The organism is Cupriavidus sp. SK-3, from assembly GCF_000611145.1.
In the GTDB taxonomy this organism is placed as follows: Bacteria; Pseudomonadota; Gammaproteobacteria; order Burkholderiales; family Burkholderiaceae; genus Cupriavidus.
The window spans coordinates 1-57,671 of record NZ_JFJV02000273.1; the positions used below are offsets into that span (position 1 = coordinate 1).

51 protein-coding genes and 2 pseudogenes (1 of these 53 running past the window's edge) are annotated in these 57,671 nt (G+C 66.4%); 26 read left to right on the plus strand and 27 right to left on the minus strand.

All coding sequences use genetic code 11. The features are described from left to right. Positions 1-37 precede the first annotated feature (37 nt). The 7 genes from CF70_RS29760 to CF70_RS29790 all read left to right on the plus strand — a co-directional run bounded on the left by CF70_RS29760 (position 38) and on the right by CF70_RS29790 (position 6,260). Positions 38-1,243, plus strand: coding sequence for a chromate transporter (locus CF70_RS29760; RefSeq protein WP_035874105.1), 1,206 nt, complete (start codon positions 38-40; stop codon positions 1,241-1,243). Positions 1,244-1,266: 23 nt separating this feature from the next. After that, positions 1,267-1,857: a superoxide dismutase gene (locus CF70_RS29765; protein ID WP_035874110.1), complete on the plus strand. Its 591-nt coding sequence runs from the start codon at positions 1,267-1,269 to the stop codon at positions 1,855-1,857. A 16-nt stretch (positions 1,858-1,873) separates the two neighbouring features. Then, on the plus strand, positions 1,874-2,200 hold the full coding sequence (gene chrE / locus CF70_RS29770; RefSeq protein WP_035874112.1) for a rhodanese family chromate resistance protein ChrE: 327 nt from the start codon (positions 1,874-1,876) through the stop codon (positions 2,198-2,200). Positions 2,201-2,210: 10 nt separating this feature from the next. Beyond that, positions 2,211-2,669 carry a chromate resistance protein ChrB domain-containing protein gene (locus CF70_RS29775; RefSeq protein WP_035874113.1) on the plus strand — a complete coding sequence of 153 codons (459 nt, stop codon included), beginning with the start codon at positions 2,211-2,213 and terminating at the stop codon, positions 2,667-2,669. 100 nt (positions 2,670-2,769) lie between these two features. After that, a complete protein-coding gene (locus CF70_RS29780; protein WP_235185263.1) occupies positions 2,770-3,348 on the plus strand; it encodes a DUF1080 domain-containing protein in 579 nt (192 codons plus the stop codon). Positions 3,349-3,369: 21 nt separating this feature from the next. Next, positions 3,370-4,626: an MFS transporter gene (locus CF70_RS29785; protein ID WP_035874128.1), complete on the plus strand. Its 1,257-nt coding sequence runs from the start codon at positions 3,370-3,372 to the stop codon at positions 4,624-4,626. 560 nt (positions 4,627-5,186) lie between these two features. Then, positions 5,187-6,260 carry a helix-turn-helix domain-containing protein gene (locus tag CF70_RS29790; protein WP_235185264.1) on the plus strand — a complete coding sequence of 358 codons (1,074 nt, stop codon included), beginning with the start codon at positions 5,187-5,189 and terminating at the stop codon, positions 6,258-6,260. A gap of 32 nt (positions 6,261-6,292) precedes the next feature. Here CF70_RS29790 and CF70_RS29795 read toward each other — a convergent pair whose 3' ends face one another. Both CF70_RS29795 and CF70_RS29800 read right to left on the minus strand, forming a co-directional pair. Further along, positions 6,293-7,255: a tripartite tricarboxylate transporter substrate binding protein gene (locus tag CF70_RS29795; RefSeq protein ID WP_035874134.1), complete on the minus strand. Its 963-nt coding sequence runs from the start codon at positions 7,253-7,255 to the stop codon at positions 6,293-6,295. Between the two features lie 518 nt (positions 7,256-7,773). Further along, positions 7,774-8,490, minus strand: coding sequence for a GntR family transcriptional regulator (locus CF70_RS29800; protein ID WP_035874135.1), 717 nt, complete (start codon positions 8,488-8,490; stop codon positions 7,774-7,776). 293 nt (positions 8,491-8,783) lie between these two features. Here CF70_RS29800 and CF70_RS29805 point away from each other — a divergent pair, with 293 nt between their 5' ends. The 4 genes from CF70_RS29805 to CF70_RS29820 all read left to right on the plus strand — a co-directional run bounded on the left by CF70_RS29805 (position 8,784) and on the right by CF70_RS29820 (position 14,838). Beyond that, positions 8,784-10,460: a GMC family oxidoreductase gene (locus CF70_RS29805; protein WP_035874136.1), complete on the plus strand. Its 1,677-nt coding sequence runs from the start codon at positions 8,784-8,786 to the stop codon at positions 10,458-10,460. A gap of 85 nt (positions 10,461-10,545) precedes the next feature. Further along, on the plus strand, positions 10,546-12,321 hold the full coding sequence (locus CF70_RS29810) for a hypothetical protein (RefSeq protein WP_235185265.1): 1,776 nt from the start codon (positions 10,546-10,548) through the stop codon (positions 12,319-12,321). Positions 12,322-12,454: 133 nt separating this feature from the next. Next, the gene (locus CF70_RS29815) at positions 12,455-13,363 is read left to right on the plus strand and encodes a TauD/TfdA dioxygenase family protein (protein ID WP_035874137.1); all 909 of its coding nucleotides are present in this window, start codon (positions 12,455-12,457) and stop codon (positions 13,361-13,363) included. Between the two features lie 53 nt (positions 13,364-13,416). After that, positions 13,417-14,838, plus strand: a complete 1,422-nt coding sequence (locus CF70_RS29820; protein ID WP_035874138.1) for an aldehyde dehydrogenase family protein — start codon at positions 13,417-13,419, stop codon at positions 14,836-14,838. 163 nt (positions 14,839-15,001) lie between these two features. On the opposite strand, the gene CF70_RS29825 is transcribed toward CF70_RS29820, so the two are convergent. The 18 genes and pseudogenes from CF70_RS29825 to CF70_RS29900 all read right to left on the minus strand — a co-directional run bounded on the left by CF70_RS29825 (position 15,002) and on the right by CF70_RS29900 (position 33,900). Further along, positions 15,002-16,129 (minus strand): acyl-CoA dehydrogenase family protein, encoded by a 1,128-nt coding sequence (locus CF70_RS29825; protein ID WP_035874140.1) that lies wholly within the window; start codon positions 16,127-16,129, stop codon positions 15,002-15,004. 15 nt (positions 16,130-16,144) lie between these two features. Then, on the minus strand, positions 16,145-16,306 hold a 162-nt coding region (locus CF70_RS38435; RefSeq protein WP_255350705.1), incomplete at its 5' end, for an acyl-CoA dehydrogenase family protein. A 1-nt stretch (position 16,307) separates the two neighbouring features. Further along, a pseudogene (locus tag CF70_RS29830) lies at positions 16,308-17,356 on the minus strand (acyl-CoA dehydrogenase family protein); the annotation flags it as partial. A gap of 178 nt (positions 17,357-17,534) precedes the next feature. Continuing rightward, on the minus strand, positions 17,535-18,311 hold the full coding sequence (locus CF70_RS29835; protein ID WP_035874143.1) for an SDR family NAD(P)-dependent oxidoreductase: 777 nt from the start codon (positions 18,309-18,311) through the stop codon (positions 17,535-17,537). A gap of 22 nt (positions 18,312-18,333) precedes the next feature. Further along, a complete protein-coding gene (locus CF70_RS29840; protein WP_035874145.1) occupies positions 18,334-18,792 on the minus strand; it encodes a MaoC family dehydratase in 459 nt (152 codons plus the stop codon). Between the two features lie 4 nt (positions 18,793-18,796). Further along, complete coding sequence (locus tag CF70_RS36810) at positions 18,797-18,973, minus strand: hypothetical protein (protein ID WP_160172311.1); 177 nt, start codon at positions 18,971-18,973, stop codon at positions 18,797-18,799. Between the two features lie 277 nt (positions 18,974-19,250). Next, positions 19,251-19,937 carry an alpha/beta hydrolase gene (locus tag CF70_RS29845; RefSeq protein WP_200876837.1) on the minus strand — a complete coding sequence of 229 codons (687 nt, stop codon included), beginning with the start codon at positions 19,935-19,937 and terminating at the stop codon, positions 19,251-19,253. A gap of 150 nt (positions 19,938-20,087) precedes the next feature. After that, positions 20,088-21,110: an NAD(P)H-dependent flavin oxidoreductase gene (locus tag CF70_RS29850; RefSeq protein ID WP_035874150.1), complete on the minus strand. Its 1,023-nt coding sequence runs from the start codon at positions 21,108-21,110 to the stop codon at positions 20,088-20,090. Between the two features lie 25 nt (positions 21,111-21,135). Continuing rightward, positions 21,136-21,930 carry a crotonase/enoyl-CoA hydratase family protein gene (locus CF70_RS29855; RefSeq protein WP_035874155.1) on the minus strand — a complete coding sequence of 265 codons (795 nt, stop codon included), beginning with the start codon at positions 21,928-21,930 and terminating at the stop codon, positions 21,136-21,138. A 21-nt stretch (positions 21,931-21,951) separates the two neighbouring features. Next, positions 21,952-22,617, minus strand: a complete 666-nt coding sequence (locus tag CF70_RS29860) for a hypothetical protein (protein WP_035874157.1) — start codon at positions 22,615-22,617, stop codon at positions 21,952-21,954. Beyond that, the gene (locus CF70_RS29865; RefSeq protein WP_035874160.1) at positions 22,614-23,615 is read right to left on the minus strand and encodes an acyl-CoA dehydrogenase family protein; all 1,002 of its coding nucleotides are present in this window, start codon (positions 23,613-23,615) and stop codon (positions 22,614-22,616) included. Before CF70_RS29865 ends, CF70_RS29860 begins: the two co-directional genes overlap by 4 nt. A 52-nt stretch (positions 23,616-23,667) precedes the next feature. Then, complete coding sequence (locus CF70_RS29870; protein WP_035874163.1) at positions 23,668-24,825, minus strand: acyl-CoA dehydrogenase family protein; 1,158 nt, start codon at positions 24,823-24,825, stop codon at positions 23,668-23,670. A 70-nt stretch (positions 24,826-24,895) separates the two neighbouring features. Continuing rightward, positions 24,896-26,467 carry an acyl-CoA synthetase gene (locus CF70_RS29875; RefSeq protein ID WP_035874168.1) on the minus strand — a complete coding sequence of 524 codons (1,572 nt, stop codon included), beginning with the start codon at positions 26,465-26,467 and terminating at the stop codon, positions 24,896-24,898. 47 nt (positions 26,468-26,514) lie between these two features. Then, positions 26,515-27,450 carry an SDR family oxidoreductase gene (locus CF70_RS29880; RefSeq protein ID WP_035874170.1) on the minus strand — a complete coding sequence of 312 codons (936 nt, stop codon included), beginning with the start codon at positions 27,448-27,450 and terminating at the stop codon, positions 26,515-26,517. Between the two features lie 47 nt (positions 27,451-27,497). Further along, positions 27,498-28,487, minus strand: a complete 990-nt coding sequence (locus tag CF70_RS29885; protein WP_035874174.1) for a Bug family tripartite tricarboxylate transporter substrate binding protein — start codon at positions 28,485-28,487, stop codon at positions 27,498-27,500. A gap of 90 nt (positions 28,488-28,577) precedes the next feature. Next, positions 28,578-29,765: a lipid-transfer protein gene (locus CF70_RS29890; protein ID WP_035874178.1), complete on the minus strand. Its 1,188-nt coding sequence runs from the start codon at positions 29,763-29,765 to the stop codon at positions 28,578-28,580. 34 nt (positions 29,766-29,799) lie between these two features. After that, positions 29,800-30,939: an acyl-CoA dehydrogenase family protein gene (locus CF70_RS29895; protein WP_035874181.1), complete on the minus strand. Its 1,140-nt coding sequence runs from the start codon at positions 30,937-30,939 to the stop codon at positions 29,800-29,802. Positions 30,940-31,122: 183 nt separating this feature from the next. Next, positions 31,123-33,900, minus strand: a complete 2,778-nt coding sequence (locus tag CF70_RS29900; RefSeq protein WP_035874184.1) for a LuxR C-terminal-related transcriptional regulator — start codon at positions 33,898-33,900, stop codon at positions 31,123-31,125. A gap of 260 nt (positions 33,901-34,160) precedes the next feature. Here CF70_RS29900 and CF70_RS29905 point away from each other — a divergent pair, with 260 nt between their 5' ends. From CF70_RS29905 to CF70_RS29925, 6 genes are all read left to right on the plus strand, one after another. Further along, entirely contained in the window at positions 34,161-35,324 is a 1,164-nt protein-coding gene (locus CF70_RS29905) for a CaiB/BaiF CoA transferase family protein (protein ID WP_035874187.1), read from the plus strand. A gap of 46 nt (positions 35,325-35,370) precedes the next feature. Then, on the plus strand, positions 35,371-35,880 hold the full coding sequence (locus CF70_RS29910) for a PaaI family thioesterase (RefSeq protein WP_081862420.1): 510 nt from the start codon (positions 35,371-35,373) through the stop codon (positions 35,878-35,880). A gap of 45 nt (positions 35,881-35,925) precedes the next feature. After that, positions 35,926-36,221: hypothetical protein (locus tag CF70_RS38440; RefSeq protein WP_235185266.1), on the plus strand; the 296-nt coding region annotated here is incomplete at its 3' end. A 121-nt stretch (positions 36,222-36,342) separates the two neighbouring features. Further along, positions 36,343-37,311, plus strand: a complete 969-nt coding sequence (locus CF70_RS29915; protein WP_035874189.1) for a Bug family tripartite tricarboxylate transporter substrate binding protein — start codon at positions 36,343-36,345, stop codon at positions 37,309-37,311. A gap of 231 nt (positions 37,312-37,542) precedes the next feature. Then, entirely contained in the window at positions 37,543-38,688 is a 1,146-nt protein-coding gene (locus CF70_RS29920; RefSeq protein ID WP_035874192.1) for a porin, read from the plus strand. 224 nt (positions 38,689-38,912) lie between these two features. Continuing rightward, positions 38,913-39,284, plus strand: coding sequence for a c-type cytochrome biogenesis protein CcmI/CycH (locus CF70_RS29925; RefSeq protein ID WP_051649233.1), 372 nt, complete (start codon positions 38,913-38,915; stop codon positions 39,282-39,284). Positions 39,285-39,300: 16 nt separating this feature from the next. Here the strand turns inward: CF70_RS29925 and CF70_RS29930 are convergent, their stop codons facing one another. After that, positions 39,301-41,190, minus strand: a complete 1,890-nt coding sequence (locus tag CF70_RS29930; RefSeq protein WP_035874252.1) for an FAD-binding protein — start codon at positions 41,188-41,190, stop codon at positions 39,301-39,303. Between the two features lie 138 nt (positions 41,191-41,328). Further along, positions 41,329-41,655, minus strand: a complete 327-nt coding sequence (locus tag CF70_RS29935; RefSeq protein ID WP_035874195.1) for a hypothetical protein — start codon at positions 41,653-41,655, stop codon at positions 41,329-41,331. A 1,039-nt stretch (positions 41,656-42,694) separates the two neighbouring features. Here CF70_RS29935 and CF70_RS29945 point away from each other — a divergent pair. From CF70_RS29945 to CF70_RS38450, 7 genes are all read left to right on the plus strand, one after another. Next, positions 42,695-43,183 (plus strand): VOC family protein, encoded by a 489-nt coding sequence (locus CF70_RS29945; RefSeq protein ID WP_035874201.1) that lies wholly within the window; start codon positions 42,695-42,697, stop codon positions 43,181-43,183. A 2-nt stretch (positions 43,184-43,185) separates the two neighbouring features. Then, positions 43,186-44,409: an FAD binding domain-containing protein gene (locus CF70_RS29950; RefSeq protein ID WP_035874204.1), complete on the plus strand. Its 1,224-nt coding sequence runs from the start codon at positions 43,186-43,188 to the stop codon at positions 44,407-44,409. A gap of 49 nt (positions 44,410-44,458) precedes the next feature. Continuing rightward, positions 44,459-44,821: a DUF485 domain-containing protein gene (locus tag CF70_RS29955; RefSeq protein ID WP_035874207.1), complete on the plus strand. Its 363-nt coding sequence runs from the start codon at positions 44,459-44,461 to the stop codon at positions 44,819-44,821. Then, positions 44,818-46,458, plus strand: a complete 1,641-nt coding sequence (gene actP / locus CF70_RS29960) for a cation/acetate symporter ActP (RefSeq protein WP_035874210.1) — start codon at positions 44,818-44,820, stop codon at positions 46,456-46,458. The genes CF70_RS29955 and actP overlap by 4 nt, the downstream gene beginning before the upstream one ends. 206 nt (positions 46,459-46,664) lie before the next feature. Beyond that, positions 46,665-47,261: a TetR/AcrR family transcriptional regulator gene (locus CF70_RS29965; protein ID WP_035874255.1), complete on the plus strand. Its 597-nt coding sequence runs from the start codon at positions 46,665-46,667 to the stop codon at positions 47,259-47,261. Between the two features lie 46 nt (positions 47,262-47,307). After that, on the plus strand, positions 47,308-47,532 hold the full coding sequence (locus CF70_RS38445) for a helix-turn-helix domain-containing protein (RefSeq protein ID WP_235185267.1): 225 nt from the start codon (positions 47,308-47,310) through the stop codon (positions 47,530-47,532). Then, the gene (locus CF70_RS38450; protein WP_235185270.1) at positions 47,480-47,827 is read left to right on the plus strand and encodes a hypothetical protein; all 348 of its coding nucleotides are present in this window, start codon (positions 47,480-47,482) and stop codon (positions 47,825-47,827) included. The genes CF70_RS38445 and CF70_RS38450 overlap by 53 nt, the downstream gene beginning before the upstream one ends. Here the strand turns inward: CF70_RS38450 and CF70_RS34105 are convergent. Further along, complete coding sequence (locus CF70_RS34105) at positions 47,773-50,457, minus strand: LuxR C-terminal-related transcriptional regulator (protein ID WP_051649236.1); 2,685 nt, start codon at positions 50,455-50,457, stop codon at positions 47,773-47,775. The genes CF70_RS38450 and CF70_RS34105 overlap by 55 nt on opposite strands. A gap of 358 nt (positions 50,458-50,815) precedes the next feature. Between CF70_RS34105 and CF70_RS29990 the strand changes: the two genes are divergently transcribed. Continuing rightward, positions 50,816-53,632, plus strand: coding sequence for a LuxR C-terminal-related transcriptional regulator (locus CF70_RS29990; protein ID WP_035874223.1), 2,817 nt, complete (start codon positions 50,816-50,818; stop codon positions 53,630-53,632). A 108-nt stretch (positions 53,633-53,740) separates the two neighbouring features. Here CF70_RS29990 and CF70_RS34110 read toward each other — a convergent pair whose 3' ends face one another. The 4 genes and pseudogenes from CF70_RS34110 to CF70_RS30010 form a co-directional block, all read right to left on the minus strand. Continuing rightward, on the minus strand, positions 53,741-54,109 hold the full coding sequence (locus tag CF70_RS34110) for a type II toxin-antitoxin system RelE/ParE family toxin (RefSeq protein ID WP_051649238.1): 369 nt from the start codon (positions 54,107-54,109) through the stop codon (positions 53,741-53,743). After that, entirely contained in the window at positions 54,106-54,405 is a 300-nt protein-coding gene (locus CF70_RS30000) for a type II toxin-antitoxin system prevent-host-death family antitoxin (protein WP_035874226.1), read from the minus strand. The genes CF70_RS34110 and CF70_RS30000 overlap by 4 nt, the downstream gene beginning before the upstream one ends. 165 nt (positions 54,406-54,570) lie before the next feature. Further along, positions 54,571-54,930, minus strand: a pseudogene (locus CF70_RS34115) (transposase); the annotation flags it as partial. Positions 54,931-54,981: 51 nt separating this feature from the next. After that, positions 54,982-56,070 carry an MBL fold metallo-hydrolase gene (locus tag CF70_RS30010; protein WP_035874229.1) on the minus strand — a complete coding sequence of 363 codons (1,089 nt, stop codon included), beginning with the start codon at positions 56,068-56,070 and terminating at the stop codon, positions 54,982-54,984. Between the two features lie 499 nt (positions 56,071-56,569). On the opposite strand from CF70_RS30010, the gene CF70_RS30015 reads away from it, so the two are divergent. Then, a protein-coding gene (locus CF70_RS30015) for a porin (RefSeq protein WP_035874233.1) crosses the window boundary here: on the plus strand, positions 56,570-57,671 show its 5' portion. It continues 71 nt past the right edge of the window; the window shows 1,102 of its 1,173 coding nt (coding positions 1-1,102); its start codon is at positions 56,570-56,572; its stop codon lies beyond the right edge, outside the window.

The following is a 57,671-nucleotide window of genomic DNA, read 5'->3' on the forward strand; positions in this document are numbered from 1 at the left end:
CCCCGCCATGAATGGCGAGGTTCTCGGAGCTAATCTGATGAGCAACCTGCAGCAAACCAATGTCCCCGACATGCCAGCGGCTGAGCGAATAGGCTATACGCTCTGGCAACTCGTGCTCTATATGTTGCGCCTGGGTACGCTGGGCTTTGGAGGCCCCGTAGCCCTCGCCGGCTACATGCACCGGGACCTGGTGGATGAACGCAAGTGGATTACCGATGCCGATTACAAGGAAGGCCTGGCGCTGGCGCAGCTGGCGCCCGGGCCGCTGGCCGCGCAGCTCGCCATCTATCTCGGCTATGTGCATTACCGCATCGTCGGGGCGACCTTGGTCGGCATTGCATTCGTCATTCCGTCGTTCCTGATGGTGGTGGCGCTGGGTTGGGCTTACGTCCGGTTTGGCGGACTGAGCTGGATGCAGTCGGTATTCTATGGGGTAGGTGCCGCGGTCATCGGGATCGTTGCGATCAGCGCATACAAGCTCACGAACAAAAGCGTTGGCCGCGACAAGCTGCTGTGGGTGATCTACCTGGTGCTGGCGACGGTGACGGTCGTCACCGAGTCCGAGATTGCCTGGCTGTTCCTGGCGGCCGGCATGGTGGTGTGGTTCTGGCGGGCGCCGCCAAAGTGGCTGCGTCAAGGCGGCCTCAATGCCATGGCGGCGACGCAGGTACCCACAACAGTGAGCGGGATCGTCAGCACCGTGGATTGGCCGCTGTTGGCGCAGGTTGGCGTGTTCTTTGCCAAAGCCGGCGCTTTCGTATTCGGCTCCGGGCTTGCCATCGTGCCGTTCCTCTATGGCGGCGTCGTGACCGAACACCATTGGTTGAACGACAAGCAGTTTGTCGACGCCGTCGCAGTGGCCATGATCACGCCGGGCCCCGTGGTGATCACGGTCGGCTTCATCGGTTATCTGGTCGCCGGCCTGCCGGGCGCATCCGTGGCCGCGCTTGGCACCTTCCTGCCTTGCTACCTGTTCACCGTGATCCCGGCACCCTACTTCAAGAAGTACGGCAAGCGGCCCGGCATCATCGCCTTCGTCGATGGCGTGACGGCGGCGGCAGTCGGGGCCATCACGGGTGCCGTGATCGTCCTGGCCAAACGCTCGATTGTCGATCTGCCTACCGCCTTGCTTGCGCTCGTCACGGTCGCCCTGCTCTGGAAATTCAAGAAGCTGCCGGAGCCAGTCATCGTCATCGGCGCAGCCCTGGCCGGTCTGGTTGCCTACCCGCTACTTCACGCCTGAGCCGCACGAACAAGGAATCGATCATGACCTACCAGATGAAGCCGCTTGCCGTCGATCCACGCAAGCTCACCGGCCTTTCGGAAAAGCTGATTATCAGCCACTACGAGAACAACTACGGCGGCGCTGTGAAGCGATTGAACGCCATCACGGCGGAACTTGCCGCGCTGGATCCGGCGACCGCGCCCGTCTTCATGCTCAATGGCCTGAAGCGTGAAGAACTGATCGCCGCCAATTCGATGATCCTGCACGAGGTGTATTTCGACGGGCTGGGTGATGGCGGCGCCCTGGGCCCCGAACTGGAGTCGGCGCTTATCCGCGATTTTGGCAGCCTGGCCCGCTGGCAAGCTGAGTTCACGGGCATGGGCAAGGCGCTGGGCGGCGGCTCGGGCTGGGTGCTGCTGAACTACTCGCCACGCGACAAGCGGCTCGTGAACCAGTGGGCGCCCGATCACGCACACACGCTGGCGGGCGCTACTCCGATCCTGGCGCTCGACATGTATGAGCATTCTTATCACATGGACTTCGGTGCAAAAGCTGCTGCGTACGTGGATGCCTTCATGCAGAACATCCATTGGGCCCAGGCAGCCGAGCGCTTCGCCGAAGCCCGGAAGTAAATTCGGAGCCAGGAACATGCCCACTGCCATCTCTTCCCACGAACTTGCCGAAGCGATTCAAGCACCGGTCCCGCCGCAGATTGTCGACGTCAGGCGCAGGCGGGCTTTTGATGCCAGCGCGCAAATGATCGCCGGTGCCTCCTGGCGCAACCCTGACGACATAGATAGCTGGATCGCAGAACTCGACGCCAGCCGGCCGGTGATCGTCTATTGCGTGCATGGCCTGCAAGTCAGCCAGGACCGCGCCGCACGGCTAGAGGACGAAGGTATCCGAGCGGCCTATCTCACTGGCGGCATTGAGCAATGGTCCGCCGGCGATCACCCGACCATCGGCAAATCGTAAGGAGCCGGCCATGAAATGGATTACCCGCGAACGTCCGAAGATAGACCGGATTGCCTGTCCCTGGCTGATAGCCCGTTTTATCGACAAGGAACCGGAATTCCTGTACGTGCCGGCCGGCAACGTCGTGAAAGTCGCAGGCGAGACTGGGGCTGTTCCCTATGACATTCCTGGTGTCGAACTTTCGCATGTCGGAGAACTGTGCAGCTTCGACGCCTTCCTGGACAAGTACCGTTTGAATGATCCCGCCTTGCAGCAACTCGCTGGCATTGTGCGGGGGGCGGACACCTCAAAGCTGGACCTCACACCGCAATCGGGAGGGCTCTACGCCATCTCGCTGGGCCTCTCGCAGGTCTTTTCCGACGACCACGAGATGCTCAGGCACGGCATGGTGATGTACGACGCTTTGTATGCCTGGTGCCAGCATTGCCAGGCGGAAGCGCATCGTTGGCCGCCAAAGATGCCCGCATGAACCGCCAGCCGCGTCATTGCTCGGGAAATACACTGTGAAGCCGATCCCACTCATGTTATGGATGCTGCTGACGGCCATGCCGGCAACCGGAGAAACGATCATGTTCAACCAGGACAGGCAAGGTACCTTGCCCGCGGGATGGGTGGCCGGTGTCACCGGCAATGGCACGCCGAAATGGACTGTCGAGGCGGACCCGTCCGTGCGGGACGGCACCAACGTGCTCAAGCAGTCCGGTTCCGGGGATTTCCCCTGGTGTGTGAACCCTGCCGCCTCCATCGCCGATGGCTTCGTGGAGGCAAGGTTCAAGCCCATGTCCGGCCGCGAGGACCAGGCAGGCGGCGTTGTCTGGCGCTGGAAGGACGGCAACAACTACTATGTCGCGCGGGCGAATGCACTGGAGAACAATGTCTCGCTGTATTACACGGCAGCCGGACGCAGGCACACGATCCAGTACAAGGATGCGCCTGTCGAAGCCAAGGTCTGGCATACGCTACGCGTGGAGTTCGTGGGGAACCATATCCAGGTCGCGCTGGACGGCAAGCGCTACATCGATGTGGTGGACGACCATATCAGCGGTGCCGGCGCGGTGGGCGTATGGACCAAGGCGGACAGCGTGACCTTGTTCGGCACCTTCTCATATGGGTCCGGCGGTACGGATCAGCACCGGGAAAAGATGTGAAACCAATGGTCGCGTACCGCGATGCAAACGCTTGAGGATCCTGCTGTGACCGTCGGACAAGCCCGGCTCGCTCGCCTGCTGCTGCCAGCAGGTGTCCATGCCGGTGCCTTGCCACTTCTGGTCGGGCGCGCGTTACGCGGCTTCTGTGACGGGTTCATCGCCGTCCTCCTGCCCGCATACCTGCTAGCGCTCGGTTTCGCGCAACTGGCAGTGGGATTGGTCAGCAGTGCCACCCTGATCGGCTCGGCACTGGCGACGATACTGGTGGGCATCCTCGGCCATCGCTACCCACAGCGCCGTCTGCTGTTGCTGGCGGCCGCGCTGATGGCCGCGACCGGCATCGGATTCGCCGGGCTCTCCGCCCTCTGGCCACTACTGCTGGTTGCGTTCGTCGGTACGCTTAACCCAAGTTCCGGAGACGTCAGCGTGTTCCTGCCGCTGGAGCAGGCTCGCCTTGCTGATTCCGCCACCTCAGAGGCGCGCACGGCGCTGTTCGCCCGGTACAGTCTGACCGGAGCCCTCTCCGCCGCCATTGGCGCGTTGGCAGCGGCGCTGCCGGGCTGGCTTGCCGCACAGTTGGGGGTATCGTTCCTCGGCGCCATGCGCGCGATGTTCATGCTCTATGCATTGACCGGTGTCGCGCTCTGGTTCCTCTATACGCGGATGCCCGAACCAGAGCCGCACGTGGCATCGGTTAGAACGCCACTAGGCCCGTCCCGCCGAATCGTTACCCGCCTTGCCCTGCTGTTCAGCGTCGACGCCTTTGCCGGTGGGCTGGTGGTGAACTCGCTGCTGGCACTGTGGCTGATGCAACGATTCGGCCTCTCACCAGGGGCTGCCGGCCAGTTCTTTTTCTGGTCGGGCTTGCTCTCCGCAGGCTCCCTGCTTGTTGCCGTGCCGCTGGCTCGCAGGTTCGGCTTGCTGAACACCATGGTGTTCACCCACATTCCGTCCAGCCTATGCCTGATCGCGGCAGCATTCTCGCCTTCGCTGGTGGCGACGCTGGTCTTCTTGCTCGCGCGCAGCGCGCTGTCGCAGATGGACGTACCGACAAGGACCGCCTATGTGATGGCGGTCGTGACGCCGCCCGAGCGCCCCGCTGCCGCCAGCCTGACCGCGGTACCCAGGAGCCTGGCTGCCGCGCTGGGTCCGACCCTCGCGGGCGGCTTGCTGGCAATGGGCTGGGTCGGCGCGCCACTGGTCGCTTGCGGCCTGCTCAAGATCGCCTATGACCTCGCGCTGCTTGGTGCATTCCGGCGCATCAAGCCAGTCGATTAACGTGACACGAGCGTTGCATCGATCGGTCTGATGCGACGCGGCCGGGCCGACGGCCTGGCGTTCTCGCCTCCCTCCAATGGACGCCATGTCAGCCGGCGAACGACCTGCCGTTCAGCACCGGACACCGGATATCGCGACGAAACCTGCACCTTAATGGTGCTCCGGCCATTTCGGGTGGTAAACGTCGATGGTGAACGCGTGCCGGTGACTATGCGTCAGGAGGTGGCTGAAGTGTCGCGCGACGTTGGCCGGCGCCTGTACCGGGTCGAACTAGGGCACTTCGTCGTGGGCACTTTCGTTTGGGTCGCCTGATCGGCCGGTCCCGCCGTTGGGGAAAGCAAGCCGCGAATGGCCGAAGCGGGCCGGAATGCGACCTCCGGCAGCCGCACTGAAACGATCGGTTTCCCGGCGAGTCGTTCACTGTGCGCTATGGCAAAACAAGTACTGGTATGCTTTGCAACCTGCACCAGCGCGCTCCGGGCGGGCTGGTGGCTCAACATAAGGTTCAGCCACACGGGGCGTGATCGTAACTGGACGAAGAATCAGCGATGAGCGTTGTATTGAACGACGACCTGCCACACACTGCCATGCCGCTAAGCCGCTTGTTGTTGCCGCCGGAGCCGCCAACGCTTGCGCCCGGCATCGTGCACAGCAGTTTCAGCGTGCGAGGCGACGCCCGTCACAGCTTCCGGGCCTGGCAGGAGCGCATGGATCCTGTCTACGACATACGGCCTCCGTCGAAGCGAGCCGAGGATACCTTCGATGCATCGCTGTCTCGTTACACGATCGACAATCTGAGCTTCTTCGACTTCCACACCGGGCCGAACCTGGCCGTGCGATCGTTGGGCCGGGTTTCGACCGAGAGCGTTCATGACATAAGCTTCAGCGTGTTCCTTGAAGGGCCGCCGGGCCAGTTCCTGGGCGGCAAACCGCTGCCCGACGCGCCGCACATACCGCAAGTGCCAAGTATCCTCGCGCTGGACATGGATCAGCCGTGCACAATCCGGAGTTTTCAAGGCCGGATACTGCTCCTTTTTGTGCCGCGCGCTTTGGTGGAGAGGTCGTTCCCCGATGCCGCCTCGCTGCATGGCCGCTGGATTCACGCAACCACCCCTTTGATCCGCCTGATCATCGAGCATCTGGTAGCGTTGAATCGACAAATCGTCGGGCTCGACCGGGAGGAAGCGCGTCAGCGCTTTATCACCGCGGTTGAGCTGCTTGTCGCCGCTTTCAGCCGTCAGGCCGGTCTTTCCGGCAATGGCCGCGCGGCGGTGCGCGCTGCCGTCTATGGACAGGTGCGGCGCCATGTCGAGGCCAATCTGCACGATCCGGATCTGTCGCCCGACAGCGTGCTGGCATCGCTGCATCTCTCGCGCGCCAGCGTGTACCGTCTCTTTGAGCATGAAGGCGGCCTGGCCGCTTATATCCGCAGCCGCAGGCTGCGCATGGCGGCCAATGAGCTGGTGCGCTTTCCGCATATAGAGGTACAGGACATTGCCTCGGGGTTGGGTTTCAATGATGCGTCGAGCTTTACGCGTGCGTTCCGTCGCGCCTTCGACATCGCGCCGCGGGAGTTGCACGAGTACGCGCCGTTGCTCCGGCAAAAAAATGCGGCACAGCAGCGCTTCGCATAGACGGGCAGTGATGAACACCCCAACACTGCCCCCTACCTTTTAAGATTAGTTTTCGCCACCAGTCCCTTCATCACCACGTCGTCCGCCGCGATCATCGCCTTGAAAGTAGCCGCGTCGGCATACGCAATCCCCAGATGCTGCCGGCGCAGCGCCTCCACGAACACGGGATCCGCCACCGCCTTGCGGGTTGCGACCGCCAGCACTTCCAGCACTTCGGGTGGCGTGCCTTTCGGCGCAGCCAGCCCGCGCCATGTCCCGATCGAAAGATCGATCCCCTGTTCACGCAGCGTGGGAACGTTCTCGAAACCCTTGACGCGCTGGTCGGCCATCACCGCCAGCGTCCTGACCCTGCCGGCGGCTACGTAGGCCGAAACTTCGGCCGGGCTGACGGCCACCGCGTCGATATGTCCACCCATCAATGCCACCAAGGCGGGCGCGGCACCAGAGAACGGCACGTGATTGAACCTGACATGCGCCTTGTCCTCCAGCGCCGTCGCCGCCAGGTGCCAGATCGAACCGGGCCCCGAATTCCCCACCTGCACCTCGCCGGGATGCGCCGCGGCGAACTTCAGGAACGCATCGATGGTGTTCCAGCGCGAGTCGGCCTTTACCGTGATGGCGGACGGATCGGCATTCAGGCGTGCAATCGGCACCAGGCCGGCGGCGTTGAGGGTGGTCGGCCCAAGGTGCGGAACGATGACGGCTTCCGCGATGATGATGCCGAGCTTGTACCCGTCCGGCTTCGCCCGGGCCACTTCCGTCATGCCGATCGCGCCGCTGGCACCTGGCTTGTTGACCACGGTCAGCGGCTGCGGCAGGTACTTGCGCATGGCTTCGCCGAATGCGCGGGCAACCGTGTCGGTGCCACCGCCCGCCGCGCTCGGCACCACGAGTTCGATCGGACGTTCCGGGTAGGGAGCGGCCTGCGCCAGGCCGGCGGCGGCCAGCGAGGCAAGGAGCGTGGCCATGTGGGACAGCTTGCGGAGCAATCGCATCAACGTCTCTCGTTCTGGGGTGTCTGCGAAACCGAATCCATCGCGGGGAAGCCCGGCGCTGGCTCAGCTGCGTCGCAGGTTGTCTCAAACACGCTCCGGACTGCGCGGGGCGGCGTTCCGGGAGCGCGTTGCCAGCCGCCCCGGCCTCATCATGCTACGTCCGGGTACAAAGCGGCAACCCTCCGCGCGCGGCCGCAGGGGTGCATCGGCGTCCATTCATACGTACAGATGGCTCGCTGTCACCCCACCTTGATTGGGTAGGTGACCATCTTCAGCTTGCCTGGTGTCCCGGGTGTGCGGCTACGATGTGCGAACAAAATGCCGACATCGGATACCTGGAGAAGACCAGCGTGAGCATCAAAAGCAAGCCATATATCGTCGGGGCCTGCGAGCACCCGACCCCGCGGTGCGCATCGGCCAGCCGGTCCGGCTCAGGTTCGCCGCGACCCCCGATGGGGCGCCGGTGCCGGCCTTCACGCTCGCCTGACTGACGCGCGGACGCCGCTCGACAACGCCGGCTAGCGCGTCACCGTTGCTTTGTGGGAGTAGCGGTCGCCCCGGAAGATCAGCTCCGACGTGCAAAGCGCAATGCCACGGATATCGATCGGGGTGCATCGCAGGCGTAGCAGCGGGGTTCCGTCCGCGACCCCCAGCCGCCGCGCCACATCCCCGGCGGCGGGGATCGCCGAGCTTTCGGTAGTGACCTCTTTCATCCGGTAACCCAGCCGGCTCTCGAAGATCGCCATGACGTCATTGGTCTCAAGGTCCTCCTTCACCAGCGCGCGGATCACCGCTTCGTCACCCATGATCATGAACAGGGCCGCGGGCTCGGCATTCGACATCCGGAGCGTAGTGGCGCATAGCAGCGCAGCGCCCGAACTCAGGCCCAGTGCTTCCACCGCGAACGCCGGCGCCTTGATCTTGCGCACCGAGAGCAGCTTGCCATGGGCAAGCTTCCCCCGTGCGCGCGAAGCCTCATAGAAGCCCGTCAGCGGCCCCAGGTTCGAGGTCTCGGCGGGCCGGGTGACGAAGCTGCCCTTGCCGTTGACCTTCTCGATCAAGCCGCTCGCGTGCAGTCCGGCCAGCGATTGCCGGACCGTGATGCGGCTGACGCCAAACTCCGCCATCAGCTCGGATTCCGACGGCAGCTTGGCGCCAGGCCCAAGCTGGTTGTCGACGATGCGCTGGCGGAGTTCTTCTTCGATTTGTCTGAATCTGGGCTGGGGCGTGGTCAAGGTCCGGGTCCTTCGTGTTTCGAGCGGATCCCCTGGCTGGAGATCCTGGCGGTCCATGGATTATACCTATCATGACAGGATGCCACTTTCATCCTTGACCTGTTATAACAGGTCGTGGCAGTATTGAGCCGCCAAGAGTACGGCCGACCGTACCGCCGGCTCAGAGATACGGAGCGAGACACAGACACGCCGGTTGCCAGTCATGCGCAACCCGGTGTGACCCCTTGCGCGCTCTCGTGTCTTGCGCGGCGATACCGGCCCGCGAGCAACGCTTCACGATACGAGAAAACGGAATGAGCAACGCAGCACAGAATTCCCGCGCGCAAGCGGCCGCGGCGGAGTATGACTACATCGTCGTTGGCGCGGGCTCGGCCGGCTGCGCCCTGGCGGCGCGGCTGGCGGAAGATCCGGCGGTCACGGTGGCATTGCTGGAGGCTGGCCCGGACGACCATCACTACAGCGTGTGGACGCCGCTCGCCCTGGCCGCCGTGGTGCCCAAGCGCGGTCCGCGCAACTACGCTTACCGCACCGTCGCGCAGCCGGGCCTCGACGGGCGGCGCTCCTACCAGCCGCGCGGCCGGGGGCTGGGCGGCAGTTCTTCGATCAACGGCATGGTCTACATCCGCGGCCACCGCAATGACTACGACCATTGGGAGCGCCTGGGCTGCAAGGGCTGGGGTTACGACGATGTGCTGCCCTATTTCCGCCGCAGCGAGCGCAACCAGCGCGTCAGCGACAGGCACCATGGCAGTGATGGCCCGCTGCATGTCAACGACCTGCGCACGCCGAACCCCTTCTCGCAGCGCTTCGTCGCGGCGGCCGTGCAGGCCGGCTTGCCGTTGAACAATGACTTCAATGGCGCGGAGCAGGAAGGTGCCGGCCTGTACCAGGTCACGCAACGCAACGGCGAACGCTGGAACTGCGCGCGCGCCTACCTGCATGGCGGCAACGCCGCCGACACCGCACTGAACGGCGGGCGCAGGGGCCTGACCGTGCTGACCGAAACGCAGGCGCTGCGCGTGGTCTTCGAAGGCAAGCGCGCCACCGGGGTGCGCGTGTCGCGCGCCGGCGCAGAGCAGACCCTGCGCGCCAGACGCGAAATCATCCTTAGCGGCGGCGCCTTCAATTCCCCCCAGTTGCTGCTGGCCTCGGGCATCGGGCCCGCATCGCATCTGGCCGAACACAGCATTGCCGTGGTCCACGACCTGCCGGGTGTCGGCGAAAACCTGCAGGATCACCTCGACATCACCCTTTGCCAGCAGGTCCGCTCGACCGATCTGTACGGCTACAGCCTGGGCGGCGTATTCCGGATGCTGTCGGAAATCCGGCGCTACCGGCGTGAGCGCACCGGGATGGTCAGCTCGAACCTGGCCGAAGCCGGCGCCTTCATCAAGAGCCGCTCCGATCTCCCCGAGCCGGACCTGCAATTGCATTTCATGCCCGGACTCTCGCCCACCCACACCGGAATGAGCCGGCGCGAGCTGAAGCATGGGTTTACCGCCCTCGCCTGCGTGCTGCGCCCGGAAAGCCGGGGACACGTGCGGCTGCAGTCTACCGATACGCGCGATGCGCCGCTGATCGATCCGCGTTTCCTGTCGGCCGAAGCGGACATGGCAGGCATGGTGGCGGGCGTCAGGGCGATGCGCCGCATCTTCTCGCAGCCGGCGCTGGCAGGCGCGGGCGGCAAGGCGCTGCTCACCGATGCGTTCGGAGCCGGCGAGGGCAACGAAGAGGCGATCCGCGCCTACATCCGCAAGCATGCCGATTCCGTATTCCATCCCGTAGGCACCTGCAAGATGGGCACCGACGACATGGCGGTGGTCGACCCCGAACTGCGCGTGCGCGGCGTGGAAGGCCTGCGCGTGGCCGATGCCTCGATCATGCCGACCCTGATCGGCGGCAATACCAACGCGCCGGCCATCATGATCGGCGAGAAGGCGGCTGACCTGATCCGCGCGGCGGCCAGGTAACCAGGCCGCCCGGGAACTGGCGGCGCCGGTTTTTTCCCGGGCGGCCCTTCATGACAGACGACATCCCGAAGCAGAAGTGAGCGATATGAAGCAAAGTCCTTGCCCCACCCGGTTGACTTCCGACCGTATCCACGCCCGTGGCCTCCGGCTTGCCCTGGCGACGACGCTCGCCGCCACCGCGGCGGCAGCGCACGCGGCCGGCCCCGCTGGTCCGGTTCCCAACCCGTATCTCGCGCAGTCCTACAACAACCAGACCCACTGGAACGATGCCGCTACGGACAGCGTCGGCTTTGCCGTGCCGCGCGGCAACTTCGAAGTCACGCCCGATTCGGTGCAGGTCATTCCCAACGAATCGGGGAGCCTGCCCCTGGTCGCCGATCGCGTTGGCGGCAAGGACATCTACTGGTGGTGGGCCGGCTTTTCGCTGCGCAAGGTGGGCGTGGACGGCGACAGGCTGGTGGAACTCGCCCGCACCGAAATTCCGGTACACCTGCCGAACTACACGCCGGTCACCGCCGGGCAGCGCCGCGAACAGGCAGCGGCAGTGAAGAAATTCCTCGATGCAAGGGACGAGCAGGGTCTGCTCGACTATATGAAGTCGCAGCCGAACCGCGCCCTGACGCTGGCGGAGGATCAGGTGGCCAACGGCGCGGTCTATTCGGTGCTCGGCCGTGACGATGCCTTCTACGGCTGCAGCGGCCGGCAGATCTTCCGAATCGACCAGGAGGATCCGAAGGAAGCGGGCTCCGGGATGACGGCGCCGCGGGCGATCACGCTGCCGGCTTCCCTTTTCGACAATGCCAGGGCGGCGAGCGGCACGCGCAGTCCGGCCGACATCCTGTTCGGCATGGGCATGTCCTACAACGGCTACCTGGTCGTGAATACGCTGGGCGGCAAGGTCATCACCCTGAACCGCGACACGCTCGAGGTCGTCGACGTCTTCACGGTCGCGGGCAAGGACGAACTGTTCATGAACAGCTTCGCCACCGGCCCCGAGGCCAACGGCGGCGCGGTGTATGTCGCCTCCAACACGACGATGTACCGCCTGGTGGTGGACAAGGACGGCAAGATCCGCAGCGACGATGCCAGCGGTGCATGGCAGGCATCCTACGATCGCGGCGTGCGCATGCCGGCGCCGAAGATTGGCGACGGCACCGGCTCGACACCGACCCTGATGGGGTTCGGCCCGAATGAGGACAAGCTGGTCGTCATCACCGACGGCGCGAAGAAGATGCGCCTGGTGGCGTTCTGGCGCGACAAGATCCCCGCCGGCTGGAAGCAGAAGCCCGGCACGCTGTCGCCGCGCATCGCCGACCAGAAGGTGGTCGACATGGGGCCCGCGCAGGAGTCGGTGCAGTCGGAGCAATCCGTGGCCGGCTTTGGGGACTATGCCTTCGTCGTGAACAACATCCCCACCGGAAGCGCCCCCCAGCTCAGCCCGTCCGGCACCTTCGCCAGCCTGGTCAACGGCGCCACCCGCCCCGGCCCGGCCGGCGTCGCCGCCCTCAAGTGGCAACAGAAGGCACATGCCTGGCGCACGCAATGGGTGCGCACCGATGTGTCCTCGATCTCGATCGTGCCCATGATCAGCGGCGCCGGCCGCATGGCGATCATCGACGGGTATTTCACTGGCAAATGGAATGATCGCTACCACATCGGCATGGATCTCGACACCGGCAAGACCGTGATGACAATCCGCACCGGCAGCGACCCGACCTTCAACGGCTTCTACTCGCCGATCAAGGTCGATCCGCAGGGCCACATCTTCTACAGCGGTGCGTTCGGGCTGATGCGCCTGGACACGGCGAAGATGCGGCGCGTGCCGGCGGACGAACCGGTGATGACGGCGCGGCACGACTGACGCCATGGATGGCGCATTGCCCGCGCTTTCGCAAGGAGCGTGGCTGGCGCGAACGCGTCAGCCTGTATGCAGCTGCCGTATAGCCAGCGCCAGGTGGCGGCTGATGGCAGCCCCAAAGACGAGGAGACACAAGATGCAAGCTGCTGTTACTGCCCCCGACCTGCCTGCAACCAGGGCGACGGACACCGAGAGCTGGCCCTTTACCGTCAGGCGGTCCACGCCGACCATCGGCGCGGAGATCGGCGGCATCGACCTGCGCCAGCCGCTCGAAGACGCTACCTATCTCGCCCTGCGCCGCGCGCTGGTGAAGTTCAAGGTGCTGTTCTTCCGCGACCAGGAGATCTCGCCGGCGCAGCATGTGGCCGTGGCGCGCCGCTTCGGCGAACTGGAGGTCCACCCCATGATCGGCCACCACCCGGACCATCCGGAGCTGGTGGTGTTTGGCCGCAACGGGGGGCAGCGCGGCCGCGAGAACCTGTACCACTCCGACGTGTCATGGCGCGAAGTCCCGTCCATGGGCTCGATGCTGCGTTGCGTGGAAACGCCCGAGGTGGGCGGCGACACGATCTGGGTCAATATGGCGGCGGCCTATGCCAACCTGCCGGAAGACGTCAAGGCGCGCATTGCCCGGCTCAATGGCGTGCACGACGCGATGCCGACCTTCGGCCAGGCCCTTGCGGACGACAAGTACGAGGCCATGCGCCAGAAGTACCCGCCCGCCGTCCACCCCGTGGTGCGCACGCATCCGGAAAGCGGTGAAAAGATCCTCTACGTCAACGAGGGGTTCACGACTCACTTCGCCAATTACGCCAGGGAGCAGCCGTACCGCATCGGCTCCGACTTCCGGCCGGCGGAAATGGACCTGATGCAATACCTCTTCCGCCAGGCTGCCGCGCCCGAGTACCAGGTGCGTCTGAAGTGGCAGCGCAACACCATTGCCTTCTGGGACAACCGCTCCACCCAGCACTATGCAGTCCAGGACTACTTCCCGGCGGTACGGCACATGATGCGGGCGACCGTCATCGGCGACCGTCCGGTCTGAGCCACGCATTCGGCTGCCCGTACAACGCGGATAAAACACGAAGGAGAACACCAATGAAGATGCTGAACCATTTCTACATCAACGGCCAATGGGTCGAACCATCCGCCGGCAGCACGCTGGTGGATATTGTCGACCCGGCCACCGAAGCACCGGCCGGCAAGCTGGCAATGGGCACCGCCGCGGATGTCCACGCCGCCGTCGCCGCCGCGCGGGCTGCCTTCCCGGCGTGGTCGGAAACCAGCCGCGAGGAACGTATCGCCCTGCTTGAACGCGTGATCGAGCTTTACCGCGCCCGCCTGGGCGACATCGCCGAGGCCGTGCGCGCCGAAATCGGCGCCCCCATCACGCTGTGCAGGAACGTGCAGGCGCCCATCGGGCTGGCGCAGATCCAGGCCGCGGTGGAGACGCTGCGCCATTTCGAGTTCGAGACCGCGCATGCCAGGAGCTATGTCCGGCGAGAGGCGATCGGCGTCGCCGCGCTGATCACGCCCTGGAACTGGCCGTTGAACCAGATCACCGCCAAGGTTGCGCCGGCGCTGGCCGCAGGCTGCACGGTGGTGCTCAAGCCGTCCGAGATCTCGCCGCTGGACGCGATCATCTTTGCCGAGATCATGCACGAAGCCGGCACGCCGCCCGGCGTATTCAACATGATCTATGGCGCAGGCCCGATCGTGGGCACCGCCCTCTCCTCGCACCCCGGCGTGGACATGGTGTCGATCACCGGATCCACGCGCGCCGGCGTGGAAGTGGCGATCAGCGCCGCCCCTACCGTCAAACGGGTGGCCCAGGAGCTTGGCGGCAAGTCCGCGCTGCTGATCCTCGACGATGCCGACCTGCAAGCCGCGGTGACCAGCGGCGTGGCACAGTGCATGGCCAACTCCGGGCAGACCTGCGTGGCGCCGACGCGCATGCTGGTGCCGCGCGAGCGCTATGACGAGGCCGTCGCCATCGCTGCCGCGGTTGCCAACGCCGTCGTCGTGGGCGACCCGGCGGACCCGGCCACCAAGATGGGCCCGATCTCCAACCGTGAGCAGTACGAAAAGGTGCAGCGCATGATCGGCATCGGCATCGAGGAAGGCGCGCGCGTGGTGGCGGGCGGCCCTGGCCGTCCGGAAGGGCTGGAGCGCGGCTTCTATGCCAGGCCCACCGTTTTCGCCGATGTGCGCAACGACATGGCCATCGCTCGCGAGGAAATCTTCGGGCCCGTGCTGGCCATGATCCCGTATGACGGCGAAGACGACGCCATCGCGATTGCCAACGACTCCGTGTTCGGCCTGGCCGGCTATATCGCCTCGGGCAACCCCGAACGCGCACGCCGCGTGGCGGCGCGCCTGCGGGTGGGGTCGGTGCGGATCAATGGGGCGATGCTGGATATCACGGTGCCTTTCGGCGGGTACAAGACTTCGGGCAACGGGCGGGAGTATGGGGCCGAGGGTCTGGCCGAGTTCCTGGAATGCAAGTCGGTGACGAGCTGAAACAAGGGGGGGGGGGTTGGGGAAACGGCGGGCCTGTGCAAGAGCGAGGCGCATCACGTTGAGCGAGCGCCCGCCCTCTCCCCCGGCCCCTCCCATTTCATGGGAGAGGGGCGTAAACCGGCGCTTTGCCGCCGGCCACTCGCCCCCGTTCAGAACACCGGCACTACGCGGCCATCGCCACGCAATACCGCCCGAGGTGGTAGTCCGTATCCCCCAGCAGCACATCCATCATCGCCAGCCGCTTGAAGTAGTCTCCCACCTCCAGCTCATCGGTCATGCCCATGCCGCCGTGCAGCTGCACCGCTTGCTGGCCGACCAGGCGGCCAGCCCTCGCCACCACCACCTTCGCGCCGGACAACATGCGGCGACGCGCAGCGAGGTCGGACTCGGTCAGCCCCTGCGCGGCCACATAGGCCATCGACAGCGCCAGCTCGGCCTGCACCAGCATATCCGCCATGCGATGCTGCAGGGCCTGGAAACTCGCCAGCGGCTTGCCGAACTGGTGACGGTTGCGCAGGTATTCGCCGGTGATGGCAATCAGCTTGTCCATCGCGCCCGCCGCTTCAGCGCAGAGCGCGGCAATGCCGTGATCGATACCGTGCTCGAGCGCGGCCAGGCCATCGGCAGGCTGGCCGATCACCGCATCGCCGCCCACCGGCACATTGCTCAGCGTCAGGTCCGCGGCATGCAGGCCATCCATGGTGGGGTAGGCACCGATAGTCAGGCCGGGCACGTCGCGCGGCACCAGAAATAGCGCAAGGTCGTTGCTGCCGGCGACGCGGGCGCTGACCAGCAAGGCGTCCGCGGCCGCACCGTGCCAGGCCAGCGACTTGATACCGTTGAGCACATAGCCGTCGCCGCGGCGCTCGGCGCTGGCGCGCGCGGCCTCCGGGCGGTAGCGGGTGGCGGGTTCGAGATAGGCCAGCGCAAGCACGCGCTCGCCGGCGGCAAGCGCGGGGAGCCAGGCCTGCTGCTGCGCCTTGCTGCCGTACGCGGCGAGCACCGCCGTAGCCATCACCGCGCTGGGGATCACCGGTTCCAGCACCAGGCCCCGGCCCAGCTCGCGATGCACCACCAACTGGCTCGCCGCGCCCTGGCCGAAGCCGCCGAACTCCGGCGGCACGGTCAGTCCCAGCACGCCCATCTCGGCCAGCGCCGACCACATCCTGCGGTCGAAGCTGCCGCCGCCGCGTGCGCAGTTGCGTCGTTGCGTAAAGGTATATTCCGTGTCGACGAACCGGCGCAGGCTGTCCGCCAGCATTTGCTGTTCTTCGCTGTAGGTGAAGTCCATGTCTGCTTTGTCCCTTCAGAAACCGAGGATCATCTTGGCGATGATGTTCTTCTGCACCTCGGTGGCGCCGCCATAGATCGTGGTCTTGCGCATATCGAAGTAGGTCGCGGCCGCCGGCGCGGCCCAGTCCGGGCCGCTCACCGGTTGCACGGAGCCGGCGTCGAGCCATTGCGGCGCNAGCCATTGCGGCGCAAATGGCCAGGCGTGCGGGCCAGCCACCTCCATCTGCAGCATGGCGATATCCTGCTGCAGCTCGGAGCCGCGAATCTTGATGATGGAGGCCTCGGGGCCCGGGCCCCGGCCGCCATCCTGGGTGATCGCGCGCAGCAGCAGCATCTCCAGCGCCATCAGGTCCATTTCCAGGCGCGCGATCTTGTCGCGCATGCGCACGTCCTCGCTCATCGGACGCCCCGCGCCATCGGTGGCCTGGCTGGCATAGTGCTTGAGCTGGCGCAGCTCGCGGTGGCAATGGCCAATGCCGGCAATGCCGGTGCGCTCATGGCCCAGCAGGTATTTGGCATAGGTCCAGCCACGGTTTTCCTCGCCCACGAGGTTGGCGACCGGCACCTCGACATTCTCGAACCACGTTTCGTTGACATCGTGACTGCCATCGAGCGTAACGATGGGCCGCACGGTGATGCCGGGCGACTTCATGTCGATCAGCAGCATCGAGATGCCTTCCTGCTGCCTGGCATCGGGATCGGTCCGTACCAGGCAGAAGATCCAGTCTGCGTACTGGGCCATGGTGGTCCAGATCTTCTGGCCGTTGACGATGTAGCGGTCGCCCCGGCGCTCGGCGCGCGTCTTCAGCGAGGCCAGGTCTGAGCCCGAGCCCGGCTCGGAGTAGCCCTGGCACCAGAAATCCTCCATGCCCGGGATGCGCGGCAGGAAGCGCGCCTGTTGCTCGGGGCTGCCGTATTTCATCAGCACCGGGGCGATCATGGTCAGGCCGAACGACAGCAGGCGCGGCGCGCCGGCGCGGAATGTCTCGATCTCGAAGATCAGGCGCTGCATGGCGGTCCAGCCGGTGCCGCCGAACTGCTTCGGCCACGCCGGCGCACCCCAGCCGTGCGCGTGCAGGATACGGTGCCAGCGCACATAGTCGTCCTTACCCAGGCGGCGGTGGCCCAGCACCTTGTCGCGGATATCGGCGGGCAGCCTGTCCTGCGCAAAGGCACGGACCTCCTCCCGGAACCCTTGTTCCGCCGCGGTGAATCGCAAATCCATTGGCTTGTCCCCTCGTATGCTCGCGCGCGCCCGACGCCTCTCTGCCTGCGCCAGGCCCGGCGTGTTTGAAAGTGTCTGGCTGCCCCCATGCTAGCGGTACGAGATGCGTCGCGGCCGCGCGCCGGCGGGGGGGCCACCCATCGGGCAAGAACACCCTGCCGGCGCCGCCGCACCGGGTTCAAAGACCGATGGTGTAGCCCCCGTTGACCGACAGGTGCTGCCCGGTCACATAAGAGCCCGCATCGGAAAGCAGGAAGCAGACCGGACGCGCCACTTCTTCCGGCGCCGCCCAGCGCCCCAGCGGGATCTGCGCAAGGTAGGTGTCCCGGAACTTGTCGCTGCGGATGGTCTCGGTCATCGGTGTCTCCACCACGCCGAAGCCGACGGTATTGACGCGGATGGCGTACTTGCCCCACTCGCGCGCCGCGCACATGGTCAGGCCCAGCACGCCCGACTTCGCCGCGCCGTAGTTGATCTGGCCGATGGTGCCGCGGCGCCCCGCGTCGGATGAAATATTGACGATGGCCCCGCCCGTGGCGTCACCGGCGCGCGCGCGCTCCAGCATGTGGCGGCCGGCCGCTTGCAGGAAATGAAAGGAGCCGGTCAGGTGCACGTCGATCACCTGCTGCCAGGCTTGCGCCGTCATCTTCTCGATCATGGCCGGGCGCGTGACGCCCGCGTTGTTGACCAGGCCATGCACGGCCCCGAAACGCGCCACGGCTTCGCGCACGGCATGCGCGGCAAATTCCGCGTCGGCTACGCTGCCGGCCAGCGTCAGCAGCGGGGCGTCGCCACAGGCCAGCCGCAGTTCGGCCAGCGCTTCGGCGTTCAGGTCCACGGCGGTCACCTGTGCGCCCAGGTCCAGCGCCAGGCGCGCGATGGCGCGGCCGATGCCCTGTGCCGCGCCGGTGACGATGATGCTCTTTCCCTGCAGGGAATTCGGGGTGCAGTCCATATTCTCTCCTTCCTGCCGGCTATCAGTAGCGCATCTGCAGCAGCCACGTGGCCACCATGGCCGGGCGCTCGCTCCCTTCCACATGGGTCTCCACCCGCCAGATGCCGCGCACCTCGCCCGGGCGGACATCTTCCAGACCGGCCAGGTGGAAGCTGCCGCGGATGCGGGCACCCGCCGGCACCGGGCCGGTGAAGCGGATCTTGTCGAAGCCATAGTTGAGCAGGAGCTTGCAGCCCGGAAGGCTGAAGCACTGCGTGTAGGCGGCGGTGACCATCGACAGGGTCAGCAGTCCGTGGGCGATGGTGCAGCCATAGGGCGAATCGGCGGCGGCGCGCGCCGGATCGACATGGATCCATTGCCGGTCGCCGGTCACGTTGGCAAAGGTGTCGATGGTGGCCTGGTCAAGGGTGAAATAGCCGCTGACCGCAGCCGGCCCGTGCAGCCGGGCGCGAACCGCGTCGATGGAGTTCAGGGTATGCATAGGCCTAATCCGCTTTCAGTCCGAGGGTGTTCGCCACCGGAATCCATTTGACGCGTTCCTCGGTCAGGAGACGGACAAACTCCTCCGGGGTGGCAGGAAGGGGTTGCGCGCCGATGGCCTGCAGCTTCTCTATCAGCGCGGGCTGCCGCAACGACACATTGATGGCCTTGGTGCCATCCATCGTGAAACGCTGGCCGAGCGCCGGAATCGTCTACCGGCCCTTCACCGACTTCCCGCTGGCGGCATCCATCGGCCTGGCGCTGGTCCACCGCCCGGGGCTTGAAAGCCAGGCGGCGCATCGTTTCCGGGAACTGGCGGAGCGCGAGTTCCCGCTCGGGACCGTGGCGGAAGGGACGGGATGCGCCGGGCCGACGCATCCCGTCCCCCGACTGCCTGTCCCCGCTTGCCTGTCCCCGCTTGCCTGCCGACGGTCTCGGCAAGCGCTGCGTCAGGCGCGCCTACTTCGCCTCCAGCGAGCGGGCGGCCTCATCGATCAGATCGGCGATCTCTCCCGCATGCGACGCCAGCGAAGCGTGGCTCGCCGCGAGCGAAATCGTCTTCTTCGGCTGCATGCGTTCCGCCATCCAGCGCTCGGCCTCCGGCGGGATCATGCGGTCGTTGTCCGACACCTGGTACCAGGCAGGCCTGGTCTTCCAGGCCGGCGGTCCGGACTTGTCCTCGAAGCACCGTGCTGCGATGGGCTTTTGCGTCGCCGCCATCACCAGGGCGTCCGTGTCATCCAGGTCATCGCCAAAGCTCTCCTTGAAGGCCGCGGGATCGAGCCAGAGGAAGCCTTCCTTGTCCGGCCGGATATGCGCGGCGCCCGGAGGCGGCGCTTGCCGGGCAAAGATGCTCCCCAGGCTTTCCCCTTCATCCGGCGCGAACGCGGCGACATAGACGAGGCCCGCCACATTCGGCGCGTGGCCCGCGCCGGTGATGACCGCGCCGCCATAGGAATGCCCCACCAGCAAGGTCGGACCCTCCTGTGCCGCGGCGAGCTTGCTCGTGCGGTCGATGTCGTCGGCCAGCCCCGTCAGGGGGTTTTGCACCGCGACCACATGGTAGCCCCTGGCGTGCAGCAAGGGGATGACGCCCCGCCAGTGCGAGGCATCGCCCCAGGCACCATGCACAAGAACAATGTTCATCCGAGACCTGGTCATATCCTTTCTCCGTTTGGCAGCATGAAGATCGGGAGCTGCCATCCCGCACAACAATGCCGTAACCATGGAACAAGCTACCGGAACCAAATCCCCCGGGAACCGTATGCTGACCAGCTTAGACGATTGAACTGCGGTCTAAGCCGGAAAAACATGCCCGGGAGCCGCCCAGTCAAAGCGCCCGGCGAACATCCGTGCCGCACTCGCCGCATCGCGCATGAGCCGCTCGACGATCTCCGCCGCCGGCACAATGCCATCGGCAAAGCCGCCGGCTGGCCCCAGCGAGACGATCCCGCCTTCGACATCGCCATCCTGGTAGACCCGCTGCCGGGTACGCGAAGACAGGATCAGGTCGCCGAAGTCCGCATGGTGGCGCGCGCCACCGGCTTCCATCCGTTGCACCTCGCGCGCCGCGTCATTCACCAGGACCCGCCACGTATCGCCGAGCGAGGCAAGGATCGCGGTCGAACAACCCGCATCGGACGCCACGATTCTCTGCTTCAGGGCATCGTGCGCGATGATCTCCGACGCGACCATGAAACGGCTGCCCATGACAACGCCGTCGGCGCCCAGCGCGAGCGCCGCGGCAATCTGCCGGCCGTTGCCGATACCGCCGCCGATCACCAGCGGGATGCGGATCTGCTCCAGCGCAAAGGCGCCATTGAGGAAAGCCGATAGCTGGTTGTCTCCCGGATGCCCCCCCTCTTCCATCCCGACCAGCGCGATCGCGTCCACCCCGAGCCGCTCCGCGCTCAGCGCATGGCGCACGCTGGGGCACTTGTGGATCAGGATGCCGCCGCCATCGTGGATGGCTTCGACCAGCCCCTCGGGCGACGAACCCGCGCTCTCGAAGTGGCGCACGCCCTCCGCCAGCGCGGCCTGTATCCACGCGGCGACGTCCTTGTTGGCGCCCGGTCGGCGCGACAGCGTCAGGTTCACGCCGAACGGCCGGCCGTCGGTCAGCGCCCGGCAGCGGCGCAGGTCGCTGCGCAAGGCGTCGACACCGTCGAACGAGCGCGCAGTGATAAATCCCATGGCGCCCGCGTTGACCACCGCGGCGACGATGCCGGATTCGCCCAGGTGATGCATGCCGCCGAGCAGCAGCGGATGGCGGATGCCGAAGAGATCGGTGATGCGCGTGCGGAAGCTGGATTCTGTCATGGCATGACAATGGCTTGCGCCATGCTTATCCCTTGAACGACGGGGAACGTTTCTCGACAAAGGCGGAGACCGCTTCCCGATGGTCCTCGGTCTGGTGCGACAGGACCTGGAAGGCCGCCGACATCTCCAGCAACGTGTCCAGCCGCGTGTGCATGCCCTCGCGCAGCAGCCGCTTGGCCAGCCGGACCGCGTGCGGCGGGTTGGCGGCAATCGCCTGCGCGATGCCGTATGCGGTAGGCAGCAGTTCCTCGGCCGGCACCACGCGCGACACCAGGTTCCATTCCAGCGCCTGGCGCGCATCGATCATCTGGCCGGTAAAGGTCAGCTCGGCCGCGCGCGACAGGCCGATGATGCGCGGCAGCAGCCAGGCGCCGCCGTCGCCGGGAATGATGCCCAGCTTGACGAAGCTCTCGGCAAACCTGGCTTGCTCCGACGCGATGCGGATGTCGCACATGCACGTCAGGTCCAGCCCCGCGCCGATGGCAGGCCCGTTGACCGCCGCGATCAGCGGCACCTCCAGGTTGAACAGCGCCAGCGGCAGGCGCTGGATGCCGCGCCGGTAGTCTTGCCGGATCTCCATGCCGGGCACCTCGCCGGAGGCATGGCGCCCCATGTCGCGCACATTGCCGCCGGACGAAAACGCCGCGCCGCTACCGGTGATCACAACGGCGCGCACGGAGCGATCGTCCTGGATCCGCTCGACGGCGGCCAGGAACTCCGGTACCGCCGTGTTGCCGGTCAGGGGATTGCGCCGTTCCGGCTCGTTCATGGTCAGCGTAACGATGTGGCCGTCTTGCTCGTACTTCAGAAAATCGGACATGGATTTGTTCTCCTCGCGGCGTCAATCGCCGCTTGATACGATGCTTCCATCGTGGTGAATGGATGCGGCATGGCGGGTCACGGTCCATCCGGTGAACGGATCCGACACACTCCAGCGCCGGGTCCATCTGGTGTTGCAGGCGCGGCACTGGTGTTCCTTGGTCTGGCACACGACGCCCGCGCCAAAGCTGCGCCAGCGGACGTCGCCGACAGGCCGCAGCGCGGCATGGCCATCGGCGCAGCGCGCATCGTGGCGCAGGCTTTCGCAACGCGCGCACAGGTCCTGCAATGGCGGCGCCGCCTCCGGGCTGGCGGCCACGGGCGGGGGTGCGTGCATGTCGGGTGCGTGGCCGCGCCGCGCCTGGATACGGCGCAGGGACGCCCAGAACAGCGCGCGCAGCGCATCCGATCCGCTCTCCTGGGCCGCGGCCTGGCAGCGCTCGGCATGGTGCTGCATCGCCATGCCAAACTCCGTCGCCGAGGCGAAGCAGACCACCCGCGTATGGAAGTCGCTGTCCTCGATCCAGCGATCGAACAAGCCGGCCAGATGCGCGTAGTAGTCTTCCGTGCCATTCGCCGCGCGCTTCAGGGTGAGCTTGTGGGCGAGCCGGCTGCGCGCGCGAACCTCCATCCGAAGCTCGCTGAGGATCGGCAGCAGCCGCTCGGCGGGCCGGCTGCGCGCGCTCATGCCGGCACGGCGCAGAGCGTCGTCCGTGCAAAATCCGCCACCGAGCCCTGCGTACGGTCCAGCAGCGCTTCACCGACCACGCGGTTCCAGAACGTCTCCGCGCCATCGGCCGCGCGCCATTCATGCAGGCGCCGCGTGTAGAGCTGGAGATCGTATTCCTCGGTCACGCCGATGGCGCCATGCAGGGCGTGCGCCGCCGCTGCCACCAGCGGCACGGCCATGCTGGTGCGCGCCTTGGCCATGGCTGCCGGCAACCGGGCCGGGACCCGGCCCGCATCGCCGAAGGCCATTTCGGCGGCAATGCCCGCCGATGCCACATGCTGGGCCATCACGCTCAGTTGATGCTGCACCGCCTGGAACTTGCCGATCGACTTGCCGAATTGCGAGCGGTCATTGCAGTATTGCAGGGTCATGCCAAACACCCGGTCAAGGGCACCGGCGATGGCGGCCGCGTGGATTGCCGCGCTGAACAGACGAACCTCTTCGCCATTGCCGCCAAGGGCGGCAGGCACGGCGTCACTGTTCCAGCTCAGCGTGCCGCACAGGCTGCCGCGCACGCCGGTGGGCACGCGCTGCGCTTGCGTCGCGTCAAGCAGCAGCAGGCTGCCGTCCACGTTCGCGAGCACATGGCCGCTGGTCATGCCGAACGGCACCAGCGGCGCGCGCAGCACGCCGTCCGGCGTGCGCCGGCAGGCTCCGGCCAGCGTGATCATGCCGGCAGGCACCGGCACGCCGGCGTCGCGCAGCAGCGCCCGCGCCGCGATGCTCTGCGCCGCAGGCACCGGCAAGGCATAGCGCCCGAAAGCGGTGAAGATGGGCGCCAGCGCCGGCAATGGCAGCCCCGCGCCGCCTTCTGCCTCGGGCGCCAGCAGTTCCAGGAAACCCGCCTCTTCCAGCGCGTCCCAGACCGCCGTGGGCGCCGCGCCTTTCTCGATTGCCCGCACAGCTTCCGGTGTGACCCGGTCGCGCAGGATTTGCTCAATGGCTTCGGTGAACATGAGTCTCTCTTTCTGAATCGTAGGCGTTAGCCGTATGCGTTGGCCGCGTGCTTCAGCGCAAGCCCAGGCCGCGTGCGATCATGCCGCGCAGCACTTCGCGCGTACCGCCGCGCAGCGAGAATGTCGGCGAGATCTGGCTGAGGTAAGCCACTGTGCGATAGAGCTCGGCATCCACTTCCTGCCCGGGGTCCGCACCAATGGCGGCTTCCAGCAGCGCGGGGATGGCCTGTTCGAACTCCGTGCCGATGTCCTTCACCAGCGCCGCCTCGACAATCGGGCTTTCGCCGCGGACCAGCCTGGCGGTGACCGCCACCGACAGGCTGCGCAGCGTGGCCAGTTGCGTGGCGAAGCTGCCCAGCAAAACGGTATCGGCATCGCTGGCGCCGTGCCGGCGCAGGTGCCCGGCCCAGCAATCGATCAACACGATGCTGGAGTAGATGCGCTCGGGGCCGCTGCGCTCGAATGCCAGTTCCGCCGTGACCTGCTCCCAGCCGCCGCCCTCGTTCCCGACCAGCGTGCCGTCGGCCAGGAAGACGTCGTCGAAGGTCACCTCGGAGAAGTGCGCGTCGCCGGTCAGGTCGACGATCGGCCGCACGTTGACGCCGGGCAGCGACAGGTCGACGATGAATTGCGAGAGGCCCTTCTGGCGGTCTTCCGGCACGCCGGACGAGCGCACCAGCGCGATCATGTAGTGGCAGTGATGCGCGTTGGTGGTCCAGATCTTGCGGCCGTTCAGGCGCCAGCCGCCTTCGCAGCGCGTGACCCGCGTGCGCACGCTGGCCAGGTCCGAACCGGCGTTCGGCTCGCTCATGCCGATGCAGAAAAACGCCGTGCCCGCGCAGATCCGGGACAGGTAGAAGTCCTTCTGCGCCTCGCTGCCGTATTTCAGGATCAGCGGACCGCTCTGCCGGTCGGCGACCCAGTGGGCCGCCACCGGCGCGCCCGCGGCCAGCAGTTCCTCCACCAGCACGAAGCGCCTGAACGCATCCATGCCCGCGCCGCCGTAGCTGGCGGGCAGGGTCAGCCCGACCCAGCCGCGCTGGGCAAGGCGCCGGCTGAAAGCTGCGTCAAAGCCCAGCCACGAGCGCGCGCGGATATCGGCGGTCGCGGGCGGCAGGCTTTCCTTGAGAAAATCCTTCACTTCCGCGCGAAAGGCCTCGGCCTCGGGAGGCAGGGCCGTAAGGTGGAAGGCATCAAGCAGGTTGCTCACTTCTTGCTCCAGGTTTCGGTGCGGGCGGATGGCACGGCGTTACAGCGCGGCCGGCCCGCCGCATCGTCATTCAGGTCTTACGTGCCGGTACGGGCGCATTCCAGTAGCGCTCCCGCAGCGGCTGCTTGTAGAGCTTGCCGGTCGGCAGGCGCGGCATGGCGTCGATGAAATCGATCGAGCGCGGCACCATGTAGCGGGCCACCTTGGTGCGCAGGTAGGCCAGCAGTTCCTCGGCCAGCGCTTCCGACGGCACCACGCCGCTGGCCGGCTCGACCACGGCCTTGACCTCCTCGCCCATCTCAGCGTTCGGCACGCCGATCACCGCGGCGTCGCCCACGCTAGGGTGGACCACCAGCGCATCCTCGATAGCCTGCGGATAGATATTGACGCCGCCCGAGATGATCATGAACGCCTTGCGGTCGGTCAGGTAGAGGTAGCCGTCCGCATCCAGGCGGCCCACGTCGCCGACGGCGGTCCAGGTCGGATGCACCGGATGCTGCGCCGAGCGGGTCTTCGCGGGATCGTTGTGATAGTGGAACGGGAGCTGCTCGCGCTCGAAGTACACCATGCCGGTTTCCCCCACCGGCAGCTCGTTGCCCTCGTCGTCGCAGATATGGAGGACGCCCAGCAAGGCACTGCCGACCGAACCGGGGTGAGCCAGCCATTGCTGCGTATCGAGCGTGGTCACGCCATTGCCCTCGGTGGCCGCGTAGTACTCATGCAGGATCGGCCCCCACCAGTCGATCATCTGGCGCTTGACGTCCTGCGGGCACGGCGCCGCGGCATGGATGGCAACACGGTGACTGGACAGGTCGAAGCCCTGGCGCTGCGCCGGTTCGAGCTTGAGCATGCGGATGAACATGGTCGGCACCCACTGGCTGTGGGTCACGCGGTAGCGCTCGATCATGCGCAGCGCTTCCACCGCGTCGAACTTCTCCATGAAGACGATGGTGCCGCCGCAGAACTGCGTTTCCAGCCCGTAGCCGAGCGGCGCGGTGTGATACAGCGGCGCCGGCGAAAGGTAGATGGTTTGCGCGTCGAAGCCGTAGCGCTCGAACTGCGGCCGGCGCGCCGACCCCGAGCCTTCCGTGACCATGCCGTCGGGCTGGTTGCGGATGATGCCCTTGGGCCGCCCGGTGGTACCCGAGCTGTAGATCATGGTGGCGCCCATCCATTCCTCGGCCAGGCGCTCGGCGGGATAGGCCTGCGTGGTCTCCTCGTAGCTGTCCCAGCCGGGGATGGTGCCATCCATCATCAGTTGCAGGCGGCAGGTGGGCATCTGGCCGGACAGCTGCGCCGCCAGGTCGCGCATGGCGTACGACGTCACCACCACCTGGGCGTTGCTGTCCTGGATGATGTAGGCCGCTTCCGCCGCCGTCAGGAAGCGGTTGACGGGGGTGATCATCAGCCCCGAGCGCAGCGCCGCCCAGCACAGCTCGAAGCAGCGCATATTGTTCTCGAGCACCATGGCGATATGGTCGCCGCGCCGCAGCCCCAGCGCGTACAGGCACTGGGCGAAACGATTGGAGCGCGCGTCGAGTTCCCGATAGGTCAGGATCTCGCCGGTGGTGCCGTTGATCGCCGCGGGCTTTTCCGGGGTCAGTCCGGCGTGGTCGCCCAGGTATTTCGGGGTCTTGGTCATGCTCTCTCTCCTTGGGTCCTGGCTGCGGTGCGGTCGGGCAGCGGGCCTTATGCACCCGTCACCGGAATCTCGCCGGACGTGTCGGCGTTGGCCGCGGCCTGCCGTACCAGCCCGGGGATCCGCGCGCCCAGTTCTTCGGCCAGCCAGCGGCCCTCTTTCTCCATGCGCGGGCCGGCATGCCAGCCCTCGGCCACGGTGATGCGGCCGCCGCGCACGCCGAACACGCGCCCGGTGATATCGCTCGATTCGGTACTGCCCAGCCATGCCACCAGCGGCGCCACGTTGCCGGCGTCCAGCGGATCGAAGCCCGGCGCGGCGCCGGCGGTGAACTCGGCGCGCCTGGCCGCGAAGATGTCTTCCGTCAGGCGGCTCATCGCGGTCGGGTAGATCGCGTTGACCGTCACGCCATAGCGGTCCAGTTCGCGCGAGGCAATCACCGACATGGCGGCAATGCCCGCCTTGGCCGCGCCATAGTTGGCCTGGCCCGCGTTGCAGTACAGGCCCGACGACGAGCTGGTATTGATCAGGCGCGCCACGCGCTGGCGGCCCGCCTTGGACTCCTCGCGCCAGTAGGCGGCGGCATGGCGCGACGGCGCGAAGGTGCCGCGCATGTGCACGCGGATCACCGAGTCCCAGTCTTCCTCGGTCATGTTGACCAGCGTGCGGTCGCGCAGGATGCCGGCGTTGTTGACCAGCACATCCAGCCCGCCGAACTCGCGGATGGCGGCGTCGATCATGTTCTTCGCGCCGGCCCAGTCGGCCACGTCGTCGAAGTTGGCCAGTGCCTCGCCGCCCATCGCCCGGATCTCCGCGATCACTTCCAGCGCGGGTCCGCTGGCCGCGCCCGAGCCGTCGCCCTTCCCGCCCAGGTCGTTGACAACCACCTTGGCGCCCTGCCGCGCGAACTCAAGCGCGTACTCGCGCCCGAGGCCCCGGCCAGCGCCGGTGATAACGACTACGCGATCCTTGCAAAGCTGTTGCATGGCGAATCCTTGATTCCTAATTCTGTTGGCGGGTTGCGTTGCGGCGCTCAGCGCGCGCTGACGTCATAGGTCTTGACCAGTTGGCGGTAACGCACCGTTTCCGCTCCGATCATGGTGGCCATCTGCTTGCCGGACTGGCCGATCACGTCGGCATATGCGGTGCGTGCGGCAAAATCCTTGAACTCCGGCTTGTCGATCACCTTGAGCAAAGCCATTTCGAGCTTGTGCGCAATGGGTTCCGGGGTCTTGCTGCTGACGCCAAAGCCGATCCACACGGAAAGCTCGTAGTTCGGCAGCCCGCTCTCGCGCACGGTCGGCACGGCCGGCAACTCCGGATGGCGGGCCTTGCCGGTCACCGCCAGCGGCCGCAGCTTGCCGGCGCGGATGAGCGGCAGCGCGCCGCCCACGTCCAGCAGCGCAACGTCCACCGAACCGCCCATCAGGTCCGACTGCACCTGCGACGCGCCCTTGTAGGGAATGTGGTTGAACTCCACGCCCGCCATCTGCTGCATCTGCAGCCCGCCCAGGCGGTAGTGGTAGCTGTAGTTCGCCATGCTGACCGAACGCGCCTTCTTGCGGGCCGCGCCCAGCACGTCGCCGAAGGTCTTGAAGCCGGAGCCGGCACCCGTCACCAGCACCGAGGTGCTGCGGATGGCGCTGGCCAGCGGCCGGATATCGCGCTGCGGATCGTACGGCAGGCTGTCATGCACCAGCGGGTTGATCACCATGGAGCTCGGCGTGATCAGCAAGATGCTGTAGCCGTCGGCCGGCGCGTTGAGCATGCTCTGCACGGCGATCAGCGTATCGGCGCCGGCACGGTTCTCCACGATGCCGGGCTGGCCCAGTTCCTTGCCCACCTGGTCCGCCACGAAGCGGGTCACGGTGTCGGAGCCGCTGCCCTGCGTCAGCGGCACGATAAAGCGCAGCGGGCGCGACGGAAAGCTGTCGGCCGAAGCGGCTGGCGCCGCCAGCGCCGGCGCCAGCATGGAGATGGCGAGGCCAAAGCCAAGCAGGCGCAACGGTAGAGAGAACTTCATTTTTCTGTCTCCTGTCTGGGTGCGGCCGCCGGCTCAGGTCGGCAGGCGGCTCGCACCTTGTCCTTCATGTCGGGCAGGTGGTGCCCTTTGTCAGTTCTTGCCGTACAGCGTCACCACGCAGGCGCCGCCCAGGCCCAGGTTGTGCTGCAGCGCCAGCTTCGCATCCTTCACCTGACGCTGTTCGGCGGTGCCGCGCAGCTGATGGGTCAGCTCGTAGCACTGCGCCAGCCCCGTGGCGCCCAGCGGATGCCCCTTGGAGAGCAGGCCGCCCGACGGGTTGACCACAACCTGGCCGCCGTAGGTGTTATCGCCGTCCATCACGAACTTCTCGGCGCCGCCTTCGGGGCAGAAGCCCAGCGCTTCGTAGCAGATCACTTCGTTCTGCGCGAAGCAGTCGTGCAGTTCGCACACGTCGATGTCTTCCGGCCCGATGCCTGCCTTCTCATAGACCTTGTTGGCGGCAGCGCGCGTCATATGCGTGCCGACATAGTTCAGCATCGACGGCGGATCGAACGAGGCGGGCGGATCGGTGGTGAGCGACTGGGCCAGGATCTGCACATCGGTGCGCAGGCCGTGCTTTTTGGCGAAGCGTTCCGACACCAGGATGGCGGCGGCGCCGCCGCAGGTCGGCGGGCAGGCCATCAGGCGGGTCAGCACGCCGGGGAACAGCACCGCGTCGTTCATCACGTCTTCGGTGGTCACCACCTTGCGGAACAGCGCCAGCGGATTGTTGGCGGCGTGGCGGCTGGCCTTGGCGCGCACCGCGGCGAAGGTTTCCAGGCGGGCGCCATAGCGCTGCATGTACTCGCGCCCCGCGCCGCCGAAGGTGCGCACCGCCTGCGGCAGGTGCGCCATGTCGGCGGTCAGGCCGTGCATGATCGGCTGGAAGCGCGCGCGGGTGACCGGGCGGTCATCCCAGTGGGACTTCAGCGCGCCGGCCTGCATCTGCTCGAAGCCGACCGCCAGCACGCAGTCGGCATCGCCCATCGCGATGGCCTGGCGTGCCAGGTACAGCGCGGTGGAGCCGGTCGAGCAGTTGTTGTTGACGTTGACGATGGGGATACCCGTCATGCCCACCTCGTACAGCGCGGTCTGGCCGCAGGTGGAGTCGCCGTAGACGTAGCCGGCAAAGGCCTGCTGCACCAGGTCGTAGCCGATGCCGGCGTCGGCCAGCGCGCGGAGCACGGCTTCGGCGCCCATTTCGGTATAGCTCAGGCTCGCGCCGGGCTTGGCGAACGGGATCATGCCCACGCCGCCAACTAGTACTTTTTCGCTCATGATGGTTTCCTGGTTCTCTGGATGACGGTAGGACTTAAAGCTTGCGGGCGATCAGGTCGCGCAGCACTTCGCTGGTGCCGCCGAAGATGCGGGTCACGCGCATGTCGACGAAGGCGCGCGCGATCGGGTACTCCAGCATGTAGCCGTAGCCCCCGTGCAGTTGCACCATCTCGTCGATGCACTTCCACATGGTCTCGGTAGCGAAGAGCTTGGCGATGGCCGCCTCCTGCAGCGTGAGCTTGCGCTCCATGTGCTGGGCGATGTAGTAGTCCACCATGGTGCGCACGGCCACGGCCTGGGCCTTGACGTCGGCGAGCTTGAACTTGGTGTTCTGGAAGTCCCACACGGTCTGGTTGAAGGCGCGGCGGTCCTTGACGTATTGCACGGTCAGTTCGAGCTGGCGCTCCAGCCTTGCCGCGCAGTACACCGCGATGATCAGGCGCTCCTGGGGCAGTTCTTCCATCAGGTGGATGAAGCCGCCGTTCTCATTGCCGATCAGGTTGCTGGCAGGCACGCGCACGTTGTCGAAGAACAGCTCGGCGGTGTCGGCGGCGCGCTGGCCCACTTTCTCCAGCTTGCGGCCGCGGCGGAAGCCCTCGCGGTCCGCTTCCACCATGATCAGGCTCACGCCCTTGGCGCCGGCCTTGGGGTCGGTCTTGCAGACCACCACGACCATGTCGGCATTCAGGCCGTTGGAGATAAAGGTCTTGCTGCCGTTGATGACGAAGTCGTCGCCGTCGCGTACGGCGGTGGTGCGGATCGACTTCAGGTCGGAGCCGGTGCCGGGCTCGGTCATGGCAATCGCCAGGATCTTTTCGCCGCGGCAGATCGGCGGCAGCCATTTGCGCTTCTGCTCCTCGGTGCCCAGGCGCACGATGTACGGCGCCGTAATGTCCGAGTGCACCGAAAAGCTTGGGCCTGAGATCCCGGAACGGTGGTACTCCTCGGCCAACACCGCCGAGTGGCCGAAATCGCCGCCGCCGCCGCCGTACTCCTCGGGGACGGTCACGCACAGCAGGCCGTCGCGGCCGGCCTTGAGCCAGGTCTCGCGGTCGACCAGGCCGTCCTTGTCCCACTGTGCCTGGCGCGGCAGGCATTCGCGCTCGAAGAACCGGCGCGCGGTTTCCCGCAGCATTTCATGGTCGTCGCGATAGACGGTGCGCTTGATTTCCACCAGAAGCTCCTCATTGGTCGGTTGCGAGGCCAGCGTCTGTCGCGGTGAGTCCGGACCGGGGATCGCTGCCTTGATGGAAGTATTCTGGTTGCCGGGCGGGGAAAAGTACCTACCCCGGTGGAGTAGGGGTAGGTGCCGCCGAGGGTGGCGAGGGTGGCGAGGGTGGCCTGCTCGGCCGGTGCCCTAGCGGGTGGGGTGGGCGTGCTGCGGTTGCGCGGTCTTGTAGTCGCGCATGCGGGCGACCGCTTCGTCGCGGCCCGACACGTCGAGCTTGCCGTAGATGTTCTTCAGGTGCCACTTGACGGTGTCCAGCGAAACGCCGAGGACCCGTGCGATCTTCTTGTTGGGCAGCGCCTGCGCAAGCAGGCCTAGCACTTCGTTCTCGCGTTCGCTGAGCGTATCGATCACCGGGTGAGCCGGAAGGGACACGGACGGCGCCGCCTCCTGCCCGGCTGGTGCCGTCGCCGCCATCAGCCGCTGCGCGTAAAAGCCAAGCACCGGGTCGAACCCCTGCTCCGCCGGCAAGGCTTCGAGCATGTCACGCAAGCGCGGCGATACGTCCAGCAGGCTGCGCATCAGCCCGAGCCGATGCCCGAGGCGCAGCGCTTCGACGAGGTGCCCGCGGGCGCCTTCGGGATTGCGCCGGCCTTGTTCGGCAAACGCCATCTGCAGCCGCAGGCTGGCCACCCGGCACCAGCGCCCGCCGGCTTCGGAGAGCGCGTTGAGCGGCGTGAGCCGCGCCATGGCGCCGTCGAAATCGTTGCGGTGCAGGCACATGCCGATACGCGCCAGCTGCGCGCAGACGCTGATCTCCCAGGCGGTGCTGCGGGCGGCGCCCGCATAGCGGGCAGCGAGCGCTTCCAGGCGCAACAGGCTGGCGTCCGCCTCGTCGATCTCCCCCGCTTCCAGCAACCAGCGCGAGCGCAGGCAAAGCGCGTTCGCCAGCAGGCGGTCGACACGATGGCGCGCAGCGTAGTCTTCCAGACGCGCCAGGCTGGCCCGCGCCTCCAGCCGGCGCCCGCCCTGCCAGTGCGCGTTGGCCAGCACCATCAGGCCGCGCAGCACGGTATCCGGGATCGAGACGCGCTCCAGCACGTCGATCCGCTTTTCCAGCAACTCGCGCGCGGCATCGACATCGTTGAGTTCATAGAGCGCCTCGCCAAGCAGCGCCGCGGCCATGCAGGCAATGCCGATGTAGGCCGGGCCCTGCTGCTCGGCCTGCGCCAGCACGTCGCAGAAGATGCGCTCGGCCAGCAGGAACTGTCCTTCGGCCGCATGGGTCATGCCGCCCATGCAGCGCCCCAGCAGGACGCCGCGCGGCGCGCCTCCATGCAACGCGCCCTCCTCCAGCACCTTGCGCGCCTGCTTGTACTCGCCGCGGTGGATAAACATCCACGACAGCACATTGCCGCGCCCGGCGTAGGTGAAATCGTCAGCGTCGGGCGGCACGCGCTGCAGTTCCGGCAACAATGCCACCACCGAGTCGGTGTCGTCGCGTTGCAGCGCCAGCCCGCCGCGCAGCAGTGCCAGCGCATAGCGCTGCCTGGGGCCGAGCCGTTCGTGCTGCGATGCCATCTGATCGATGCTCTGCGTCAGCGCGTCGATCTCGCCGGCATACATCTGCAAGTGGGCCAGCACCAGATGCAGGTCGAAGCGCGCCGTGACCTGCTCCGGCGGCAGCTGCCGCACCAGCCCCGCAAGCTGGCTGAGTTCCCCGCGCGCCAGCAGGGCGTGCGCGCAGGTTTCCACCAGGTCCGCCGCCGCGGCCGCGTCGCCCGCCTGGACCGCATGGCGCACCGCTTCGTCGATGTGCCCCTGCGCGCCGAACCAGTGCCAGGCCGCCGCGTGCAGCGTGTGCTGCTCCGCCGGCGGCAGCTCCGCCAGCCGGGCCAGCAGGACTTCGCGCAGCAGCGGATGCAGGCGGTACCAGGTTTCACCGTCCTGGCCGCCGCCAATCTGCGTGATGAAGAGGTCGTCCGCATCAAGCCGGGCCAGCCTGGCCGCGATCTCGCCGGCGGCATCCGGGCGCCCCAGCAGCGTGGCGCACAAGGACGCGCAAAAGCGGTTGCAGACGGCCATGCGCGTCAGCAGGTGCAGATCGCCGCTGGCCAGGCGCACCAGCACCTCGCGTTCGAAATAGCTGGCAAACGCCTGGGCGTCACGCACCTGCACCCGTGCAAAGCCTGCCCCCTGCTTGCCCTTGAGATCGATCGCGAACAGCTGGAGCCCCGCAGCCCAGCCATCGGTCAGCTCGTGCAGCACCTGCGCGTCGCGCTTGTCGATGCTGCCAAGCTGTTCGCGCAGGAAGCGCTCGGACTCCTCGGCGGAGAAACGCAGGTCGCGCAGGTCGAGTTCGGTCGCCAGGCCCTGGTTGCGCAGGCGCGCCAGCGAGAGCGGCAACGCGTTGCGCGAGGCCAGGGCCACGTGCAGGTGGGGCGGCGCGTAGTCGAGCAGCCAGCGCAGCGCCTGGAATATCCGGGGATCGTCCAGGAGGTGGACGTCGTCCAGCATCAGCACCAGTTCCCGCCGGCGGCTTGCGATGCCGCGCACCAGCGTGATCACCCAGTGCTCAGCCGCGGACTCGTCGCCGTCGCGCCCCATCAGGATTTCGGCTTCGCGCACCATCGCCGCGTCCACCGCGGCGAGGCTCGCCAGCAGTCCATGGAAGAAGCTGGTCAGGTCGTTGTCTTCGGGCGCCAGCGAGAGCCAGGCCACATCGAAGTCCAGCGTCAGCAGGGCCTGCCGCCAGGCGAGCAAGGTGCTGGTCTTGGCGCTGCCCGCCGGCCCCTGGATCACCACGCAGCGCTGGCGGCGCGCGTCCACCAGGCGCGCCATCAAGGCCTCGCGGGGCATCAGGTGGCGCGCCCCGCGCGGCGGAGTGAGTTTGGTGGGCGTGATTGGCTGGACCGGGCGCTCGGGTGAAGCGCGCGTTCCCGCCAGCTGCTCGCCGGAGTCGGACATGCTGGGAAGCCTTGTAAGCGCTGCTTTCCGGGTGGAGGGCAGCGCGCTATCGCGAAGGGATCTGGTGCCTGGATTATAGGGGCCGGATATGCCTCTCCGGGCGCCCGGCGTGGCCGCCTACCCGATGCGGGTAGGTCCGCGCATGGCCGCAATTTGTTCTACTTTGCCCCATGACGCCGGCGGCATTTTCCCGCTCCGGCCCCTTCCAAACCGGCCAGGACGCCCCGCCGCGCCCGGCCAGACCGTTCACAGGATCAGCAATGGGTGTACTAAGCGGCATTCGCGTAGTGGAGTTCGAGGCAATCGGGCCGGGCCCGTTCGGGGCCATGTTGCTGGCCGACATGGGCGCGGACGTGCTGCGCATCGACCGGCCGGTGGCGCCCACCGACCTGGGCCCCAAGTCCGCCACCGGCAAGCGGGTGGACGTGACGGGCCGGGGCCGGCGCTCGGTCACGCTCGATCTCAAGCAGCTCGAGGCCCGCAACGCCGCGCTGGAACTGATCGAGCGCGCCGACGTGGTGATCGAGGGCTTCCGGCCCGGCACCATGGAGCGCCTTGGCCTGGGGCCGGACGTGGCGCTGGCCCGCAACCCGAAGGTGGTGTACGGGCGCATGACCGGCTGGGGCCAGACCGGGCCCATGGCCGAGCGCGCCGGCCACGACCTGAACTACATCGCCCTGTCGGGCGTGCTGTCCGGCATCGGCCGCGCGGGCGAAGCGCCGGTGCCGCCGCTGAACCTGGTGGGCGACTATGGCGGCGGCGGCATGCTGCTCGCCCTGGGCGTGGTTGCCGCCCTGCTCAATGTGCAGCGCGGCGGCAAGGGCCAGGTCGTGGACGCGGCCATGATCGAAGGCGCGGCGCAGCTCGGCGCCGTGGTCTGGGGTCTGCTGGCTTCGGGCAACTGGCGCGAACAGCGCGCCAGCAACCTGCTGGACGGCGGCACCCCCTGGTACGACAGCTATCGCACCAGCGACGGCCACTACATGGCGGTGGGCGCGGTGGAATCGCGCTTCTATGCCGAACTGCTAGAAAAACTCGGCCTGGCCGGCAAAGACCTGCCCAGGCAGCATGACCGCAGCGGCTGGCCGGTGTTGCGCCAGCATTTCGAAGCCGTCTTCCTGACCCGCACGCGCGACGAGTGGTGCGCCCTCTTCGAAGGCAGCGATGCCTGCGTGGCGCCGGTGCTGGGCTTCGCCGAAGCGCCCGATCATCCGCAGCACCGCGCCCGCGGCAGTTTTGTCGAAGTGGCCGGCGTGGTGCAGCCGGGGCCGGCGCCGCGCTTTCTCGGCACGCCGTCGGAAGTCACGGGGCCCGCGCCGGCACGCGGCGAACACGGCGCCGCCGCGCTGCGCGACTGGGGGTTCGACGCACAGTCCGTGGCGCGCCTGCGTGAACTGGGCCTTGGTTTCCTGCCCGACGCGTGATGACGGCCCCGCGACGCCGGGCCGCCCTGACCATAGAGTGAATTCCATGTCTCAATCGCAATCTTCCGTGGCCGCAATCCTGCCCCATCGGGATCCGCAAGCCCGCGGCGTGCCGGCCGGCTTCGAGCCGCTTGCCGGCGCCAGGGGCTTCATGCGCCATTGTGCCGATTTCTACCTGCACGCGGAGCGGCCGGTGGTGGGCGTGCGCATCGCCGACGAACACCTGAACGCCATCGGCATCGTGCACGGAGGCTTCATGGCCATGCTGGCCGACAGTGCGTTCGGGATCGTCATGGTGCGCCGCTTCGGCACCCTGCAGCCTCGCACGCTGCATCTCAGCGTGGACTATCTTGGCCCGGCACATGCCGGCGACTGGGTGGAGGCGCACGTGGACATGCTCAAGCAAGGCCGGCGCGTCGCCAACGTGAACTGCCGGATCATGGTCGGGGATCGCACGGCGCTGCACGCCGCCGGCTTGTTCTACCTGGGCACCAGCGATGGCCGCCCGGACCAGACGGCAAGGGTTTCGCCACTGGGAGGGCACGCGCCATCCTGAGCGCTATCTCCCGCGCCCCTCCCTTCTGGCGGGGGCGCGCGCATCTTGGTCAACGTACGCTGGCCTGAGTCGCCAGCGGTCACGCATGTCTGGCCACCGGCCCGCAACGAAGCACAAACCGGGCGGCGGGACAGCCCTTTCCGTGTCTCCACCTTGACGGCGCTCGATGCCGGCAGGGTCTTGATCTCCGGCCTCGTGGCCGGAGTTCTTTTTTGGGGGCATGAAACACACCCCGGCCCGTCGCGTCTCGCGCAGGCGCAACTGAAACGCACGGCGGCGCCCATCGGGTTCACCCGGATAGTGAAATCCCGCCCCGCCAATATGGCTGGGTACAGCCCCTCNNNNAGCCCTTCGCGCATCCCCTACCGTCGCACTTGGGCAGCCCTTCCGGCCAGCACGGCGTGACCACGCCGACCCCTGTCAGGCCGGCACCACTCCTAACTCACTGCGAGGTCATGCCAAATGCGTAAGAAGACTCTCTTTGCCGTTGCCGTTCTTGCCTGGAGCGCGCTTTGCGGCGCGCAAAGCTATCCCGCGCGCACCATCACGTTCGTCGTACCCGCGCCGCCCGGCGGCGCAACGGACACCATCGCGCGCGCACTGGCCGACGATATGGGCAAGCGGCTGGGCCAGACCATCATCGTCGACAACAAGCCTGGCGCCGCGGGCATGCTGGCCGTCCAGGCGGTGACGCGCGCCGCGCCGGATGGCTACACGCTGCTGATCACGCATTCCGCGCCGATCATGAACACACCGTATCTCTACTCGCACGTCTCTTACGACGTGCGGCGCGACCTGGCCTTTGTCTCCGAGATCTGCATCGGCCAGATCGTGTTCGCGGTCAATAGCAAGATCCCGGTCAGGAACATGCAGGAGTTTTTCGACTGGGCCGCGCAGAACAAGGGCAAGGTCAGCTATGGCTCCTATGGCACCGGCAGTTTCCCGCATCTGCTGGGCGCCTACCTCAACCAGTCCCGGGGGCTCGACATGGCCCATATCGCCTACAAGGGCGAAGCGCCGATGGCGCAGGACATGATCGGCGGCAACATCTCGTGGGCGATCGGCTCGGTCAGCACGCTGGGCCCGCATATCCAGAGCGGGCGCCTGCGCGCGCTGGCGATCGTGGGCAAGCAGCGGGTCAAGGCGTTGCCGAACGTGCCGACCCTTGCCGAGATCGGCCTGAAGGACCAGGAACTGAGCCCGCCCGGCTGGGTCGGCCTGATGGCGCGCTCAGGCACGCCCGCGCCGATACTGGCCCGCCTGGAAACGGAGGCGCGCGCTTCGGTCAACTCCGCGCCGATGAAAGAGCGGCTGCAGATGCTTGCGCTGGAGCCGGTCGGCAGCTCCTCGGCGGAATTCAAGCGCGACTTCGAGACGCTTGAGCCAGTGATGGCGCGACTCATCAAGTCGACCGGGGCCAAGGCTGACTGACCGCCGACTGGTTGCCGGCTGGCCCGCGTTGCGAGGAATCATCTTCCGCATTCGTCAATAGGTACTGACCGCCTGGCCGGCTTTCTGCGGGACTAATACCACCATCGCCGCGATTCACTCCCTTTTGGGTGGGTCAGAAAAAAGAGCGCCACGCTCTAATGCCATCACGGGATCCGACGAGGAGGCTGGTTCCCGGTGACTCTGAAAACAAGCACAAGGAGAAGACATAGCATGAAAAGAACATTGGTCGCGCTGGCGGCGTTGTGCGCAGTGAGCGGCGCAGCGCAGGCACAATCGAGCGTTACCCTCTATGGCGTGATCGACGCTTCCGTGGAGTACGTCAATCGGGTGGCTGCATCGCCGGCAACACCGAACGCCGGCGGCTACCGTTTCGCGCAACCCGGCGTCGGCGGACTTTCCGCATCGCGCTGGGGCTTGCGCGGCGTGGAAGATCTCGGCGGCGGCAACCAGGCGCTGTTCGTGCTGGAGAGCGGCTTCCAGCCCGATACCGGCAACCTGCAGTCGGGCGTCCTGTTCGGGCGCCAGTCGTTCGTCGGGTTGCAGAACAGCGCCTACGGAAAGATCACGGTGGGCCGCCAGTACACCAGCTTCTTCGATGGCCTTGCCAACTTCTCGCCGCTGCGGTTTGCCGCCACCTATGAACCGGGCATCTGGTGGATGGGCCTGAACTACCGCGAAAGCAATATGGTCAAGTACACCGGCCAGTTCGGCGGGCTCCAGGCCGTGGCCCATTACTCCTTCGGCACCGGCGTCTCGGTACTGAACGCCAGCACTGCGCTGGCCAACGGCGGCGCCGGCGAGACGCCCGGACACTTCAGCGACAACACCGCCTTTGGCGCCTCGCTGCAGTACCTGAGCAATGGATTCGGGGCGTCGCTGGCCTATGACGAATGGAGACCGGCCGTGACCACCGGGCAGCCCGGCACGGTACGCAAGTTTGCCGGCGCCGCGAGCTACACTACCGGCCCGCTCAAGGTCATGGGCGGCTATCGCTGGAACAAGGCTGACTTCAGCAACGGCAGCACGCTGCTGCGCGACGACTACTGGTGGGCTGGTGTCAACTACCAGGCCACACCGGCCCTGGGCTTGTCGCTCGCCTACTACTACGCCGACGTGAAATCCGCGCGCGCGGCACCCGGCGCGCCGCAGACCAACCCCGCCAACATGCAGCAGTACAGCTTTATCGCCGACTACAACTTCACCAAGCGCACGGACGTTTACCTGTCCGCCGGGTACGCACGTAACGGCGGGTTGAGCTTCGATAGCGCGGCGACTGCCTTCGCGTTCAACTATCCGACGATGAAGGGGCAGAAGAGCATGGTTGGCGTCACGGTTGGCGTGCGGCACATCTTTTGAGGTAAGCCTGGCACTGCGGAGCTGACGCGGCGTGAGAGCCCTGCTGCGGCGAGCGCCTACCCTCTCCCCCGGTTGCTCTCCCGCAGCGGGAGAGGGGAGAAAACCGGGAGTCGAGTCAGACCACGGGCGACACCGCGGCTGCCATCCGCGACTGGGAACACCTGTCGCGCCTGCTGCCGCCCGGCTCGCAGACCGCGCAGAAAATCGCCGCCAACCTGGCCGCCGTGCGCGGCAGCGACAAGGCGGCGGCGAACGCGGCGGTGACCGGCACGGTTGCGCTGGGCGCGCTCGCCGGCAAGGCCCCGGCGCCGCGCGACACGGTCTTCATCTTCGCCCGTGCGGTACAGGGCCCGCGCATGCCGCTTGCCGTACTGAAGCGGCAGGGGCGCGACCTGCCAGTCACGTTCACGCTGGACGATACGCTGGCGCTTTCCCCGGCCAACCGCCTCTCTGCTCATTCCGAGGTCATGTTAGAGGCGCGCATCTCTCCCGGCGGAACCGCGATGCCGCACGCCGGTGACCTGTTTGGCCAAGCCGGTCCGGTTGCTTTGGGAAGCAGCGATGTGTGGATCGTGATCGACAGGACGGCCCCCTAGGTACTAGGTAGCTGGATCAGCCTGGCTTGCCCGGCAAATTCGCGTCTCCCAGCAGCGCCGCCACGAAACTACTGCGGAAACTGCCCTTCGGATCGCAGGTTCGCCGGTAGGCGTCGAAGGCCTTGGTTCGAGCGCTGCGGCGCTTCGCGAGATCCTGCAGGAAAACCGGGTTGAATGGCGGCGAGAAAGTTCCGGCAGGTTGACCCGGGTCATAGAAGCCGAACATCTTGCCGGTATGCGGCATGCCTCCCAGCGCAACCCAGGCTCGCTCGATGTCCGCGAAGAAATGGAGCAAACGGTCGGGGTACTCGGACGCCGCGACGGCCGGCACGTACCCGATAAGGTCCAGATTGACGAAGGTTGCATTGGGGGTGTCCGTGTATGTCCCGGCCAATGCGGTGTTGCCGCCGCGGACGAAGCGGAATTCCATCGGTGCAACCACCAGGAAATCGGTGGAACTCCTGATACGAGCCATCACCGCATCAAGGCCCTGCCAGGCCTTGCCGAGCCCCGCGTCGTCGAGAGCAGGAAGCTCGATGAAATAGGACATGAAGATCACGCGGGAGGCCTTTGTCAGCCATAAGTCAGAGTAGACAGCCGTGGCCTGATCGAAGAGCGTTTCGACAGTCAGGTATCCGGCATCAATGATCGCGCTCGCAGCGGTTGTGATTCCAGCATACTGCGCCGCGATGAGCGGAGGCTCGATGATGGGCTCCAGCGGTATCAGGTAAGGAGCGCCGAAGACATCCTCTCCCGCCAGGGTGCACGCATCCGGGACGCTTGGCTTCAGGTTCGGAATCTTCGTCGACGGCGACGCGACCACGTCCCACCACAAGACGAGAAAATTGCTGTTGTACGGGTTGAGGAAGGACTCAACGCGGTCATGGCCCGCGAGCAGCGTCTTGAACTGCGCGATGAAGGCCGTCTCATCCGCACACGTAATCCGGCTGTTCTTGCCCGGGCTCAACGTCGTGGCCCACGGACGTGGCAATACATCGACGGTGACGGAGGTGACGACGCCCAGCACACCGAGAGAGACGCGCGCGAACTGTATGGGCGACCAGCCATCCTTTGCCGGAGTCTGTGTGTCGATGGTCTTCACCTGGCCATCCGGGCCCATGATGCTGAACGCCGAGGCCGTTTCCGCGAAGATCGGCGCGTTGATTGTCGCCCCATGCACATCGACCGCCGTCATCCCGCCAAGGCTGAAGAAACCGCCCGCGGTAACGGTCTTGAGCATCATGTCGTTGGCGGTCAGGAACGCATCCAGTTCATCTTCGCGGACGCCGGTATTCACCGTGACCGTGCCTTCCGCCTGATGCAGCACGATCGACTGGTCGCCGCCGGGACCGAGGTCCTTATAGCAGGAAAGGTCGATGAGCCACTGGTCGGGAGCGGGGGCGAGGCGATTGTCCTCGGCGACCAGCGGCGGCTGCGCATGCCGCTGGCCGGAAACACGAACCGTCGCGCCAGCCTGCACTGCCTGGCGTACGATGCCCTGGAGTTCTGCGCGGCTCGTCGGAGAGAAGTAGTATTCGCCATCGATCGTCATCGTATGAACGATGTTCTGCGCCCAGTTCCTCCACGGCAGTGGCAGAACACGGAAGTCCAGGGTCGTCCCCGTGACCTCATAAGCGGCCAGCCTGCCGTTATTCGCCGGCTGCACCAGGGGCGTCCCCCGGTTACTTGCGCCCAGAACCGCGGAAACGTAGGGCGCCACCCCAATCGCGTCTGCCGGGATCCCGATCGATGAAAGTGGAGGACTCACCTTGTACAGGCCGTTGTCGAAGTTGCCGCTATTCCAGTCGGAGGTATGCCAAATTCCCTTCGAATCGAACCATTGAATCGAAAAGTTCATCTTGAAGATGCCATTGTTAAGGCAACCAATTTTATTGACTTGTCTCATGGTCATTCCCTCCGGCGATCCATCAGGCTGTTATATGAAAACTGGACGATCGGGCAAGGTGAGGCCCGGCGCCGGCCTCCCCCCGATGACGGATCGCGGGAAAGCTGATGCCGGGCCTCACAGAGGAGAGCTTGCTGCCTACTCAATCAGATTGATTGCAAAGCCAATGTAAGTCGTCCCGACCGCATCATAAGTTGCGATCTGATTGTTCGGCGCGAAACCAACAAACGGTGTTCCCTGACCGGAAGTCCCGGCCACCGCGTGCCCGTATGGCGTCACAGCCAGCGCATCGGCCGGGACACCGATTGTGTCGAGCGGGGGCGATGTCCTGGACTGTGCCACGGGATAATTTCCGCTGTTCCACTCGGTGGTATTCCACTTGCCGTCGCTACCAAGCCATTGGACGGAAAAATTGAACACGTACCCGCCTTTGTTGTTGACGGTGATCTTCTGGACCGGTCTCATGGTGTGTCTCCTGCTACGGAAAAAGTGTTAAGCGAAAAACGATCGGGGTGCCGCTCCGGGGCGTCGATTTTCTTTATGTCTAGCCTGACATGATTTCCTCCTCTTTAATTCAGGAACCATGAAGTTGTTAAAGCTCGCCGGATATGGCGTCGAATTATTGTTCGAGTGACGGGATGCTGTTCCGTGACTGATTGACATTAGTCTTCCCTGTTCATGACGGCATCTCTTGAACAGAGATACCGTCATGAACAGGGAGTCAGACATCGGGTTCCGGCATTGGGCGCATGTTGCCTCCCACAGAAATCTGGGCGAGATTGCGGAAATCTGCCTTTCGGCAAATGAAGTGACGACTATCGAGTGCGGCGAATCAGCGCGATCGTTGCGGCCGGTGGTTCGGCCCGCGCACCGTAGCCCTGCTGCTTAGCGCCGGAGGATGGGTGCGGATCGCACGCCAGACCGGCCCGTGGTGCGACCCCCGCATGGTCCCTCATGGGGAAACCGGCTGATCCGCCTGATGAGTTCGTCCACTGCGGCAACTCCAGTGATCAGGCATACGAAGTCGAGATGATGTTGCACGAGAGAGATTCCGTGAAGTTTGATAAGTTCGAACCCGGTAAGCACCGCACAAGCGCGCACGAAGCCCTTCAGGTGCGCCTCACTAGTGGTTTCTGTGGGCGCCGCCGCCGTGTCCTGGGCTGACATCATGGTTCCCATCTCGCCGCGTCTTGAAATGCTAGTGCCTGTGGATCAATTCGGAAGTAGAAGATGCTTAAGTCTTACTTGCGTGAGGCGCAAGTGTGTTGCTGCCAAGCATTGATCTGCACATTGCATCCGGCGCTGCCGTTGCCCACATGGGTAACCGCATCATGGGGATCTCACTTCACTGAGGCACAGGCCCGTGCCTCAGTGAAGTGGCCCACCCGGCGCGCGCCCCGCCGATCAGGGTAAGTACCCCCCTGCCCACCCTTGGCCGTTTCATTCAGTCGCCCTACAATTTATCAACCGATCACTAATCGGTCGATAAATAGAAGAGGCAACCATGGCAATCCGAAAACTCGCGCACTTCTCGATCCGCACCACGGACCTCGAGACATCCTGCGCCTTCTACGAACGCATTCTCGGCTTCAGGCAAGGCTATCGCCCGCCTTTCGATTTCCCCGGCGCATGGCTGTACATGGGCGGTGACGAAAGTGACTTCGGCACCGTCCACATCATCGGCGCCGACCCGGACAACCCCGGCGGGCTGTCCGCCTACCTCGGCGACCGCGCCCCTGCGGCGGCGGGTACCGGCACCCTCGACCACATCGCCTTCCTGGCCACCGGCGTGGCGCAGATGTGGGCAAAGCTGGAAACCGAGGGCATCCCGTGGCGCGACCGCACCGTCCCCAGCCTGGGCCTGCACCAGGTGTTCATCGAGGACCCTTCCGGCGTCACCATTGAACTGAACTACCCCGCCGCCGAGGTGGCGGGCCTTGCAATCCCGGGCAACGGCGAGCGCGCTCCCCTCCCCGCAGTGGCAGGAGACTGATCATGACAACCCTATCGACACGGCCGAAGGCCATCATCGTGGGCGGCTCGCTGGGCGGGCTGTTCGCGGCCAACCTGCTCGCCCGCGGCGGGTGGGAGGTGGAGGTATGCGAGCGTGTTCCCGAAGCCCTTGCCGGGCGCGGCGCGGGCATCGTCACGCATCCCGAGTTGTTCGAGGCCCTGGCCGCCGCCGGGGTCGAGGTGGACGACTCCATCGGCGTGCAGGTGAAGTCCCGGCTGACGCTGGGCCAGGACGGCAGCGTCCTGTCGCAGCGGGAGCTGCCGCAAACGCTGACGGCATGGGGCAAGATGTACCACGTGCTGCGCTCCGCCTTCACCGGGGGCACCTACCGCACGGGCGCCAATGTGGTGTCGGTGCGCAGCGAGCCCGGCCGCGCCGTGGTAATGCTGGACGACGGCTCGGTCCATCACGCCGATCTCGTGGTCGCCGCGGACGGTTTCCGTTCCGCGTTGCGCGAGTGCCTGTTGCCCGAGGCCCGGCTCCAGTACGCAGGGTACATCGCCTGGCGCGGCCTGGTGGACGAAACGAGCCTGAGCGAAACCACGCGCGACATGCTGTTCGAGAAGTTCGCCTTCTGCCTGCCGCCGCGCGAGCAGATCCTCGGCTACCCGGTGGCGGGCCAGGGCAACAGCACCCGGGTTGGCGAGCGCCGCTACAACTTCGTGTGGTACCGCGCCACCAGCGAGGACGTGGACCTGCCCGACCTGCTGACCGATGCCAGCGGCAAGCGCTGGTCCGGCGGTATCCCGCCGGGGCTGATCCGGCCGGACGTGCTGGCGGGCATGGAGAGCGCCGCGCAGGCCAACCTGGCGCCCCAGTTCGGCGAAGTGGTGGCCAAGACCGCGCAGCCGTTGTTCCAGCCCATCTTCGACCTCGAGGTGCCGCGCATGGCCTTCGGCCGCGTGGCGCTGCTCGGCGACGCCGCCTTCGTGGCGCGCCCGCACTGCGGCATGGGCGTGACCAAGGCCGCGGGCGACGCCATGTCACTGGTCAAGGCGCTGCGGGCGCATGACAGCGTCAGTGCCGCACTGGAGAGCTACAGCGCCGAGCGCGTGCAGGTGGGTGCGGCCATCGTCCAGCACGCGCGCCACCTCGGCGCCTATATGCAGGCGCAACTCAGGAACGAGACCGACCGCCAGATGGCCGAGCGCTATCGCACGCCGGAAGCCGTGATGCGCGAGACGGCGGTGTCGGCGCGCTTCTGAGCGCGCCGCCGCCCCACGCCAAACCACCCGCCCCAAATCGGAGACAACCTTGGAACACACCGCCCCCACCTTTGCCGCAGCCGCCCGCGAAAGCGCCGCGCCCGCCGCGGCCCCACCCAATCCCCTGCTCGCCAATCCGGCATTCCAGTCCCTGGTGCGCGCGCGGCGCAGGTTCGCGTGGGCCCTGACCGCCATCATGCTGGCGGTGTACTTCGGCTACATCCTCACGCTCGCTTTCCGGCCCGCGCTGCTGGGCCGCCAACTGAACCTGGGCCAGCCCATGAGCGTGGGCATTCCCGTGGGCTTCGGCATGTTCGCGGTGACCTTCCTGCTGGTGGCGGTGTATGTGCATCGCACCAACACCGTGTACGACCAGCGCATCAGCGACCTCAAGCAAGGGGCAGCAAAATGAAGCAAACCGCCATCTCCGCCACTGCCGCAACGCTGCTGCTTGCCGCTCTGCCCGCGTTCGCCGCGCCGGGGCCGGTGGGCCAGGGCATGAATGTCATCGCCATCGCCATGTTCCTGGTGTTCGTCGCCGCCACGCTCGTGGTCACGCGCTGGGCCGCCAGGAGCAACCACAGCGTGGCCGACCACTACGCCGCGGGCGGCAAGATCACCGCCCTGCAGAACGGCTGGGCGATCGCCGGCGACTACATGTCGGCGGCCTCGCTGCTAGGCATCTCCGCGCTGGTCTTCACCAGCGGCTACGACGGCCTGATCTATTCCATCGGCTTTCTAGCCAGCTGGCCGATCATCCTGTTCCTGATCGCCGAGCCGCTGCGCAACCTCGGCCGCTTCACGCTGGCCGACGTGGTCTCCTACCGCCTGCAGCAGCGGCCCATCCGCGCGTTCTCCGCATCCAGTTCCATCGTCATCGTGCTGCTGTACCTGGTGTCGCAGATGGTGGGGGCCGGCAAGCTGGTGGAGCTGCTGTTCGGCTTCAGCTACACGGCAGCGGTCGTGCTGGTCGGCGTGCTGATGGTGGTCTATGTGTTCTTCGGCGGCATGCTGGCCACCACCTGGATCCAGATCATCAAGGCGGTGCTGCTGCTCGCCGGCGCCGCCTTCATGGCGTTCATGGTCATGAGCCGCTTCGGCTTCAGCCTGAATGCGCTGTTCGGGCAGGCCATCGAGGCCCACGGCAAGCACGCTGCCATCATGAGCCCGGGCGGCCTGGTCTCCGATCCCGTATCGGCGGTATCGCTCGGCCTGGCGCTGATCTTCGGCACAGCCGGCCTGCCGCATATCCTGATGCGCTTCTTCACCGTCGGCGACGTCAAGGCGGCACGCAAGAGCATCCTCTATGCCACCGGCATCGTCGGCATCGGCTACGCGCTGATCATCATCATCGGCTTTGGCACCATCGCACTGGTGGCCAGCGACCCGGCCTACCACACGCCTGCCGGCGCGGTAATCGGCGGCGTCAACATGGTGGCCGTGCACCTGGCCCATGCCGTCGGCGGCAACCTCTTCCTCGGCTTCATCTGCGCGGTGGCGTTCTCGACCATCCTGGCCGTGGTGGCGGGGCTGACGCTGGCCGGTTCCTCGGCCATCTCGCACGATCTCTATGCCAAGGTCCTGCGCCAGGGCAACGCCACCGACAAGGAGGAGATGCGCGTCTCCCGGATGACCACGCTCGTGCTGGGCGTACTGTCCATCCTGCTGGGCATCCTGTTCGAGAAGCAGACCATTGCCTTTATCGTCAGCCTGACCTTTTCCATTGCCGCCAGCTCGAATTTCCCGGTGCTGCTGCTGTCGATCTACTGGCGCGGGCTGACCACGCGGGGCGCCGTGGCGGGCGGCTCGCTCGGGCTGCTGACCGCGGTGGTGCTGACGGTGCTCAGCCCGACCGTGTGGGTACAGGTACTCGGCCATGCGAGCGCCATCTACCCCTATGAGTATCCGGCGCTGTTCTCCATGCTGGTGGCCTTTGCCGGCATCTACGTGTTCTCGGTCACTGACCGGTCCGCGCGCGGTGCGCGCGAACGCGGCGCGTTCAACAATCAGCTGGTCGATTGCGAGCTCGGGCTGGTCAAGCCGCAGTAGCACCCGTGCCCTGTGCTGCCGGCCGCACTGCCGGCAGCCCGGCCGCGCCTCAATTTATCACCCGATTGGTACAATGCCGCAAGCGCTCCGCACGGGACGTGCCTGCCACAGGTGAACGAATGAAACGAGACGCAACGCCGACCGAGAACGATGCACCGGCCAAGACCGGAAAACGGCTGCTGCCCGAAGAGCGGGAGCAGCAGATCGTGCAGAAGGCCATCGAACACTTCACGCGCAACGGCTTCTCCGGCAGCACGCGCGATCTCGCCAAGCAGATCGGCGTCACCCAGCCCTTGCTGTACCGCTACTTCTCCAGCAAGGAGGCGCTGATCGATCGCGTCTACAGCGAAGTGTTCCAGTGGCGGCCCGACTGGGAACGCCAGATCACCGACCGCGCCACGCCGCTGACCGAACGGCTGTATGCGTTCTACCTCGACTACGCCTCCGTGATCCTGCGCGAGGAATGGATCCGGGTCTTCATCTTTGCCGGCCTCACGCGCGAAGGCATCAACAACAAGTACCTCAACAAGCTGCGCAGCAAGGTCTTCCTGCCCGTGCTGGCCGAGGTGCGTGCCGAGTACGGCATCCCGGAGCCGCGCAACGCGGCAGAACTGGAGGCCGAGGTCGAGATGATCTGGGGCCTGCACGCGGCCATCTTCTATCTCGGCGTGCGCAAATGGGTCTACGGCCTCAAGGTGCCCTCGGACATCGGCGCCGTGATCCGCCGCAAGGTGGACATGTTTCTCCACGGCGCGCCTGCCGTCATGCGCTCCCTGCGCGCGCCCGGCAAGCCCGGCAACTGAGTTCCTGCGAGGATGGACGACGCCCCTTACCGCTGGAGTCTTACCTATGGACAAGCTGCTGGCATTGAAGCTGTTCGTCGAGACGGTCGACGCCAAGGGGTTCTCCTCCGCCGCGCGCCGGATCAACCTGGCCACGTCATCGGTGACCCGCATGATGGACTCGCCGCTGCATCGCGCCGTTCCTCGGCAGCTTTCTCGCGCAGTATCCGAAGCTGGAGCTGGAGGTATCGTTGACCGACGAGATCGTCGACCTGCTCGGCCAACGCATTGATCTGTCCATCCGCCTGGGCAGCGCCACGTTGCTAGACGAAGTGGTGGCGCGTCAGATCTGCACGTTCCGGCGCAGGGTGGTGGCAAGTCCGGGCTATCTGCGCCAGCGCGGCATCCCCGCCGCGCCGACGACATTGACCGCAGCCCGCGAGGACACGCCGCCAGCGACGAACGATGGCTCGGAGTCGGTCCAGCCGGCGCGCGAGCTATCGCACTGGCAGCCCCGTCAGCCAGCCCCCTGTCAGCCAGCCCCCGTCTGCTGCCCCTGCCTGCGCGCGGCCACGATGGCATCGTAGCGCCGCGAAACGCCAAGCTTGGCGAATATCTGCCTGAGATTCCACTTGACAGTCAACTCGCTGATGTTCAACGCCAGTGCGATTCTCTTGTTCGACATTGACTGCTCGAGCAGCCCCAGTATTTCCCGCTCCCGCCTGGTCAGGCCCGACAACTCCGTCAGGCCATCCTGCGGCGCCGCCGCGATAGCCCTATCGGGCCCGGCGGCGGGCATGGCAAGCGGCATCCCCCGCAAGCCGGCAAGGTAGTCCTCCTGTGCACTGTCCCTGCGCCGCGGCAGGCAGCCCAGCAAGACGCGAACGCCCTTGCCTTCGTCGAGCAGCGTGCGCACCAGGCCAAGCCGGTAAGCCGTGGCCACCGCTGGCTCCATGCATGCAATCACTTCATCGCGCCGCCCGAGCGCATCCAGCGCCAGCGCCTGCAGCAGATCGGTGGTGACCATCAGCCCCTCCCTGCCCAGTGCCGTGGCCGTGGCGCGGACGTCATCCAGCGCCAGCATCGCGCCTTGCGCCTCGCCCATGGCCAGGAGGAGCCTCGCACGCGACAGCGCTGCGATCGCCACGATCTCGGCCGCGCGCGGTTGCGCGCCCGTCTGGTCATGCGCCAGGCCGTCGAGCGTGGCCTGCAGCGACTGCGCGTGCCGCCAGTCCCCGCCGGCAAGCGCGATCCGCTGCCGTTCCGCCACCATCTGCGCCATCCCGCGCCAGATGCCACGGCTGCGGAAATGCGCTTCCATATCGGTCAGGAATGCCATGGCCTCGTGCGGCAGCCCGCCAAGCACTTGCAGGCGCGCATGGCACAGCGCGGCGCGCAGCGCCACATCGGGCGACGATAGCTTGAGCATGTCGAGGCGATCCGCCAGCACCTGCCGTGCTTCCTCGGTCTTGTCGCGTTCGTACAGGACCACGGCCACCGTTGCCGCGCAGTAGCAGGCACTGACCGAGCGGCGGCCGTGGTGGCGTTCAGCCTCGGCGAGCGCGTCCTTGCCCATGCGCTCGGCTTCCAGCGCATTGCCCTCCAGCAGGATTGCGCTGGCGGCGCTTGCCCTGGCCATCAGCGCCAGCTCGCCCGTGCCGGTGCGCATCGCGCTTGCGGCGGCGGAACCCAGGATATCCCGCGCCTGCGCGTGGCGGCCGCGCGCGGTCAGGCTGCGCACGGTCAGGCCAAGCCTGATGTGCTCCAGCGCCGGATGGCCCAGCGCTACATTTTCAAGCGTTGCCAGGGTGGCGTCCAGCAGCGCCACTTCGTCGCGCTGCATGGCGATCACGGCGCGCAGCAGCCTGCCATGCCGCGACCCGCCGGCGCCAGCCCTGACGGCTTCCAGTGCGCTCAGCCATTGCTCGGCTTCGGCGGGCCGCGCCGTCACCGCGCTCGCCCACGCGGCGAGCAGCAGCAGGCGCGGATGCCCCGCCAGCCGGGCGGAAGGCACCATTTCGGCCCACTGCCGGAAGGCCCGCAACTGGCTCACGCTGGGCAAGGCCGGCATCGAACACTCGATCAGGCGGACAACGGCATCGAAGTCCTCGCTCAGCAAGGCATGCGGAATCGCCTCGGCAAAGCGCCCTTGCTGCACGAACCATCCGGTGGCTCGCCGGTGCAGGCCAGCCACGTCCTCCTGGCCGCATGCCAGGCGCTGGCTCAGGAATGCCGCGAACATGGGATGAAAGCGGTACCAGCGGGCCTGGTCGTCCTCCTGCGCGGGCAGCAGGAACAGGCCGCGCGCGTCGACAGCGGCGAGCAACGCGTCCGCATGCTCCGAGCCCGTGACATGGGCGGCCAGCGCCGCGTTGAAGCGCGGCAGCACCGACAAGCCTTGCATGAAGTTGAGCAGCTCCGCTGGCAACCCGGCCACGACGTCTTCCGACAAGTAGGCGTGCAGGCTATCCGCATCGGGCGCCAGCGCGCGCAGGCGCACCGGATTGCGCTGCGCCGCCTTCGACGAGGCCACCATCAGTTGCAACCCGATCGGCCAGCCGGCACAGAGCGCATGGAGCCGCGTGGCGGCGTCCAGGCCCACGCGCGCATCGAGATGCGCCTGCAGGAAAGCAAGCGTTTCCCGGAAGGAAAATGCCAGGTCCGCGCCGCCGACTTCACCTAGCTCCCCCACTGCGCGCAGACGGCCCAGCAATAAGGCTGGCGCCTTGCGCGACGCCATCACGACGTGGAGGTTGGGCAACCGTGCCTCAAGGATGGCCTGTAGCAAGGCACGGCTGGCGGGATGGCTGGTCCGGTCGGACTCGTCGATCATCAGGTACAGCTCTTCGCGCGCGCCGGCCAGCGCCTGGATATAGCCGGCAGCCAGCGATTCCGGGGCCGCCAGCGCATCGTCCTGCCATGGCGGCGCGAGCCGCGCATGCTGCAAGGCGGCACGCAGGCTGGCGCGGAACGCCTCCGGCGCTTCGTCTTCGGCGTCCAGCGAAAGCCACGCTACGCTGGCGCCTTCCCCGATCAGCTTCTGGCGCCACTGCGCCATCAGGGTGGTCTTGCCGAAGCCCGCGCCGGCAGTGATCAGCACCAGCTTGCGCTGGCGCGCATCGTGCAGGCCGGCAAGCAGGTCTTCGCGCGGGATCGCGCGGCTGCCAAGGCGAGGCGGCGCCAGCTTGGTAGTGGGAGCAGGTTGATACCGTTCCATCGAAATTCGGCTCTCGGCAATGCGGGCCAGGCGGTGCGAGAAAAGGACCGCCGGCCTGTCCCGGTGGATATCGGGTGTCCGGACGTGGCGCGTGGGCGGGAGAACGCGCGCTTCGGGGATTGCGCGAAATATATACTAGCCATGCATGGCGCAAGCCCTGGTTTGGGGCCGCCCACCTGATCCGGGTGGCTGGGCGAATGCCCGAGCGAGGCAAGAGCGGGATGCATGCGGAGCACACGCCGCTCCGGCGCGCCGGCCGAATCGCGCCGGGCCGCCTGTACAATGCATCACCATTCCGATTGACATCGACGCTGGCCGGCATGGCCAGTGCTCGGAGACAAGAAGGCACCGGTCACCTATGCCGCAAAGCCCCTCCTCCCCCGGCGCTCGCCCGCCTGCCAGCGCGGCGCCGGAATCCACCAGTAATGCAAAGCGCCTGCCGCCACGCGACACGGTCAGGGTTCTGGCGCGCGAACGCGTGCTTGCGCAACTGACCGAGGCACGGCGCCGCCGCGCGATCGTGCTGCAAGGCCCGGCCGGCTGCGGGAAGACCGCCACGCTGCTGGCGTGGCGCCAGGCGCTGCTCGCACTAGGCTTCGATGTTGCGTGGCTGACCCTGTCAGCCGACGACAACGAACTGGCGCGCTGGCTCGATGCCCTGCTGGGCAGCCTGGCCCAGGTCGATACCGCGATGACGCGCGAGGCGGCGTTGCTGGGCGGCCGCGGGATGGATGCGGAAGTCGTCGAGCGCACCGTGCTGGCGCTGGTGCAAGGCATCGCCAGCCATCCGCGCGACCTGGTGCTGGTGCTCGACGAACTGCACCATCTTGCCGATGCCCGCGTGCACGAGTCGCTGCAATGGCTGCTCGACTACGCGCCGCCTAACCTCCATATCGTGCTGGCGTCGCGCGGCAACGTACCGCTATCGCTCGGCCGCCTGCGGGACCAGGGGCTGGTGCTGGAACTGGACCAGCGCGACCTGCGCTTCACGCTGGCGGAATCCGGGCAATTCCTGAAGGCGCAACTCGGCGATATCAGCGCGCGCGACGCGCGCCAGCTGCACGAACTGACCGATGGCTGGGTAGCCGGGCTGCAGCTGTTCGCCACGCACTGGAAGCGGCACCGGCAACACAGCGGCGCGCAGTCCGGCGCCGACAGCTTCGTGCGCGCCAATGTGCAGAATGCCGGCGCCTTCGCCGGCTATTTCGAACGCGAAGTGCTGGCGCGCCTGGCGCCCGCCGAGACGGAGTTGCTGGTGCGCGCTGCGGCATGCCAGCGCTTCAGCGCATCGCTTTGCGTGGCGCTGAACGAGCAGGCGCAAAGCTCCGCCGAAGTGGTCGCCCTGCTCGCCCGCCTCGACAACGACAACCTGTTCATCACGCCCGTCGACGGGCCCGACCGGGAAACCTGGTATCGGCTGCATCCGCTGCTGCGCGAAGCCCTGCTCCAGCGCTTCGGCGCGCGCAGCGAGGCACAGCAGCGCGCCGTGCATGCGGCCGCCTGGCACTGGTTCCGCGCGCACCGTTTGCTGGAAGAAGCCGTGCGCCATGCGGTGCTGGCGGGGGAAGCCGACGCGGCCGCGGATCTCGTGCAGCAATATGCCGGCACGCTCACCGCCCGGGGGGAATTGCGCAAGCTGATCGGGCTGATGCGCCTGTTGCCGGCCGAGCAGATCGAGGCGCGCATCAAGCTGCGCCTGATGACCCTGCAGATGCAGATCTTCGCGCGCGACCTCGACGCTTGCGCAGTGAGCATCGAGCGCCTGCTCGCCGACATTCCCGAAACCGACCTGGCGGCCAGTTACCGGCTCACCATCCTGCGCTTCGGGCTGGCCGTGCAATGCGACGATACCGAGGGCGCGCTGGCACTGGTGCCCCGGTTGATGCAGGCGCCCGCCGACGCCGAACCGGTCACCCTCGGCGCGCGCAACAACCTGCTTTCGTGGCTGTACATGCACCTTGGCGAGTACGAGCGCGCGCGCCGCATCCAGGCCGAGGCGCCGCCGCTGCTGGCGGAAGGCGCGCCGCTGCTGGGCACCACCGGCGGCAGCCTGAACGGACGCTGCATGGTCGGTTTCAGCTTCGCCCTGGAGGGCAAGATGATCCAGGTCGAGCGCATCTGCCGGGATATCCTGTTCGAGGCGGACAAGGCCGGCAGCGCCGCGGCCGAACCCGGCTACTTTGCCGCCGCGCTGCTTGGCGAAGTGCTTTACGAACAGAACGACATCGCGGGCGCGCGCCGGCTGCTGGAAGACCGCGTGGACGTGCTGGAGCGCGTGTCGATTCCCGACTCGGTGCTGCGGGTGCTCCGAACGCTGTCGGCATCGCACTGGGCGGCCGGGCATCAGCTCGATGCGTTTGCCTACCTGGAGCGGCTGGAAGAGTACGCGGCGCAACGTGGCCTGGACCGCTTGCTGGCCCATAGCCTGGGGGACCAGGTCCAGCGCCACCTGTCTTGCGGCGATCCGGACGCCGCGCAAGCCGCGCTGGCGCGCCTGGAGGTCATCGATGCGCGTCACCCGCACGCACAGCCGAGCGCGCTAGATGAGATCCGGGTGGTGGCCGAACGCGCACGCACCCAGATGTGCCTTGCGCATGACGACCTTGCCGGGGCGGCGCAGCGCCTGGCGCCGCTGATCGCCCTGTGCGATGCGCGCGGCTGGCAGCGCCAGGTGGCGCAGTTGCAGTGGCAAGGCGCGGTGGTCGACTTCCGGCTCGGGCTGCCGGATACCGCGCGCGACCAGATGCTGGCGGCTTTGCGCCGGGGGCACCGGCTTGGGCTGGTGCGCAGCCTGCTCGATGCGGATCCGGCGGGGCTTGACCTGGTCGGTGAGATCACACTGGGGCAGGCGGCGGACCCGTTGCTGGATTTCTATGTCGAACGGCTGCGCTCGGCGCGGGAGGCGCTGGTGGGGGCCGTTCCGGACACGTCTCCACTCTCCTCCGATGGGCAGCCGGCAAACGCCGCCGGCATGGAAGGGTTGAGCGAGCGTGAGGTCGATGTGGTGCGGTTGCTTGGGCAGGCGCTGCCCAACAAGAAGATCGCGCGGACGCTTGGGCTGTCGCCGGAGACTGTGAAGTGGCACTTGCGGAATGTTTTTCGCAAGCTTGGGGTTAGTAGTCGTGATGAGGCTGTGGCTCGGGTTCGGGATATGGAGTTGGGGGGTGGGGGTTAAACCGTATGTGATTTTTTGGGCGGCAAGCGCGGCCCTTGCGGACCGGGCGCGCTGCCCCCTCCGATTCGAGGGAAGCCCCCGCACGCAGGGCGCCAGCGCTTTTGGGAGTCACTCGTCTTCCGCGTATCCCAGCTCTCGCTGATGTCGAATCGAGAGTACGACGACGCGTGAGTCAGAGTACGCATACAGAATGACATGTGAATGAATGACGTACTCCCGAATCTCCGGCACCCCCGCCTCAACGGCCAGTCGAAGCAGATCGTCGAGTCGCGCCGATTCCTGACCGGAGCCCGCGGCGAGGATCTCAGCGGGACGGCCAAGCCGGGGATGCGTCATCACTAAATCACGGAACCGATGGATCTCTTCCCATAGCGCTTCCATTCGCCCCGGCGCTGAACTCACGTCCTGGAGCAGCATGAACGCCTCAATGGTCTCCATCCGCTCCTGGAAAGCATCCGCAAAGTCGACACGCGTCATTTGCGAGACGCATCACGTCGACGCATGGATTCCCGGATCTCCTCCAGAGACTTGACGCGACCTTCAAGTGCGTCCTTGAGACCCCTTTCGGCATCGGCCAACATCAGCAGTCGCCCCCGTTCTCTCCGTTCGAGGTTGTGGTAGTAGTCCAGCTTCTTGGCATCGACAAGGGCGACAAAGGCAGTGCCATTCTTTGTCAGCAACTTCTCGGCACCTGCCACTACGTCCTCGGCCAACTCGGTCAACCGTGAGCGGGCCTCGCTGATGGGGACAACATCTTTGGCACGAATCGACATTGCGCATCCTTTACGGAATTTGTTAACGAAAAAATAGACAAATTACGTCTTGTGGTCAAGGTTCAAGACAATCCGGGGGTGCACATATGTAACGTAGTCAGCACAATGCTCATCAGCAAGATCACCGAGCTTCTTCCATGACCGCCGCGGCTAGGCCAGCTCCGCCTACGGTCGTTGTAGGCGGAGCTGGCCTAGTGCGGAATTCGCCGTTTGCTTGGTCCTCTCGGCTTTCTTTAACTCATGGTTTCTTTCATACGGCTCATTGCCCATCAGCACGGCCCACGCAGTTCGCGCCGCCTTGTTGGCTAGCGCCACCACTGTCACGTTGGTGGGCCGTCGGCGTGCCAGTTGCTCGCACCACAAGCCCTTGTCCTTGGCTCGGAACAGGACTGCCCTGGCACCATGGATCAGCAGCATGCGCAGATAGCGGTCACCGCGTTTGCTGATCGCGCCCAGGCGCACCTTGCCCCCAGTGCCGTGCTGACGCGGCACCAGCCCGAGATAGGCCGATAGGGTTCGCGATGCACAATACCTGTCTCATGCTGCAAGCCTGCCTTTGCGGTCTCTGCGCGCCACTCAGGCGGCCGTGCCGGGCCGACGGGCGCGGTACCACGCCACACCCGACTCGCCGGCTTGCACTTGGAGTTCGCCAAGCGCGCTCAGGTAGTTCAGGTACGCCACGGTTTCGCCCGTCGCGAGCGCGTACTGCAGCGCGTCGTCGCCCGTCACGGGCACGGCAAAGAGCACGGCGAACAGGTCGACGGCACGCCGCGGCTCGCGCAGTGCATCGCGCAGCCGGGCCAGGTTGCGCCAGAGCGATTGTTCAAACCGGTCGATGCGCGTATGAAGCCCTTCAAACGGATCGTTGTGTGCCGGCAGCACCAGCACGTCTTCCGGCACCATGCGCCGGATGTGCGACAACGACGCCTGCCAGCCGGCCAACGGGTTCGCGTCGGGCTCCATCGGATGCACCGAGACGTTGGGCGAAATGCGCGGCAGCACCTGGTCGCCGGCAATCATCACGTGCAGGTCGGGGGAATACAGGCATGCGTGCTCCGGCGTATGGCCCTGCCCCGTCAGCACGTGCCAGTCGTGGGCACCAATGCGCACCACCGCGCCATCCTCCATGAGACGAAAGCTACGCGGCAGGCGCGAGATCATTCTCCCGGCGCGGCCAAAGCGACTTCGGTAGCCGTCAAGGGCCCCTTCATCCCAACCGGCGCGCCGGTAGAATGCAAGGCCCTCGGGTGGAACCTCCTGGCCGGCCTCCGCGGCGGTGGCAAGGCTGTGCAGATACTCCAGGCGCGTCATCCAGAGGTGGCACTGGAACCGGTCCACGAGCCAGCCCGCCATGCCCACGTGGTCGGGATGCTGGTGCGTGACGATCACGCGCGTCACCGGCCTTCCGCCCAGAGGCCCTGCCAGAAGCGCTTCCCAGGCTTCCTCGCATTGCGGCGAAAGCAGGCCGGTATCGACGATCGCCCAGCCATCGCCGTCCTCGATTGCCCAGACATTGATGTGCGCCAGTACGTTGGGTAAGGGCAGTCGCATCCACCGTACGCCGGGCGCGATCTCGAAGGCCTGCCCCGCTGAGGGTGCCTCTCCACACGGATAATGCAGCCTCGCCACAGGCTGGGCGAGGTGCTCGGAATCTGGACGATACATAGGTCAACTCCCGCAGTCGATCCTGCGCCAGCCGACTCGCGGGGCAAACAGGTTCCAGGAAAAGGACGGTCGGCACGCTTCGTGGACATGGCGACAGCCGTCCTTCTGTGCACAGGATGAAAGGTAGCCCTGCGGCGGCAGCCGCGCCCCTCCCTTTCAGGCAGGGGTTGTAGACGTGCTCCCATTCGGGTCGCGTCCGCCGCGTCCGATGGTGTTGCATCGCGTTAACATTGGTGTATTCCCTCGCATCCGGCCGCCGGCATTCCCGCGTGCGCCGCCACAGCCCGCCGTTGACGCGGGTATCGCACGCCACGCTGCCCCCCCGCCCCTCCCCCCTCCCGTTTTGATAGGCGAGCGGGTGTGGATGCCATCTCTACTGTCGAAGCGCGCCGGCCACTCGACTGCCGTGCAGATCCGACCGCGCAGCGTCGTGGTCCGCCCGTGACTGGCGCATGGGTCGGCATGACATATTGATAAAGACAAGAGGAGACTTTCTAGCATGAAAAAATCGCTTATCGCACTGGCGGCGCTCAGCGCAGTGGCAGGGTCGGCAAATGCCCAGACGAGCGTGACGCTCTATGGCGTGATTGACACTGGCATCGAGTACGTCAACCGGGTTGCCACGGCGCCAACGACGCTGTCCCCGTCATTGACCGGGGTTGCGCCGGTCGGCAAGCGCTTTGACATGAACGGCAACGGCGGCCTGTCTGCCTCGCGCTGGGGGCTGCGTGGCGTGGAAGACCTGGGCGGCGGCCTGAAGGCCATCTTCACGCTGGAAAGCCAGTTCACTCCAGACACCGGCGCGTTCGCGGGCAACACCGGCATCTTCAACCGCCAGGCATATGTCGGCCTGAGCAACCAGTACGGCAAAATCGCCTTCGGCAAGCAGTACTCAAGCCTTGCCGAAGGCATGCTGAACTTCTCCCCCACCCGTGCGGCGCCCGCCTATGAGCCAGGCGTCTGGTGGCTGGGCATTAACTACCGGCCTGCCAACACCATCAAGTACAAGGGCGAATTCGGCGCGCTGTCTGCCGCTGCCCACTATTCGTTCGGGGCCGGCGTAGGCCTGACATCGCTGAGCACAGGCGGCGCGCTCTACAACGGGGGCGCCGGTGAAACCCCCGGCGCCCATCGCGACGACACGGCTTGGGGGGCTTCGGTGTCCTACCTGAACGATCAGTTTGGCCTGGGGATCGGTTACGACCAGTGGAATCCGGCTGCCACGGTCGGCAATCCTGGCAAGGTCCGCAAGGCCGGCATCGCTGGCAGCTACAGCTTTGGTCCGGCCAAGCTGATGGCCGGCTACCGCTGGGGTGACCAGACGTACGCCAACGGCCGAACCGCCATGCGCGACGACTACTGGTTCGCTGGCGTGAGCTACCGCGTCAATGCGGCACTTGACCTTCAACTGGCCTACTTCTATTCGAATATCAAGCAGCTTGCGCTGAGCAACAGCAGCGCCCCGATCAACCCTGCCAACCCCCAGCAGGTCAGCTTCGTGGCCGACTACGCGTTCAGCAAGCGAACCGACGTCTATCTCACGACCGCGTGGGCGCATAACGGCAGCCTGGCCAATGATGGTCCCTTCACCGGCTACCTGT

Bases quoted from the DNA above. Each gene is read 5' to 3' on its own strand.
- CF70_RS29760 (WP_035874105.1), top strand. From the start codon at position 38: ATGAGCAACCTGCAGCAAACCAATGTCCCCGACATGCCAGCGGCTGAG.
- CF70_RS29765 (WP_035874110.1), top strand. From the start codon at position 1,267: ATGACCTACCAGATGAAGCCGCTTGCCGTCGATCCACGCAAGCTCACC.
- chrE (WP_035874112.1), top strand. From the start codon at position 1,874: ATGCCCACTGCCATCTCTTCCCACGAACTTGCCGAAGCGATTCAAGCA.
- CF70_RS29775 (WP_035874113.1), top strand. From the start codon at position 2,211: ATGAAATGGATTACCCGCGAACGTCCGAAGATAGACCGGATTGCCTGT.
- CF70_RS29780 (WP_235185263.1), top strand. From the start codon at position 2,770: ATGTTCAACCAGGACAGGCAAGGTACCTTGCCCGCGGGATGGGTGGCC.
- CF70_RS29785 (WP_035874128.1), top strand. From the start codon at position 3,370: ATGCAAACGCTTGAGGATCCTGCTGTGACCGTCGGACAAGCCCGGCTC.
- CF70_RS29795 (WP_035874134.1), bottom strand. From the start codon at position 7,255: ATGCGATTGCTCCGCAAGCTGTCCCACATGGCCACGCTCCTTGCCTCG.
- CF70_RS29805 (WP_035874136.1), top strand. From the start codon at position 8,784: ATGAGCAACGCAGCACAGAATTCCCGCGCGCAAGCGGCCGCGGCGGAG.
- CF70_RS29810 (WP_235185265.1), top strand. From the start codon at position 10,546: ATGAAGCAAAGTCCTTGCCCCACCCGGTTGACTTCCGACCGTATCCAC.
- CF70_RS29815 (WP_035874137.1), top strand. From the start codon at position 12,455: ATGCAAGCTGCTGTTACTGCCCCCGACCTGCCTGCAACCAGGGCGACG.
- CF70_RS29820 (WP_035874138.1), top strand. From the start codon at position 13,417: ATGAAGATGCTGAACCATTTCTACATCAACGGCCAATGGGTCGAACCA.
- CF70_RS29825 (WP_035874140.1), bottom strand. From the start codon at position 16,129: ATGGACTTCACCTACAGCGAAGAACAGCAAATGCTGGCGGACAGCCTG.
- CF70_RS29835 (WP_035874143.1), bottom strand. From the start codon at position 18,311: ATGGACTGCACCCCGAATTCCCTGCAGGGAAAGAGCATCATCGTCACC.
- CF70_RS29840 (WP_035874145.1), bottom strand. From the start codon at position 18,792: ATGCATACCCTGAACTCCATCGACGCGGTTCGCGCCCGGCTGCACGGG.
- CF70_RS36810 (WP_160172311.1), bottom strand. From the start codon at position 18,973: ATGGATGGCACCAAGGCCATCAATGTGTCGTTGCGGCAGCCCGCGCTG.
- CF70_RS29845 (WP_200876837.1), bottom strand. From the start codon at position 19,937: ATGAACATTGTTCTTGTGCATGGTGCCTGGGGCGATGCCTCGCACTGG.
- CF70_RS29850 (WP_035874150.1), bottom strand. From the start codon at position 21,110: ATGACAGAATCCAGCTTCCGCACGCGCATCACCGATCTCTTCGGCATC.
- CF70_RS29855 (WP_035874155.1), bottom strand. From the start codon at position 21,930: ATGTCCGATTTTCTGAAGTACGAGCAAGACGGCCACATCGTTACGCTG.
- CF70_RS29860 (WP_035874157.1), bottom strand. From the start codon at position 22,617: ATGAGCGCGCGCAGCCGGCCCGCCGAGCGGCTGCTGCCGATCCTCAGC.
- CF70_RS29865 (WP_035874160.1), bottom strand. From the start codon at position 23,615: ATGTTCACCGAAGCCATTGAGCAAATCCTGCGCGACCGGGTCACACCG.
- CF70_RS29875 (WP_035874168.1), bottom strand. From the start codon at position 26,467: ATGACCAAGACCCCGAAATACCTGGGCGACCACGCCGGACTGACCCCG.
- CF70_RS29880 (WP_035874170.1), bottom strand. From the start codon at position 27,450: ATGCAACAGCTTTGCAAGGATCGCGTAGTCGTTATCACCGGCGCTGGC.
- CF70_RS29885 (WP_035874174.1), bottom strand. From the start codon at position 28,487: ATGAAGTTCTCTCTACCGTTGCGCCTGCTTGGCTTTGGCCTCGCCATC.
- CF70_RS29890 (WP_035874178.1), bottom strand. From the start codon at position 29,765: ATGAGCGAAAAAGTACTAGTTGGCGGCGTGGGCATGATCCCGTTCGCC.
- CF70_RS29900 (WP_035874184.1), bottom strand. From the start codon at position 33,900: ATGTCCGACTCCGGCGAGCAGCTGGCGGGAACGCGCGCTTCACCCGAG.
- CF70_RS29905 (WP_035874187.1), top strand. From the start codon at position 34,161: ATGGGTGTACTAAGCGGCATTCGCGTAGTGGAGTTCGAGGCAATCGGG.
- CF70_RS29910 (WP_081862420.1), top strand. From the start codon at position 35,371: ATGTCTCAATCGCAATCTTCCGTGGCCGCAATCCTGCCCCATCGGGAT.
- CF70_RS29915 (WP_035874189.1), top strand. From the start codon at position 36,343: ATGCGTAAGAAGACTCTCTTTGCCGTTGCCGTTCTTGCCTGGAGCGCG.
- CF70_RS29920 (WP_035874192.1), top strand. From the start codon at position 37,543: ATGAAAAGAACATTGGTCGCGCTGGCGGCGTTGTGCGCAGTGAGCGGC.
- CF70_RS29930 (WP_035874252.1), bottom strand. From the start codon at position 41,190: ATGAGACAAGTCAATAAAATTGGTTGCCTTAACAATGGCATCTTCAAG.
- CF70_RS29935 (WP_035874195.1), bottom strand. From the start codon at position 41,655: ATGAGACCGGTCCAGAAGATCACCGTCAACAACAAAGGCGGGTACGTG.
- CF70_RS29945 (WP_035874201.1), top strand. From the start codon at position 42,695: ATGGCAATCCGAAAACTCGCGCACTTCTCGATCCGCACCACGGACCTC.
- CF70_RS29950 (WP_035874204.1), top strand. From the start codon at position 43,186: ATGACAACCCTATCGACACGGCCGAAGGCCATCATCGTGGGCGGCTCG.
- actP (WP_035874210.1), top strand. From the start codon at position 44,818: ATGAAGCAAACCGCCATCTCCGCCACTGCCGCAACGCTGCTGCTTGCC.
- CF70_RS38445 (WP_235185267.1), top strand. From the start codon at position 47,308: ATGGACAAGCTGCTGGCATTGAAGCTGTTCGTCGAGACGGTCGACGCC.
- CF70_RS34105 (WP_051649236.1), bottom strand. From the start codon at position 50,457: ATGGAACGGTATCAACCTGCTCCCACTACCAAGCTGGCGCCGCCTCGC.
- CF70_RS29990 (WP_035874223.1), top strand. From the start codon at position 50,816: ATGCCGCAAAGCCCCTCCTCCCCCGGCGCTCGCCCGCCTGCCAGCGCG.
- CF70_RS34110 (WP_051649238.1), bottom strand. From the start codon at position 54,109: ATGACGCGTGTCGACTTTGCGGATGCTTTCCAGGAGCGGATGGAGACC.
- CF70_RS30000 (WP_035874226.1), bottom strand. From the start codon at position 54,405: ATGTCGATTCGTGCCAAAGATGTTGTCCCCATCAGCGAGGCCCGCTCA.
- CF70_RS30010 (WP_035874229.1), bottom strand. From the start codon at position 56,070: ATGTATCGTCCAGATTCCGAGCACCTCGCCCAGCCTGTGGCGAGGCTG.